The sequence below is a fragment of the Bacteroidota bacterium genome (genome assembly GCA_034439655.1).
Classification (GTDB): Bacteria; Bacteroidota; Bacteroidia; order UKL13-3; family UKL13-3; genus CANJUD01.
Genome location: JAWXAU010000173.1, coordinates 1 through 50889, shown reverse-complemented (window position 1 = coordinate 50889; position 50889 = coordinate 1). Strand labels below are relative to the sequence as shown.

General features: G+C 35.0%; 42 protein-coding genes. 27 read left to right on the top strand and 15 right to left on the bottom strand.

The genetic code is table 11. The features are described 5' to 3' along the window. Window positions 1–127 precede the first annotated feature (127 nt). Window positions 128–298, top strand: a complete 171-nt coding sequence (locus tag SGJ10_13160; GenBank protein MDZ4759071.1) for a hypothetical protein — start codon at window positions 128–130, stop codon at window positions 296–298. A gap of 116 nt (window positions 299–414) precedes the next feature. Here the strand turns inward: SGJ10_13160 and SGJ10_13155 are convergent, their stop codons facing one another. From SGJ10_13155 to SGJ10_13125, 7 genes are all read right to left on the bottom strand, one after another. After that, a complete protein-coding gene (locus SGJ10_13155) occupies window positions 415–795 on the bottom strand; it encodes a group III truncated hemoglobin (GenBank protein MDZ4759070.1) in 381 nt (126 codons plus the stop codon). Window positions 796–813: 18 nt separating this feature from the next. Then, window positions 814–1581, bottom strand: a complete 768-nt coding sequence (locus tag SGJ10_13150; protein MDZ4759069.1) for an ABC transporter permease subunit — start codon at window positions 1579–1581, stop codon at window positions 814–816. A gap of 4 nt (window positions 1582–1585) precedes the next feature. Beyond that, window positions 1586–2293, bottom strand: a complete 708-nt coding sequence (locus tag SGJ10_13145) for an ABC transporter ATP-binding protein (GenBank protein MDZ4759068.1) — start codon at window positions 2291–2293, stop codon at window positions 1586–1588. Beyond that, window positions 2290–3534 (bottom strand): nitrous oxide reductase family maturation protein NosD, encoded by a 1245-nt coding sequence (locus tag SGJ10_13140; GenBank protein MDZ4759067.1) that lies wholly within the window; start codon window positions 3532–3534, stop codon window positions 2290–2292. The genes SGJ10_13145 and SGJ10_13140 overlap by 4 nt, the downstream gene beginning before the upstream one ends. Before the next feature lies 1 nt (window position 3535). Beyond that, on the bottom strand, window positions 3536–4558 hold the full coding sequence (locus tag SGJ10_13135; protein ID MDZ4759066.1) for a nitrous oxide reductase accessory protein NosL: 1023 nt from the start codon (window positions 4556–4558) through the stop codon (window positions 3536–3538). A gap of 96 nt (window positions 4559–4654) precedes the next feature. Continuing rightward, window positions 4655–6643 (bottom strand): Sec-dependent nitrous-oxide reductase, encoded by a 1989-nt coding sequence (gene nosZ, locus SGJ10_13130; GenBank protein ID MDZ4759065.1) that lies wholly within the window; start codon window positions 6641–6643, stop codon window positions 4655–4657. A 60-nt stretch (window positions 6644–6703) separates the two neighbouring features. After that, the gene (locus SGJ10_13125) at window positions 6704–7213 is read right to left on the bottom strand and encodes a c-type cytochrome (GenBank protein ID MDZ4759064.1); all 510 of its coding nucleotides are present in this window, start codon (window positions 7211–7213) and stop codon (window positions 6704–6706) included. 268 nt (window positions 7214–7481) lie between these two features. On the opposite strand from SGJ10_13125, the gene SGJ10_13120 reads away from it, so the two are divergent. From SGJ10_13120 to SGJ10_13040, 17 genes are all read left to right on the top strand, one after another. Beyond that, on the top strand, window positions 7482–8087 hold the full coding sequence (locus tag SGJ10_13120) for a Crp/Fnr family transcriptional regulator (protein MDZ4759063.1): 606 nt from the start codon (window positions 7482–7484) through the stop codon (window positions 8085–8087). 61 nt (window positions 8088–8148) lie between these two features. After that, a complete protein-coding gene (locus tag SGJ10_13115) occupies window positions 8149–9354 on the top strand; it encodes a hypothetical protein (protein ID MDZ4759062.1) in 1206 nt (401 codons plus the stop codon). Window positions 9355–9401: 47 nt separating this feature from the next. Continuing rightward, window positions 9402–9785, top strand: a complete 384-nt coding sequence (locus SGJ10_13110; protein MDZ4759061.1) for a cytochrome c — start codon at window positions 9402–9404, stop codon at window positions 9783–9785. Beyond that, a complete protein-coding gene (locus SGJ10_13105; GenBank protein MDZ4759060.1) occupies window positions 9775–11115 on the top strand; it encodes a cbb3-type cytochrome c oxidase subunit I in 1341 nt (446 codons plus the stop codon). Before SGJ10_13110 ends, SGJ10_13105 begins: the two co-directional genes overlap by 11 nt. Before the next feature lie 36 nt (window positions 11116–11151). Further along, window positions 11152–11544 carry a hypothetical protein gene (locus tag SGJ10_13100; protein MDZ4759059.1) on the top strand — a complete coding sequence of 131 codons (393 nt, stop codon included), beginning with the start codon at window positions 11152–11154 and terminating at the stop codon, window positions 11542–11544. A gap of 113 nt (window positions 11545–11657) precedes the next feature. Continuing rightward, complete coding sequence (locus SGJ10_13095) at window positions 11658–12443, top strand: T9SS type A sorting domain-containing protein (protein MDZ4759058.1); 786 nt, start codon at window positions 11658–11660, stop codon at window positions 12441–12443. A 23-nt stretch (window positions 12444–12466) separates the two neighbouring features. Further along, window positions 12467–13306 (top strand): choice-of-anchor V domain-containing protein, encoded by an 840-nt coding sequence (locus SGJ10_13090; GenBank protein MDZ4759057.1) that lies wholly within the window; start codon window positions 12467–12469, stop codon window positions 13304–13306. After that, entirely contained in the window at window positions 13306–14001 is a 696-nt protein-coding gene (locus SGJ10_13085; GenBank protein ID MDZ4759056.1) for a hypothetical protein, read from the top strand. The genes SGJ10_13090 and SGJ10_13085 overlap by 1 nt, the downstream gene beginning before the upstream one ends. Before the next feature lies 1 nt (window position 14002). After that, window positions 14003–14617: a class I SAM-dependent methyltransferase gene (locus SGJ10_13080; GenBank protein MDZ4759055.1), complete on the top strand. Its 615-nt coding sequence runs from the start codon at window positions 14003–14005 to the stop codon at window positions 14615–14617. Between the two features lie 17 nt (window positions 14618–14634). Then, window positions 14635–16365 carry a multicopper oxidase domain-containing protein gene (locus tag SGJ10_13075; GenBank protein MDZ4759054.1) on the top strand — a complete coding sequence of 577 codons (1731 nt, stop codon included), beginning with the start codon at window positions 14635–14637 and terminating at the stop codon, window positions 16363–16365. A gap of 29 nt (window positions 16366–16394) precedes the next feature. Next, window positions 16395–17081 carry a T9SS type A sorting domain-containing protein gene (locus SGJ10_13070; GenBank protein MDZ4759053.1) on the top strand — a complete coding sequence of 229 codons (687 nt, stop codon included), beginning with the start codon at window positions 16395–16397 and terminating at the stop codon, window positions 17079–17081. Then, complete coding sequence (locus SGJ10_13065) at window positions 17078–17290, top strand: heavy metal-binding domain-containing protein (protein MDZ4759052.1); 213 nt, start codon at window positions 17078–17080, stop codon at window positions 17288–17290. The genes SGJ10_13070 and SGJ10_13065 overlap by 4 nt, the downstream gene beginning before the upstream one ends. 14 nt (window positions 17291–17304) lie before the next feature. Further along, window positions 17305–18174, top strand: coding sequence for a DUF3347 domain-containing protein (locus SGJ10_13060; protein ID MDZ4759051.1), 870 nt, complete (start codon window positions 17305–17307; stop codon window positions 18172–18174). A gap of 6 nt (window positions 18175–18180) precedes the next feature. Then, window positions 18181–18717: a heavy-metal-associated domain-containing protein gene (locus tag SGJ10_13055; GenBank protein ID MDZ4759050.1), complete on the top strand. Its 537-nt coding sequence runs from the start codon at window positions 18181–18183 to the stop codon at window positions 18715–18717. A 1-nt stretch (window position 18718) separates the two neighbouring features. Continuing rightward, window positions 18719–19549, top strand: a complete 831-nt coding sequence (locus SGJ10_13050; GenBank protein MDZ4759049.1) for a hypothetical protein — start codon at window positions 18719–18721, stop codon at window positions 19547–19549. Then, window positions 19546–20088, top strand: coding sequence for a TlpA disulfide reductase family protein (locus tag SGJ10_13045; GenBank protein ID MDZ4759048.1), 543 nt, complete (start codon window positions 19546–19548; stop codon window positions 20086–20088). Before SGJ10_13050 ends, SGJ10_13045 begins: the two co-directional genes overlap by 4 nt. Window positions 20089–20158: 70 nt before the next feature. Continuing rightward, window positions 20159–20719 (top strand): AraC family transcriptional regulator, encoded by a 561-nt coding sequence (locus SGJ10_13040; protein ID MDZ4759047.1) that lies wholly within the window; start codon window positions 20159–20161, stop codon window positions 20717–20719. Between the two features lie 83 nt (window positions 20720–20802). On the opposite strand, the gene SGJ10_13035 is transcribed toward SGJ10_13040, so the two are convergent. Next, complete coding sequence (locus SGJ10_13035; GenBank protein MDZ4759046.1) at window positions 20803–21135, bottom strand: hypothetical protein; 333 nt, start codon at window positions 21133–21135, stop codon at window positions 20803–20805. Between the two features lie 75 nt (window positions 21136–21210). Here SGJ10_13035 and SGJ10_13030 point away from each other — a divergent pair, with 75 nt between their 5' ends. The 5 genes from SGJ10_13030 to ric all read left to right on the top strand — a co-directional run bounded on the left by SGJ10_13030 (window position 21211) and on the right by ric (window position 27480). After that, window positions 21211–21927 (top strand): heavy metal-associated domain-containing protein, encoded by a 717-nt coding sequence (locus tag SGJ10_13030; GenBank protein ID MDZ4759045.1) that lies wholly within the window; start codon window positions 21211–21213, stop codon window positions 21925–21927. Window positions 21928–22268: 341 nt separating this feature from the next. After that, on the top strand, window positions 22269–22787 hold the full coding sequence (locus SGJ10_13025) for a heavy metal-binding domain-containing protein (GenBank protein MDZ4759044.1): 519 nt from the start codon (window positions 22269–22271) through the stop codon (window positions 22785–22787). A gap of 607 nt (window positions 22788–23394) precedes the next feature. After that, on the top strand, window positions 23395–25635 hold the full coding sequence (locus SGJ10_13020; GenBank protein MDZ4759043.1) for a multicopper oxidase domain-containing protein: 2241 nt from the start codon (window positions 23395–23397) through the stop codon (window positions 25633–25635). Window positions 25636–25822: 187 nt separating this feature from the next. Further along, window positions 25823–26269 (top strand): hypothetical protein, encoded by a 447-nt coding sequence (locus tag SGJ10_13015; protein MDZ4759042.1) that lies wholly within the window; start codon window positions 25823–25825, stop codon window positions 26267–26269. 260 nt (window positions 26270–26529) lie between these two features. After that, a complete protein-coding gene (gene ric, locus SGJ10_13010) occupies window positions 26530–27480 on the top strand; it encodes an iron-sulfur cluster repair di-iron protein (GenBank protein ID MDZ4759041.1) in 951 nt (316 codons plus the stop codon). Between the two features lie 11 nt (window positions 27481–27491). Here ric and SGJ10_13005 read toward each other — a convergent pair whose 3' ends face one another. The 7 genes from SGJ10_13005 to nadA all read right to left on the bottom strand — a co-directional run bounded on the left by SGJ10_13005 (window position 27492) and on the right by nadA (window position 35026). Next, the gene (locus SGJ10_13005) at window positions 27492–28868 is read right to left on the bottom strand and encodes a tryptophanase (GenBank protein MDZ4759040.1); all 1377 of its coding nucleotides are present in this window, start codon (window positions 28866–28868) and stop codon (window positions 27492–27494) included. Window positions 28869–28877: 9 nt separating this feature from the next. Beyond that, window positions 28878–29738, bottom strand: a complete 861-nt coding sequence (gene rfbD, locus SGJ10_13000; GenBank protein ID MDZ4759039.1) for a dTDP-4-dehydrorhamnose reductase — start codon at window positions 29736–29738, stop codon at window positions 28878–28880. 3 nt (window positions 29739–29741) lie between these two features. After that, window positions 29742–30713 carry an SDR family oxidoreductase gene (locus SGJ10_12995; protein MDZ4759038.1) on the bottom strand — a complete coding sequence of 324 codons (972 nt, stop codon included), beginning with the start codon at window positions 30711–30713 and terminating at the stop codon, window positions 29742–29744. A gap of 11 nt (window positions 30714–30724) precedes the next feature. Further along, a complete protein-coding gene (gene rfbC / locus SGJ10_12990) occupies window positions 30725–31291 on the bottom strand; it encodes a dTDP-4-dehydrorhamnose 3,5-epimerase (GenBank protein ID MDZ4759037.1) in 567 nt (188 codons plus the stop codon). A 17-nt stretch (window positions 31292–31308) separates the two neighbouring features. Continuing rightward, on the bottom strand, window positions 31309–32355 hold the full coding sequence (locus tag SGJ10_12985) for a glycosyltransferase family 2 protein (GenBank protein MDZ4759036.1): 1047 nt from the start codon (window positions 32353–32355) through the stop codon (window positions 31309–31311). An 87-nt stretch (window positions 32356–32442) separates the two neighbouring features. Next, on the bottom strand, window positions 32443–34017 hold the full coding sequence (nadB, locus tag SGJ10_12980; GenBank protein MDZ4759035.1) for an L-aspartate oxidase: 1575 nt from the start codon (window positions 34015–34017) through the stop codon (window positions 32443–32445). Between the two features lie 7 nt (window positions 34018–34024). Continuing rightward, the gene (gene nadA, locus SGJ10_12975; protein ID MDZ4759034.1) at window positions 34025–35026 is read right to left on the bottom strand and encodes a quinolinate synthase NadA; all 1002 of its coding nucleotides are present in this window, start codon (window positions 35024–35026) and stop codon (window positions 34025–34027) included. 127 nt (window positions 35027–35153) lie between these two features. Between nadA and SGJ10_12970 the strand changes: the two genes are divergently transcribed. The 4 genes from SGJ10_12970 to SGJ10_12955 all read left to right on the top strand — a co-directional run bounded on the left by SGJ10_12970 (window position 35154) and on the right by SGJ10_12955 (window position 50770). After that, complete coding sequence (locus tag SGJ10_12970) at window positions 35154–35867, top strand: MbnP family protein (GenBank protein ID MDZ4759033.1); 714 nt, start codon at window positions 35154–35156, stop codon at window positions 35865–35867. A 31-nt stretch (window positions 35868–35898) separates the two neighbouring features. Continuing rightward, a complete protein-coding gene (locus SGJ10_12965) occupies window positions 35899–36921 on the top strand; it encodes a cytochrome c peroxidase (protein MDZ4759032.1) in 1023 nt (340 codons plus the stop codon). Window positions 36922–37135: 214 nt separating this feature from the next. Then, window positions 37136–43027: a M4 family metallopeptidase gene (locus SGJ10_12960; protein MDZ4759031.1), complete on the top strand. Its 5892-nt coding sequence runs from the start codon at window positions 37136–37138 to the stop codon at window positions 43025–43027. A 357-nt stretch (window positions 43028–43384) separates the two neighbouring features. Then, window positions 43385–50770: a GEVED domain-containing protein gene (locus SGJ10_12955; protein MDZ4759030.1), complete on the top strand. Its 7386-nt coding sequence runs from the start codon at window positions 43385–43387 to the stop codon at window positions 50768–50770. Window positions 50771–50889: the final 119 nt, after the last annotated feature.

Genomic DNA, 50889 nt, shown 5'->3' with positions numbered 1-50889 from the left:
CTAAGAATATATTATTACTTTGGAAGTTTTATTGTCGCTGGAATAATATTCTTTTTAGCATTTTATCATACTGAAACAGGTAGTAAGGAAAATGCAAATGAATTCTATAATATAGCTTTTTTCTGTTGTGACTTTTAAGGAAATTAATAATAATCATTATACAGAAATAATTCATTTAAAAGATATTAAAAATAAAAGTGATCAAACAATTTGCATAGCCCACGAAGGTTTGTATTTAGAGGGATTATGGGAGGCTACCGAAGTGGGCGATACAATTATAAATCTGCTAATTCATTAATTATTAACATTAGCAAAAGAAATAAACAAGTAATAGTTCCAGCACAAGACTATGACGGTTATTTAGAATAACATATATTATATACAATCTCGCGTCAGCCCCTTATTCCTTGCCCCTTACTCATTATCACTCAAGATCTTAATCTGCATCACTGTAGAAATACTTAAAGCCCTTTGTTTGGCAAGCTCTGCTTTTTCGCCTTCAAATAATTCATCAATGGTGGAGGTAAATAATTGGTTCCATCTTTCAAAGTGTTCAGCATGTAGTGGTGTAACGCGGTGTAGGTGACGGTGTAGGTTCATAGGGTCGCCTATATAACTGCCAGTATAGAATATTGCATTTTCCCAAAAATCGAACATTATAGGTAAATGTTTTTCCCAGTTTACTTTTGCTATATCATTAAAAATATAACCAATCACCTCATCTTTTTTTACCTTGTCGTAGAATAAGGTGATAGCAAGCTCTATATCTTTTCTATTTTTCAAATCCTTTTTCATAATAAAAAGTGTTTAGTATTATAAATCTTTTTTATTGAATTTCTTAAGGGAGATACCCAAAGGAATAAGTGCCCAACAACATAGTATTAACAAAGATATATTAAACCCATAAGTGGTTCCGAAAAAATCTTTGAATACCGCACCTGTGTAGCCCATTAAGGCTGAAACATCCAAACGCAATAGGATAAGAATGCGACTCAGATCAATCGGGTTCAATGCACTCACAAGCATCATTGGTTTTTCTAAAGGATAATCGGCAAACTGAAATAATAATAATAGAACCAGGCCGTCAAAAACTAAGGCAAAGTACAACCATAGTAAAATTGCCAGGCCGATGCCTTTAGCTTTGTCACGCGTGGCAACGGCTGCCAGCATAGCTATAGAAACAAATATAATAGATAATAGTACGCCGATTAATACAATAATACATCCTGTAACTGTAGGTTCAAAAAACAAAATAGCAATGCCGGCACCAAAAACAAAAGCTAAAGTTAAGGATATGGACAATCCAGAAAATAAACTTAACCATATACTTTTTCTTTTTAAAGGTTGGCTCAAAAGCAATTCAATAAATTCAGAACTATTATAGATATAAATGGTAGAAAATATAATTGAAATGAGTGGAACAATGAACAGAATTAAGTTAAGCATACTGAGCAATCCCTTGGCATTGTTATCCTCTAGGCTAAATACACTAAACGAAACCACGAGGAGAAACAATGTGTAAGCCAGAACGATTTTACTTCGCAGGATATCTAAAACAACATATTTTATTACTTTACCCATCGTGCTATTTTTGTAACATAATATTTGCAATCGCCTTTGCTAATTTCACTTCACCTGTTTCATTTCTTAAGTCGTCAATACTTTTATGGAATTTTAATTTTCCGTCTTGCATGTATATAATTTGGGTAACAATATCATCCAATTCACTTAATATATGAGAGGTGATAAATATCAATTTGCCTTTTTGTTTTTCTTTGATTATTTTTTCTTTCAAGATTTCTGAAGCCACTGGATCGAGACCTGCTGTAGGCTCATCGAGTATCAATACATTTGCATTAAATAAAAATGCCAATGATGCACTCACTTTTTGGCGGGTACCTCCTGATAGTGTTCGCATACGTTTGTTCAACATATTATTCAAGTCAAATTTTTCGATCAGCTCTTCATCCAATTGTATATGCTCCGACTTGCGTATATCCTTCATCATGCCAATAATCTGTCCGATATTCATATTGTCGGGATAGCGACCAATTTGTGGCATGTACCCAATTTGTGAACGGTATTTCCAATCCTTCGCAATATTTTTATTGCTAAATAGGATTGTTCCAGAATCGGGGACTACCATTCCCAATATACATTTTATCAAGGTGGTTTTACCACTTCCATTGGGGCCAATAAGAGCAATACATTCGCCACTAGTGCAAGTTAAACTAACCTGGTCGAGGGCTTTTAATTTGCCAAATTGTTTCGATATATTTTGTATTTCAATCACAGGTTCAAAGCGTTCATTAAAGGAGTTTCGTCCTTCAAATTTTCTGGAGTGAGGGAAGGAATTACTTTTTCAGTTTTATCTAAAAGTGATACTATAATACTTCTAAATAAAATCATTGCTGGGGGATTTTTTTCGATAATCATCGAATACATACTAATAGGGCGATAAGGCACATCGCCTATCTTATCTTTGTTTATATCATAACCTTCATATTTATCCCAATAGTTGCTATTAAAACTATTTAAAACCAAAGTGCCATTGGTGCCGACATCAAAGGTATTTCCTACAAAATTATTTTTTGTGACTACCACATCCATGCAGCTTGCTTGAATTTTTAAAGCCCATCCATTATTGTTAAATATATTTTTTTTCATTTGCACCCTGTTCACACCTTCCATATATATTCCACAAGTATTTTTATTAAAGTGATTACCTTCTATATAGCTATCCGATATTTCTTTTAAGAGTAATCCAAAGGCAGCGTCACCCCAGTTTTCTTCAAAAGTATTATTATACATTTTTACACCGTGGGTAAACATCACAGCCACACCAGCTCCATTTTCTTCGAACACATTGGTGATATAAGCATCGTTATGAGAAAACATAAAATGCAAACCATAACGAATATTTTTTTGTGATATATTTCGCCATATTACGGAATTGGTTACAAACTCAAAATAGATACCGTCACGGTGGCCTTTAATAGTGTTTGCAATAATTTGCATGGTGTCACATTTCCAACAATGTACTCCATTCCCAATTTGTTGCTCCTGTTTTCCATAAGAAGTTAGTTGATTATTTCTTATGATACAATTTTGTGCATATTGGGCATAGATTCCAAAAAAAGTATCATCAAGTATATTGTCACTTATGGTTACATGGTGGGCATCGTAAATCTTGATACCAGCAGGGTCAAGCAAAGTAGCATATCCTGAGTGCTGTATTTTAAATCCACTTATTGTTACATAATTGGCTTTGATAGAAACAATTTCATATTTGTTTTCACCATCTATAATGGGATAGCTTTTTCCTATTAGTATTATAGATTTATTGATGATTAGGTTTTTTTCAAAATAAATTCCTGGGTATACGATTATGGTATCGCCAGATGAAGACTGTTTGATTGCCAGGTTGATAGCTCTATATTTTTGTGTTTTACCTACATTATATGTTTTTGCAAATAGATTCGTGAATGAACCTGCTACTAAAAGTATATATATAGTAAATGAACGAACATTCATATTATTTGGATATTTGTTCCCAAGTCACTTCTTCACCTCCCAAATTATTTTTATAAACCTGCAAGCTATCTTTATAAGAATATGCTGCTACATTTCCTTCCATCGGACTTCTTAGCTCTTCGCTTCTTAAAAGGAAACATGCGTTCTTGTTTATCAACTCATGTTTGCCACAATAATCTGTTAGATATATATCTTTGATATCTTCTATCTTGATTTCACCCGATTGTATATCAGAAATAAAGCAATGGGCTTCGTCGTATTTATATATTTTTCCTTTTTGGGTTATAGCCTCTGTGCCAAACCTAATATCGCTGATAGCCATTTTACAAAATTTGCACTTATCAATTCCTACCTTAAGTGGCTCAGGAGATACATTACAACTCGGTAAGCTGAATACTAAAAATAGTATCGTGGCGACTTTAATATTTTTTTTAGAAACTATAGTTTTCTTAACATCACGGTAATCCATCACGATGCAAAACAATAATAATATACCAACGCTCACAAATATCCAACCACCAATATCAGGTACTGAGTATGCCCCAAAGTTGAGTAATTGTTTAAATCCAATTAACGGTGGTTGATAGGCCATGCCAGGCACTATAATAGCGGCTTCAGGATTTAAGTTATGTCCATAATCGTATTCCCACATCCAAAAATCGGCCATGGCTACTATACCGAAAACTAGAAACATAATAAACAGAATATTCATTAATTTCCTTTTGCGAAGTATTGCTACTAGTACAAATAGTCCAGCAAATACACTAATGATTTTAGGTAATATTTTGAATTCGATAAAGTCTTCGGTATGTAAAGTTTTCATACCAATATAGTGATTCAAACCATTAATAATATCTACACTTCCTCCTAGTTTATCAGTATATATAAGTAATCGTAAACCCTCTGGATATTGCGGGGCACTGAGGTCTATCATCCACATAGGCACATATAATACTACTATTAGTGCAATGCCACATAAGGCCAATACAATTCTAATCCAGTTTTTAAATGGGTGCTTTGCCATAATATTAAATAATTATATAAAGTGATAAAAAAGGATGAGTTGTAATTGATATTATACATTGCCAATTACAACTCACCCGAAAATATATATATAGTTTTATGGATTAGTTTTATCTGGTGGTGGTTGATTTTTACCAGTACTGAATAATAGTGGTACGGTACTTCCCGCAGGTGATACTCTTATATATCCTGACATCTCTTGGTGCAGTGCACTGCAAAAGTCAGTACAATACATAGGGAATATTCCTACTTTATCGGGCACCCATTTCAAGGTTTGTGTTTCTCCAGGCATTATCAGCAATTCAGCATTGGCGGCACCTTTAACTGCAAATCCGTGCGGCACATCCCAATCCTGTTCCAAGTTAGTGATATGGAAGTATACTTCATCGCCCAATCTTATTCCTTCTATATTGTCAGGAGCAAAATGTGAACGTATAGCTGTGGCATACACATGTACTTTGTTCCCTTGCCTTACTACTTTACTTGCACCTTCACCTTTTGTAACAAATGGGTGCATATTCTCTTCTATCTTAAATATTTTCACTTGCTTCTTTGAAATTAGCTCCGCTACACAGGCTTGTGCATAGTGCGGTTCTCCAATAGTGGGGAAGTCTAATATTAGTTGCATTTTTTCTCCGCTTATATCATATAATTGTGCACTTTGTGCTAGTTCAGGACCTGTAGGCAAATAACGATCTTTGGTGATTTTATTATATGCTATTAAGTATTTTGCATTCGGAGTTTTGGTATCGCCACCGGGTACACATAAGTGGCCCACAGAATAAAATGTAGCAACTCTGTCTAATACTTTTAAATCTTTAATATTCCATTTTACAACTTCCGATGAAACAAACATTGATGTATAAGCATTGCCTTTATTGTCAAACTCGGTATGCAAAGGGCCAAGACCTGGTTTTTTTACTTCACCGTATAATGCAGATTCGTATTTGATAACAGGTATGCCTTCATAATCGCCTGCATAAGATTTTGAAGCAATAGCACTCATTATTTTATCGAAACTAAATACTGGAATCAACGCAGCCAATTTACCACTACCTACTATATATTCACCTGTTGGATCCACATCGCAACCGTGTGGTGATTTAGGACAAGGGATAAAATAACATATATCTTTTAGTTCTTTCGAGTCTAATACAGTTACTTCTGTTTTAATTTCCGAAGTAGCACTATGCGTTTTGTCGCTATATACATTATGGGCATATTTTACTGCTTGCTTTCTACCTTTACCCGCTTTCAAATATTCTTCTGCTTTTTTCCAATTTACTGCCATAATAAAGTCCTTATCTTTTTGCGAAGCATTTACTTCTAGCAAAGTATTTGCTTGCTCAGTATTATAACACGAGAAGAAAAACCAACCATGCGATTTTCCTTTACCAGCACGGCTCAAATCGAAGTTCACACCAGGACATTGTATTTGAAAAGCAATATCCATTTTGCCATCTTCTTTGCCCACACTTACAAAACTTAAAGTGCCTTTAAAATTTTTCTTATAAGAATTAATTGGTATATCACCATTTACATCATCGGGAGGAACACTAAAACGCGTACCTGCTACTACATATTCTGTATTTTCTGTAATAAATGGCGAGGAGTGATTACCACCACTATTGGGCAATTCTATTATTTCCTGTGTGCGGAAAGTTGTTAAATCTATACGTGCAATACGCGGTGTGTTATTGGCATTTCCAAATGCCCAACGACCATCATATTCTCCAGCGGTTTTGGAAAGTTGAACGTGGTGCAAATCATCCCAAGGCACAAATCCATGTGAGGTATTTAACATAGGTTTTGTTTCTTCCGAATAACCATACCCCTTTTCGGGATCGACAGAGAATACAGGAATTACGCGAAGCAAACGTCCTGAAGGAAGGCCATAGGCACTCATTTGCCCACTGAATCCACCACTTACAAAATTATAAAATTCATCATATTTTCCTGGAGCAACATAAGTTTTTGCGGCAGCATCTCCACTAACTGCATTGCCCGCATTTTTTGGTTTACAACCAATCATTGCTGTCAAAACAAACATAGTTGCAATTGACAGAATTGTTAATTTACTTTTCATGGTTTTTTATATTATATAGTTTTTGTGTTATACCGATATTTAAGGGTAAAGATATATTTATTATTTAACGCCATCATTTTTTCTCATATACTCAAGTAGGCCGCGAGCATCATCATCACTCAAGCTTTGATTGGGCATACGCACCAAACATAATTCTAACTGAGCTTGAGCTTTTGGATCTTTTGTCAACATTTCATCAGTGTTGGTGATAAAGTTCATAATCCATGCAGGCTGATGACGTTTTGTTACACCTTGCCAACCTGGGCCTACCAATTTTTCATCGGTGAGTTTATGGCATGAGGAGCATTTTACGTCTGAAACTTTTCCGCCGGCCACCGCCAATTTTTCGTCTAGTTTGTCACCAACTTTTACATCAGTAAATTTTCCTGTGCCACGATTCGGGTCATAGGATGGATTATCATTCGACTCTTTGGGAGTTTCTGTTTGGGGTTTTGAATTAGGGTCTTCCGCTTTTTGTTTATCGTTATTAGATGTATTGCTTGAACAAGCAGCGATAAATACACCGAAAATACCCATAAGGCTGATTGCAATAATTTTTCTGACAGTCATATATTTTAGTTTTTATTATGATGCAATATTATAGTAAATAAAAGTTTGCGTTTTATGATTACAATCATACCAGGACCCCAATATTGCTATATCGTAGGGGTTGCATTACGCTTATTGAAGTGCTCGCAATCAATAGTAATAGCCTTCTTCACCATATTGAGCCTCTTTTTATTTAGGCCCTAAAATATTTCATGATATTTATCATAAGCAAAACTGCTCGTGGTTATGTTTGTTATAATTTTGTGAGTCTTAATTTGAGTGCTCAAAAATGAGTACGCTTATGATAGATATTAATACATTAATTGCATGGGGAGGTTCGTATAAAAAATATAATGCTGAAGAAACTATATTTTGGGAAGGCTCCACTTGTTATTACTATTATCAATTGGTAAAAGGCAAAGTTTTATGGATGAATCTGAACGATGATGGTAAAGAATTTATTCAAAATATGATAGAACCTGATGAATGCTTTGGAGAATTACCGTTATTTGATGGAGAGCCTTATGCAGCATCATCTATAGCTCTCGAAGATTGCATGGTAATTCGCTTGCCCAAAGATTTGTTTCTTCAACTTATCAAAGAGAATCATGAAATACATATGAATTTTACCAAACTTTTAGCACAAAGACTACGCTATAAATTCCTATTATTAAAAACGATTGCTTTCGAAAATCCAGAAATAAGGATATCTATTTTGTTGAATCATTATAAAAATAAACACCAACTTATTCCACATCAACCTTTCCAAGTTAACCTTACCCGTCAGCAAATAGCAAACATGACGGGGCTTAGAGTGGAGACGGTTATTAGAACCATTAGAAATCTAAATGAAAGAGGGGAGTTGCGAATTGACCATGGTAAAGTATTTATGTAATTATGACTAGACGCATAAATTTGCAGCAATATTTATAAGGAAATTTGCCTCAAATTATTTTATGGGATTGGTCAATCACAAGTGGCTTCGGATAGCTCTTATAAATTTAAATATTATAGCTTTGATAGGTGTAGTACTAAGGTACAAAATCGCCTTCGCACTTCCCTTTGTCGACCAAAAGCAACTATTACAAGGACATTCTCACTTTGCCTTTGCAGGTTGGATTACCCAAGCATTAATGGCTTTGCTAGTTGATTACTTATATAGAAGAGGAAATAAAAATGCATATAAAAAGTATGGGTGGATTTTAATAGCAAATTTGATAACTGCATACGGTATGTTAGTTGTTTTCCCTATTTCAGGCTATAATATTTATTCAATCACTTTTTCTACACTTTCAGTTTTTGTTTCTTATATATTTGCTATTATATATTGGAGAGACTTAAACAAATTAAAATTGGATGCTATTAGTCATTTGTGGTTTAAAGCCTCATTGATATTTAATGCTATTTCCTCGCTAGGAGCCTTTAGTTTGGCCTATATGATGGCCAATAATTTGGTGCAACAAAATTGGTATTTGTCGTCCGTATATTTCTTTTTACATTTCCAGTATAATGGTTGGTTCTTTTTCGCATGTATGGGTTTGTTTACTGACAAACTGAATACCTTAGGTAAATTAAATGGTTCATTTAAATATATATTTTGGTTATTTTTTCTCGCGTGCATACCTGCTTATTTTTTATCAGTATTGTGGATGCCAATTCCACTTTGGAGTTATTGGTTGGTAGTAGCATCTGCTATAGCTCAGGTTATAGCTTGGCTTTGGTTGGTAAAGATTATTTCTATCAAAAAAAATTTATCAAGAACCGCATTTACCTTATTACTTTTATCAGCCATTGCACTAAGTATTAAATTACTTTTGCAGTTAGGTTCCACCTATCCACCATTAAGTAAATTGGCTTTTGGATTCCGACCTATAGTAATAGGTTATTTGCATCTAATTTTGCTCGGTGTAATCACTGTTTTTATTATAGGATATTCAGTATCTCAAAAACTAATTTTGTTGAACCGCTTAAGCACTGTTGGTATCATAGTTTTTACATTTGGAATATTTTTCAATGAATTATTATTAATGGTACAAGGTATATCAGCACTTAAGTATGAGAGTGTTCCCTATACGAATGAATTTCTTTTGGTGGCAGCGATAATAATGTTTAGCGGAACTACATTGATAGTTAGAAGTCAATTTAAATTTAAGTTGACTTAATAAATGGTACGATGAAGAAGCAATGGCAGAAATATCTTTTTGCATTGATGGCAATATCTTTCTTTAGTTATTCTCTAGTTTTATATTCAAACAAAAATTATACGTATCAATCCAATTATGATCATACTAAAGCTATTGATGGGCAATTAGTCTGGCAAAAGTATAATTGTCAGAGCTGCCATCAGCTTTATGGCTTGGGCGGATATTTAGGCCCTGACCTTACCAATATTATCTCAGTAAAAGGGAAAGATAAACAATATATATTGGCAATTATTCAGTCTGGATCTAAACAAATGCCCGTATTCCATCTGAATGAACAGGAGAAAGAAAATCTGATCACGTTTTTAATTTCAACTGATGCCAGTGGAACGGCAGACCCAAGAACTTATATAAAGCAATCGAATGGAATGATATATAAACATGGGAATTAATTTGCACAGCAGTATAGGTCGTTATTACTTAGCTTCCGCTTTGTTTATGCTAGTATTGGGTTTAGTTTTTGGGGTAGTGGCGGCATTCAATTATATAATCCCAGGTTTTTCACAAGAATATTTGGGCTTTATACAATTACGCCCCATGCATGTATCATGTGTGATGTTTTTTATATTGATGGGGGCTTGCGGTTGTATATATTGTGGCTTGCAATCTGCACAACCTGATACTATCTCAAAACCATTGGCCTATATGCAGTTAGTAATATGGTGGATTGCAATTATAGCTATTTTATTTTCGTATTCGCAGCAACAATTTGGGGGCAGAGAATATTGGGAATTTCCACCAAAGTATGCATTAATTATTGCAATTACGTGGGTACTTTTTTTAGTTAATTATTTTATAGCTGCCACTAAAATTAAAAAATGGCCCGTATATATTTGGATGTGGATGACGGGAATTATATTCTTTCTTTTTACTTTTTTAGAAAATTATCTTTGGGAGTTCCCCTATTTTAGAGAACATTTCCTCAAAGACCTTACTATTCAATGGAAAGCAAATGGTTCATTGGTAGGCTCGTGGAACCAAATGATATATGGCACTGCCTTTTTTTTAATGGAACGAATTAGTGGCGAACGTTCCACCGCAAAATCTAATTTAGCATTCGCTTTGTATTTTTTGGGATTGTTTAATTTAATGTTTAATTGGGGCCATCATATATATACTTTGCCTACCGAAAGTTATATCAGATATGTGAGTTATATAGTGAGCATGACCGAATGGATATTTTTGCTACGAATATTTTATACTTTTAAGAGCACAGTTACTACCGCACGCAAAAACTATTATTATTTCCCATACCGTTTTTTATTGGCTTCAGAAGTCTGGATTTTTTTTAATATGATGCTTGCCATTGTGATGTCGATACCAGCATTTAACTTATATACACATGGCACACATGTTACAGTGGCACATGCTATGGGAACCACAATAGGCATTAATACGATGATACTAATTGCAGCTTGTTTTGAATTTTTTATGCCCCATAATGAAGAATTTGCAAAAGGATCAAAAGTCTTGAATGTTTTTTATTGGATGCTACAAATTGGGTTATTACTTTTTTGGCTATCATTAATCATCATCGGGATACAAAAAGGTATTTGGCAAATGGGAGCTCAGACTACTTCTTTCAGTTCGATGATGCAAAGCCTACAAGCATGGTTTTATGTATTTGTTTCGACAGGAATTATATTGATGGCTTCCTTAAGTTCACTCGCTTTTATTTTGCTCCACGCGTTTTTAACGAAAAAAAAGTATTTGCATTTTTAAAAACCTCCTTATATTTGCGTAAGCATTTTCGAGGAAATGAGAAAAATATTCGCAATACTTTTACTGTTCTGTTATCTGATACCAGCCATTGGCTTATCAGTATCCGTGCATTATTGCGGTGGAAGGTTAGCCTCATTTTCGATTATTGGTACAGACGAAGCCAAATGTCCCTGTGGTGATATGCCCATGAAAAAAGATTGTTGTAAAGACAAAACTGCTTCTTTTAAGATAAAGGATACCCAGCGTAACTCTAAGCAAATTATTGTTATTGTGTATAAAGGTTTTAAGCAGTTACCTATTGCTTCTACCCCCTTATATGGTATAAATTACACATCAATATTTTCGGAGCAGGAAATACAGTTCGACCATCCGCCTCCGCTGCTAAATGAGCAAGCTATATATTTGCTCAATCAGGTTTTTCTTATTTGATTTTCACTCATTTTTTTGCCGACACTTTAAATAAGTGCATCGGCTAGAGATGTATTTATACATTTCCAAAGAATATTTCCCCAAAAACAAATCAATAATTAATAAAACAAAAAATGAAAAACACAATTTTTCTATCAATTGCTTTGATGTTCGTAATTACGATTTCCAAGGCCCAAACAGTAATGCAATTAAAAGGTGTTGACTGTAACGGAAACTCCCACGATTTATTGGCCGACTTAGACGCAGGTAAAGCCGTACTGATTCACTTCTTTATGCCCAATTGCGGTAGTTGTCCGCCACCCGCACAAAAAATCCAGAAGATGGCGAATAATGTAATGAAAAAGCATCCTGGAATGATTACAGCCTATGCTCTGCCTTTCAACAATTCAACCACTTGTAGTTCTACAGCCACCTGGTGTTCTTCAAACGGACTTTCATTATATATGCCTTATGACAGCGGTGCCGCACAAGTGGCCAACTATGGTGGTTTTGGAATGCCTACAATAGTTTTGCTAGGAGGTAAAGATCATAGAGTGATGTTTTCTTCGCAAAGTTTCAGCACGAGTGATACCACTGAAATGAGAGATTCAATTTTGGCCATGCTGGGTGGCACAACAGGTATTGATGATATAACAAATACAGTTTCTATATTTACTGTTTATCCCAATCCGGCATCTGATATGGTAACTATAAATCTTGAACTGAAAGAAGCTACGAACTTATTGATTGAAGTTACTGACATCACAGGCAAAATTGTTAGTACAATCATGAATGAAAAGCTAAATGCAGGTGTTGTAAGCAAAGAAGTAAATACTACCAACCTTCCCAATGGAAATTATTTGATAAAGTTGACCGCAAATGGAAAAACTGGGGTTCAAAAATTGAACATTTTGCATTAAATTAGATTCAATATATATCTGTGATGAAAAAAATAATTTTCCCTACTTTTATAATTCTTACGGGAATTATAATACTTGAATCATTTGGCACCATACAACCTCGCCAAAAAGATGGGACTGAACCTGGGTATACCGGCTCACCTGGCGATAGTTTAAAAAATTGCACCGTCTGCCATGGAGGGAAAGCAACTACTGTAAGCAATTGGATTGAATCTAACATTCCTACCGAAGGCTACACACCTGGTGCAACATATACTATTACAGCTACCAATACCGAATCTGGAGGTACACGATTTGGCTTTGAGGTATCTCCTCAAAATATTAGTGGAGACTTGCTGGGGAAAATTGTAATAACTGATACAACTCGAACCAAACTTGTAGGTAATAATAAATATATCACTTACACAAAATACGGTGTAGATGGAATTGGTAAACTTTCATGGAAATTCGATTGGGTGGCCCCGTCAGCAAATACGGGCGATGTTGTTTTTTATGGAGCATTTAATTCAAATTTTGAAGGACACAAGGACAGCGACCAGACATTTCTTTCTACCTTAAAAGTAAATGAAAAAAATCCCCTTGCGATAGCGGAAAAAGAATCTAAATTGAATTCATTCAAAGTGTATCCTAATCCTGCCACCGATTTAGTTTCTATCAGTATGGACTTGAAAGAAACTTCAAACTTGTTGATTGATGTTACCGACATCACCGGGAAACAAGTTGCCATTATCAGCAATGAAAAACAAAGTGCTGGTGCCTTGACAACACAATTCAACACTACTATTTTGCCAAGCGGAAATTATTTTGTGCGGATAAGTGTGAACGGGAAAACCGCCACACAAAAACTAAGCATCGCTCACTAATGAGAAAAATAAAACATAAAGTTTTAGTATTAGCTGCAATGTTTGCGGCTAATACTTTTTCTTTTGCTCAATCATACACCATCAGACCCAACGATACTTTCATTGTAAATGCAATGATGGAAGATTTGGAAACATTGACTATTCAGCAAGTCAATAGCACAAGCAACACCATTTATTTGAAGTGGGAAAAAATTAGTGCATCGGTTCCTGCACTTTGGGAAGCATCGGTGTGCGATAATCAAATTTGCTATACAACTTTAGTAGATAGTGGTTCAATGAATCCAATTATTCCAAGTGAATACGGTTTCTTGTTGCTACATATCACGGCACATGTAAATTACGGCACGGCAATCATTCGTTATGCAGTATGGGATATTAATTTCCCTTTGATGAAAGACACTTTGACTTTTATAATGAATGTAGCCACAACAGGAATTGCAAATGCAAATTTTGAAGCACCTTCTGTTTGGTTTGCTGAAAATAAAATCCATTTACAAAACACCAATGAAAATTATTCATTACTTTTAATAAGTGATTTAAGCGGAAAAGAAATTTTCAAAACAAACATTCACAGGCAAACAGAAATTGGCCCAATAGCTATCGGGATGCCGTCACTTCCAACTTCTGTTTATATCATTCAACTAAGTGGCAAGCAAAAAAAGTTTCAACAAAAAATATTTATAACCCTTCACTAAAATGACAGCAAGAAAAGAACACTGGGAAAAAGTTTATGCAACTAAACTACCCAACGAAGTTAGTTGGACACAGGAAATTCCAAAAACATCTTTGGACTTTGTTCATAGTTTTAATTTACCTAAGACGGCAAGCATTATTGACATTGGCGGTGGCGATAGCAAATTGGTTGACTACCTTCTTGACGAAGGTTTTGAAAATATTTCGGTGCTCGACATTTCAGAGAATGCAATTGAAAGAGCAAAGAAGCGACTTGGCGACAAAGCGAAAAAAGTAAATTGGATTGTTAGTGATGTTACAGAATTTCAACCTGCCACGTCTTATGATTGTTGGCACGACAGAGCTACCTTTCATTTCCTCACAAGTACGGATGATATGAATACCTATCTCACAATAGCACGACAAGCCGTAAATAAATATTTAGTTATTGGAACATTTTCTGACAAAGGACCAAAAAAATGTTCAATGCTTGATGTTCACCAATACACCGAAGAAGAATTACAACAACAACTGCAAAACGGTTTTGAGAAAATAAAGTGTGTAACCGAAGATCATAATACACCTTTTGATACCACACAGAATTTTTTGTTTTGCAGCTTCAAACGATTTATCAATTAAGAAAAAATTCATCAGCAATGAAATTAAAATCAATTTACACAGTCTTAACTTTTCTTGTATTCACAAGCCAAACTAGCTTTGCTCAAAATGCATTATACATCCCAACTGCACTAACAGGTACTACTTTCAACCTAAAAGTACAAAGTGGTTTTCAAAAATTTTATGATACAATTAAAACTCCCACTTATGGTGTAAACGGTACATGGTTAGCACCTACTATTATAGCTAATAAGGGAGATAGTATTATATTAAATGTGAAAAACGAATTGTCCGTAAAAACTACCATGCATTGGCACGGTTTGCATGTAGCTCCTGAAAATGATGGAGGGCCGCATCAAATTATTAAACCAAATACTACATGGAGTCCATCATTTAAAATACGAAATAATGCGGCAACATTTTGGTATCATCCTCATGGTGCAGGACAAACAGACCCCCAGGTTTCAAAAGGAATTGCGGGATTTTTTATCGTTAAAGATGCTGCTGAGGCTGCACTAAATTTACCAAGAACTTATGGTGTAGATGATATACCAATTTGTATACAAAGTAAAGCTTTTGATGAGCTAAAACAAATTGCTATTGCTACTAATATGGATACCGCACTTTTTGTGAATGGTACCTTGAATACTTATTATAATACTGCAGCACAAGTTATACGTTTTCGTTTACTAAATGGCAGTAGTTTGCGTTCTTATAATATAGGTTTTTCCAATGGACAAACATTTTATCAAATTGCTACCGATGGTGGTTTACTAGATACTTCTATAGCCTTAACACGACTACGTTTATCGCCTGGAGAAAGAGCAGAAATATTGGTTAATTTCTCAGGAATGATGGGGCAAACTATATATCTAAAAAGTTTTGCTTCTGAGTTGCCGACAGGAATTTATGGTGCTGCCACAGTTGGTTTTGGTGCAGACACCATTCACGAATACAGCGACAATTTTTTGAATGGTGCTGATTTTAATTTGCTGCAACTTAATATAGGTACACAAACGGCAACGCCTGTTACCATAATACCAACAAGTTTAATTCCTTATATACCTTTCAATATAAATTCTGCAACAAATTATAGAACTATAATATTTGATACCCTTCGATTGTTGCCCTTTGAGACACCCAATTTAGCGGAAGGTCCTTTCGGAATGAATAACCATACGTTCGATATGGATAGTATTAACGAAACTATACATTTAAATACTACAGAAGTTTGGACGCTTATCAATAATACTTTGGTAGCACATCCATTTCACATACACGACATCCAATTTAACGTAATTGAAAAAAACGGAGTCCCAACACCACCATCTGAACTAGGGTGGAAAGATGTTGTGTTGGTAATGCCTGATGACAGTGTAAAATTTATTACGAAATTTGAAACTTTTGCAAATAGTACTATTCCATATATGTATCATTGTCATCTGCTTCACCACGAAGATGATGGCATGATGGGAAGTTTTTTGGTGATTGATACAAATATTAAAACAGGCATTGTTAATATTAAGAAACAAAATTTCGATTTGTATCCCAATCCTGTTTCTAAAACTTTATTTCTGAATTTCAATAACGAATTTCCTTTTGCAGAAATAAATGTAGTGAATGTTTTAGGTGAAACTGTTTTGAAACAAAACATTAGCGACACCAAAAATACAACTTTAGATGTTGATGATTTAGCCAACGGAATATATTTTATCCAAATAAAAACACATACCATTTTCCTTACTCAAAAATTTATTAAACAACAATGATATCCTGCAAGTACCTATACAAAATTTTAGTGCTGCAACCGATGTTGTTGATGACAGTTATTGGTCATACTCAAATTATTTTCCCTGAAGGACATGAAAAGAAAATAACTTCGAGCCATACTGTACTTTACGAAGAAACAAAGATACCTTTTATAAATCGCGGTGGTAAAATAACAGATCTCAGATGGCAAAGGATTAGTGATTCAATCCCTCCTGATTGGTTTATTATGGCTTGCATGAATGGCACTTGCTTGGGCGGTGTGCCAGAGAGTGGTCGATTTGATAATTTCTTAAATAATGCAGACAGTATTGGCTTTCTTAAATATCATTTTGATTTTAATGGAATGCCTGGAACAGCAATTATTCGGTTCTTAATCTTTAATGATTTAATGATTGGTTCAAACACTGATACAGCCACATTTAATATTACTTATGTTGCCCCTAATGCTTTAGCATATAGTAGCGAGCCTGCTCAATTAACTGCATACCCAAATCCCTCTACAGATTTTTGGACTATTGGCGGAATAGACATTACTTCAATAATTTCTGCTAAAATAACTGATGTTTTAGGGCATATCATTGCTATTGAATTACCTATTATACCAGTTAATAATTTATCTTGTAGGATTTATAATACCTCACTGACTCCAGGAATATATTTTCTTAAATTAAGCCGACCTAATTTTTCTCAAATACTTCAATTAATTAAACAATGAAATTAATAATCATCTTCACTATAATAAGCTTAACGATTGCTTGCAGTTCCAGTAATAGCAATACTGGAAAACCTCTTCTCTATCATTGTCCCATGGATTGTGAGGGTGCAAAAAACTATACGAAATCAGGTAATTGCCCCGTATGTAAAATGGAATTAAATGAAGTAGAAAATGACAGCACAGTAATTGATACCTTAAAACAACAATAAAATAAATAAACATCATGAAAATTATAAATATAATAATATTATTATTATCCTTCACCTGTTATAGCTGCGAAGCAAAGATAAAAAATCCGAAAACAGAAACTCATAAAATATATGGGAATTGTGAAATGTGTAAAGTGCGAATAGAGAAAGCTGCTTACGAAAAAAGCCTCGCCAAAGCTGTTTGGGATGAAAACACCAAAATAGCAACCTTAACTTTTAATAGTAAAAAGACCAATACTGATGAAATCTTAAAACGAATTGCTTATGCAGGATATGACAATGAAAAGTATATTGCTCCTGATGAAGCGTATGCGAAACTTCCTGGTTGTTGCCAATATGAAAGAAAAAGTAGTACAACAAAAGCTATTGTTAAATCTGATACAAAAATGGCAATGGACGACACTACCAAACAAACTGTGATAGATACAATTGTTAAAGCTACAGCTCCCGCCAATCCTATAGCGGAAGTGTATGACGCTTATTTTGCATTGAAAGATGCATTAACTAAAGATGATGGAGTGGCAGCAAGCAATAAAGCAAAAATATTATATGATGCAATATATAAATTACCTATGGAAAAGTTAACCGCTGCACAACATATAGTTTGGATGAAATATGAAAAACTACTTTCGTATGATGCGGAACATATAAAAGGAGTGGAAAAAGTGGATCACCAACGGGAACACTTTATTGCACTTTCGAAAAATATGTATGAAGTAATGAAAGTAATAAAAATGGACACAACTGTTTATTATGATTTTTGCCCGATGGCTGATGGCGGCAAAGGTGCTACCTGGTTGAGTTTGCAGAAACCTATTGTGAACCCATATTTTGGCAAGCAAATGCTTACTTGTGGTAAAGTACAGGCAACAATTATTAAGTAAAATATAATGAAAAGGTGTATAGCAAAATTAATTCTTATTTGTATATTTATTATAGCACAAATTTCGGCTCATGCTCAATTTGTGAAAGCGGAACTAGTAGCAAGCGGTTTAACATGTTCCATGTGCTCGTTTGCCACACAAAAGCAACTGCAATCAGTTCCATTTATCGACACCATAGGTACTGATTTGAACCATACCACTTTTTTACTGAGTTTCAAAAAAGATTCTGTTATTGACTTTACGTTAATTAAAAAGAAAGTGGAGGATGCTGGATTTTCTGTAGCTTCTTTAGTCCTTACTTTTCATTTTGACAGTTTGAAGGTGGATAACAATTATCACCTGTATTATCAAAATTCTTTATACCATTTCATAAATTTGAAGTCTAGAATATTAAATGGCAATACGAAGCTAAAACTTATTGATAAAGGCTTTGTGTCAGATAAGGAATATAAAAAGTATAGGAAAGTAATAGACAATCATACTTCTGAGCAAGCAGGAAACACACGCATTATAACTCATGTATATCATATAATAGTTTTATAATATGAAAATACTTTTGTTTTTATTACTGCTATCAATCTCATTTGCAATAAATGGACAAGAGCTATATGTATCATCAGAGCCTGCCAGTAATATGCCCTCGAAATCAATCGGATTTAGGCTAAACAATGAAATAATGCCACCTTACCGCAATGCGTTGTATGGAGTAGATAATAAACGGTATATGTTTAGGCAAAACGCAGAAGTTATGCTAGGGTTAAGTAAGAAATGGATGTTTCACTTCAGTATGTTTTCGGGTACTTTTCATCAGTCGTATTATAAGTTTGAGGGGATTAATCTTTATACTAAGTTTCGTTTCCTATCAAAGGATAATGTACAAAGCCATTTTCGGATGGCAGCTTATGCTAAAGCCGCTGTAATTAGTAATGACATTCAGTATAATGATATAAATTTGCAAGGCGATAATTCAGGATTTGCTGGGGGCATTATCGCTACGCAATTGTTGCATAAATTTGCTCTTTCTTTTACGGGTGGATATAACCACAGCATCAATAATTTAAAATATAAGTTAAAGCCATCACAGCCAAGCTGTGCTTACAATTATTCTTTTTCAGCAGGATATTTATTGTTCCCGTTCAAATATAAAAATTATCGACAAACTAACATTAATTTATATTTTGAAATGCTGGGAAAAACCAATCCACAAACGGCCGAACACTATATAGACATGGCACCTGCGATACAGTTTATTATAAACAGTCGCATGCGATTGGAGATGGCTTATAAAAGACAATTAGCAGGGAATATGCTCCGAATCAACAACCAAAGTATATTAATACGATTTGAATACAATATTTTCAATGCTTATAAATGAAAATTACAACCCAAACTTCTGTTATTCTTATTATATTATATATTGCTATAACAGCATTTGCTAATCCTTTTATTTATCAAACACCTCTTAAAAAAATTGCATCAACGGATGTAAGAACATTGGATGGTAAAACATATAATACTGCGAGTATTTCTAATAATGGGAAACCCATTATTATTAGTATTTGGGAAACGACTTGCAAACCATGTATTAATGAATTAGATGCAATTTCAGATCAATATGAACAATGGCAGAAAGAAACTGGAGTTAAATTAATTGCCATTTCTATTGATGGACCAAGAACAATTGGAACTGTTGAGTCTGTTGTGAAATCAAGAGGTTGGGAATATGAAGTTTATAAAGATGTAAATCAAGATTTCAAAAGAGCAATGAATATAGGATTTTGTCCTTACACATACTTGCTCGATAGTACTGGAAATATAGTATGGGAAAAAGGTGCGTATTTAGCAGGTGATGAAACAATATTATATGAACTTGTGAAAAAATTAAGTAGGGGTGAAAAAATTCTAGGTAATTAACTTTAATATAAATTAGGTTGAAGAAGAATCAGGCATATAAGCATTTTAGTAAACAGAGATTTAGAACCACATGAAACTATATATTAAAAATATGGTATGCAGCCGTTGCAAAATGGCAGTGAAAGCTGAGTTGGAAAAATTTGGACTGCACTTTCTTTATCTCGAATTGGGCGAAGTGGAGATTATGGAAGAACTTGATGTACCCATGAAATCTAAACTTAACCAATCATTGTTGTCAGTAGGATTTGAGATTATTGATGATAAGAAAGGGAGGTTGATTGAAAAAATAAAAAATTCAATTATTGAATTGGTACATCATAATGATGAAAACATGCGTATAAATCTGTCCAACCACATAGCTCAGAAATTAAACTATGATTATCATTATTTGAGCAACTTGTTTTCAGAAGCGGCGGGAACTACCATCGAAAAATATTTTATTACCCAAAAAATAGAAAAAGCCAAGGAACTATTGATATATGACGAACTGTCACTTACAGAAATTTCCGACAGATTGGGATATAGTTCGCAGGCTTATCTTTCAAATCAATTTAAGAAAATAACTGGACTGACCCCAACCGTATATAAATCGTTGAAAGAGCATACACGACAGAATATTGAAGAACTGTAAATGTTATACATTAATTACAAAATTGTGTAATATTTAATGCTGGATATTTTCTCACTTTTGCAGCGTGAATAACATTGTTCACACTAAATAAATTTTATTATGGAAAATTCCAACAGTAAATGTATTGACGCATGCTTGGCATGTGTAATCGAATGTGAAAGTTGTGCCACGCATTGCATTGGCATGAACGACAAAGACCATTTAAAATGTATTGCTTTGTGCCGCGATTGTGCTGACATCTGTGCTTTATGTGCAAGGTTTGAAGCAAGAGGTTCAGAATTTACAAAAGCTCTTTGTAAACTTTGTGCAGAAATTTGTAACGCTTGTGCTGCAGAATGCGAAAAACTATCGGCACATGATTGTTGTAAAAGATGTGCAGCAGCTTGTAAAAAATGTGCTGAAGCATGTGCAAGCATGTAAATTAAAAAAATTGTAAGGCTGGCTTATTGTCTGCCTTGCAATTTTTATTTTATCAATTACTTTCTATAATAATGACACATACTTATCATATCACAGGAATGACTTGCGGCAGTTGTGTTGCAACTGTAAAAAGTCAATTACTTAAACTGCAAGATATAATTTCTGCAGAAATTTCGTTAGAAAATAAACAAGCAACGATTGAAATGAGTAAGCACATTTCAACAAATGCGTTGCAAGAAGCAATCAGTCCTGATAAAAAGTATATAATTACGGAAGACAGTACAGCTATGAAAGAAGATGAAGCAAAGAATTGGTTCGCGACTTACAAACCATTGCTTTTGATTTTTGCATTCATCACATTTATATCATTCGTATCGGCACAAATGAATAATGAAATTCATTGGATGCACTTTATGAATACCTTTATGGCGGGGTTTTTTCTCACATTTTCCTTTTTTAAATTTCTTGACCTTAAAGGATTTGCCGAAAGCTATTCTATGTATGATATCATTGCAAAACAGGTAAAACAGTGGGGATATATATATGCATTTATTGAATTGTTTTTAGGTATCGCTTACACCATCGATTTCAATCCATTTATTACAAATATAAGCACACTCATTATTATGAGTATAAGTATCATTGGCGTTTTGCAAAGCGTATTGAATAAACAAAAGATTAAGTGTGCGTGCTTAGGTGCCGTCTTTAATTTGCCCATGAGTACAGTAACTATTATAGAAGATGCTTTAATGATAGCGATGAGTGCTGTAATGCTAATGATAATTTAAGGTGAAAGTGCAAATCTTAAATACTCGTAAATCAAACAAGTTGTAAAAATCTTTAAAGTACTTTAGCAAATGCATAATTATTTTTTTAATGATCGCTGCAAATAATCACTTTAAATTAATATGATTAAAAAGATAAAAAACACCTTAATGCTTATAACCCATGCGAAAGCAAATGCGTACTCGTGGAAGCACCAAAGAAATAATAAATACAAGTCAATACTATCAATATGGTAATTATGTAACTTATTTCTTAAAATGTGTAACTTATTCTCTCAAAAAACAGTCACCTTTACCCTTGAAATATTTATATCAAATCACAAAATTTAAACAAAAAACAAAAAATGAAAAAGTTAACAATTTTAGCAATCTTTTTTGCGTCGGCAATGGTTTTACTTACTGCCTGCAATTCAAGTCAATCGCCTGATCAAAGCCTAAAGGATGATTCTCACAGAACCAAAATTATGTCGACCATGGTTAAAGATCCGATCTACGCTAAAGAAATGGTGGACGCAATGATGCATGATGATAATTGCAAACAAATGATGATGGACAAGATGATGAGCGGGTGCAAAGACGATACAAGCATGTGCAAAATGATGATGGGCAAAACCATGGAAATGTGTAATATGGATGAGTCGAAATGTGATATGATGATGGGGTGCATGAAATCACATACCAATGTGATGAAATCCATGAAAGGAATGTGCGATATGGCATCGTCTGAGAAAGCTGTAAAGGATGACCCTAAGGAAAAAAAGGCAAAAGCTATTGTATATACTTGCTCCATGCATCCTGAAATTATAAGGGACAAGCCTGGCAAATGTCCTAAGTGCGGAATGGACTTGGTAGTAAAGAAATAAAGTTTTTTTTATTCAAATAAAATAGCAAGGTTGTATAATTAGCAATCTTGTTTTTTGATTAAGAAATTTTATGAAAATGCAATCAAAAAGCAAGCATTAATAAAAACCTTGGGGGAAAGTGTATAATTTAGTAGGCAAATTAAAAGATAGCCCTAATTGAAGTTTTCACTATACACAATTCAAATGAAAAAAAGAATTATCGGGTTCAATTTGGTTTTCTGTGAAATGTGAAACAAGTCAAAAAGTTTTAAAAAGAATCTAAATGACTTTTGAACTTTATCGGGATAGAAATACCAACATCATAGGAATATGAAAAAATAAGACTAATTCTTAAACTAAAATAGTTCTCCGCCTGTGTCGGATTTAGTTTGGAGAATGGTAATGCCGAACTACATCCCGAAAGCCCCGCTTAATCATGATAATTATCGGGATGCGGGGAATTAGTGCCTTCCCTTTGGACTATTATATATTGAGTTTCGGTATTATTTGTATTTTTCGGACTTGTATACTTAATTAGGTCGAGAATTCCGTTGACTCTCTTGACCACTGATATGTCGAAATTATAAGAAAGGGCAATCGTGCAAAAAATATTAAAAGTAAAATCATTATGTTGGAAAAATATAAATTAATAAAGATAATTTTCGTTTTAATCATAATTGTACGGGCTCAAAATTCCTTTGCTCAAAAAATAGTGCATTATGATTTATATATTCGTGATACTACTGTAAATTTTGCTGGAATTATTAAAAGAGCCATTGCTGTAAATGGTCAAATCCCAATGCCTACGCTCACTTTTACAGAAGGAGATACCGCAGAAATATTGGTTCATAATGAAATGGACGAAGAAACATCATTGCACTGGCATGGTATATTTTTACCCAATCAGTATGATGGAGTTCCCAATCTAACCCAAATGCCAATCAAAGCTCATAGTACGCATTTATATAGATTTCCAATTATACAACATGGCACACATTGGTATCATAGTCATACGCAATTGCAAGAACAAATAGGAATGTATGGTTCCCTGATTTTATTGAAGCGAAATAATTCACCATTATATAGAAAAGGCATTGATGATTTGCCAGGTATACCCATAATACTAAGTGAGTGGACCAATATGAAACCCGCTCAAGTGCACCGCCGATTGCATAATGCCAACGATTGGTTTGCAATACAAAAGGGAACCACACAAAGTTATTTCGAAGCAATACAAAAAGGTTATTTGAAAACAAAGGTCACTAATGAATGGAAGCGAATGAACGCCATGGACGTGAGTGATGTATATTATGATAGATTTTTAATCAATGGAAAAAATGAGAGTCAACTTTCACAATTTAAGTCGGGTGACAAAGTAAGATTGCGTGTTTCAAATGGAGGTGCATCCACTTATTTTTGGTTATCTTATTCAGGTGGCAAAATAACCGTGGTGGCCAATGATGGCAATGATGTGGAACCTGTGGAAGTAGATAGATTAATCATAGCGGTTTCTGAAACCTATGATATTATATTAACCATTCCCAGTGATAATATAGCCTATGAATTTTTAGCGACTTCGGAAGATAGAATAAAAACAACTTCATTATGGTTGGGAAATGGAATTAAGAAATTAGCAACTCCCTTGCCCAAACTAAAATATTTTGAAGGAATGAAAATGATGAATGGGATGATGAAAATGGATGGCAGTCTCGATGATATGGGCATGCAGATGAGCTTAAATCAAATGGATATGAATGTGGTGATGTACCCCGAAATTACGGGTGCTTACCAGAAAGAAAAGACGGGAATGAAAATAAACGAGAATAAATATAATAGTAATAAACTTTCTGATATAGTTACGCTGAATTATGCGATGTTAAAATCTACTACAAAAAGTAGCTTGCCTGATACCACAATTAAAACATTATATTTTAAATTGAGTGGGAATATGAATAGATATGTGTGGAGTATCGATAATAAAGTGGTTTCTGAAACAGATAAAATATTAATTCATAAAGGGGAAAATGTCCGCATTGTAATATATAATGGCTCTATGATGCGACACCCGATGCACTTACACGGACACGACTTTCGTTTACTAAACGGACAAGAAGAATATGCTCCGCTCAAAAATATAGTGGACATTATGCCCATGGAAACTGATACCTTAGAGTTTAATGCGAATGTATATGGAGATTGGTTTTTTCATTGTCATATATTATATCACATGATGGCGGGAATGGGAAGGGTTTTTACTTATGAAAATCAACCCGCTAATCCCGAAATTCCAAATCCGAAATTGGCAAAACGAAAACTATTTGCCGACGACAGAAAATTCCATTTAATGTTTGAAAACGATTTTGCCACAAATGGTAATGATGGAATGGCCATGTATTCAAATACCCGCTGGCAATTAAGCACTGAATGGCGTTTGGGCTATCACAATTATCATGGATATGAAATTGAGAATCATTTGGGAAGATATATAGGCAGAATGCAATGGTTTATGCCATTTGTTGGTTACGATTTTCGTTATCGCAAACATGATCGACAATTAAATTTTCAAGAAAAAAACATCTTCGGGCAAACCAATTCAAAAGACACACGGCAAGCGTTTTCCGTGGGAGTAGAATATACTTTGCCAATGCTGGTAAAATTAGAATCAGAAATTTTCTCAGACGGCACATTTCTTATACAAATTAAGCGAGACGATATCCCCATTTCAAAGCGATTGCGAATGCATTTTATGCTAAATACCGACAAAGAGTATATGATAGGTATACAATATGTAGCCAATAAAAATATCGCTATCAGAACACACTACGATAGTGATATGGGCTTTGGTGCAGGAGTTAATGTTACCTACTAAACCTATTAACAATCAGTTGTTAAACTGATAAAAATCATATCTATTGTAATGCAATCTCTATGACCTTTGTAATGTAAAGGTGAGGATTATATAATATATTTTTAAACTTATTTAAAATATAATGAGTTTAATTGGTTCACTTTTGCAACTCAATTTAGAATATTTTGTAAAACTTAAAAAAAGCATAATGAAATATATATTTTTATTAAATCTAAGTCTGATATGCGGTATCACACTTTCGCTTTCAAGTTGTCACAGATCGGGATGTATGGATAGCAGTGCCAGCAATTATTCATCAACGGTAAAAAAAGATAATGGCACTTGCACCTACGATGGTTCAGTTACATTTTGGTTTGCCAAAGCAGCTTCCGACAATTTAATTGCAAACGGGAGCAAAACACTTTCTATATATGTTGATGGTACCTTGGCGGGAACTTGTCAGGCTAACAATTATACAAATACAATTCCTGCTTGTAATCAATCAGGCATGATAACCGCCCGCAAATACTGTGGCGGAATGAGGGGAACAAGAAATTATACCTATAAAATTATCGATGATAATAACATTTTATGTTGGCAGGGAAATATAGATTTTCAGTCTAAAATTTGCAAACCGTTTGAACTTACTAAATAAATACTAAAATGAAAATGCAAAAATCTAAATACCATTAGTTGCCTTGCTAAACTAGTCCTACAACCTCACGATTGGTGCCGTTTCTAGCCAAAACTAAGTGAGTACATGCAAGCATCTATATCCCATTTCAACTAATTGAAATTTTGACAAATTTCATTTTATAAATGTGATTGGACGCATAAATTATACCCTATATAGTATGCTAATTTTGTGAGATAGTATTATCATTGGTGATAACTGTTTTAAGAAAATTTATAAAAATGGAACAATCAAATTCTTCGGTTTTGGACGTAACTATCCTGCCTCCTCAAATAAAACATGCTACTATTTTCAAAAAATATGATACACTTAAACAAGGCGAAAGCTTAATAATTCACAACGACCATGACCCCAAACCTCTCTACTATCAATTGATTGCAGAGAGAGGGAATAGTTTCACATGGGACTATTTATTAAACGGTCCTCGATATTGGGAAGTGAAAATTACCAAACGAAATTTGGCAGACATACAAGAAACTGTTGGGGAAATTGCGGCTAACGATTACAGAAAAGCAAAAATATTTTCGAAGTATGGGATAGACTTTTGTTGTGGCGGTAAAAAACAATTGAAAGAAATATGTGTAGAAAAAGGCTTAGATATTTTACAAATAGAAAATGAGATACAAAATATAGAAGATTACACAAATGGGAGGGAGCTGCCCTATAATGAATGGAGTTTAGATTTTTTAGTAGACTATATAGTAAATACGCATCATTCCTATATTAAAAAGACCATCCCTGATTTAATACAATATGCTGAAAAAGTTGTTTGTGTACACGGTAATGAGCATCCAGAACTTATTAAAATTCAACAATTGGTATATGATGTGATTAATGAACTCACCAATCATCTTAAAAAAGAAGAAGTGATTTTGTTCCCCTATATTAAAGATTTGGCACAAAATCAAAAAGCCAAAATACAAGGATTGGGCAGTGTGCAAAACCCCATCAATATGATGGAAATGGAGCACGAGGTAGTAGGTAAGTATTTTGAACAAATCAATGTATTGTCAAACCACTACGAGCTCCCCAATGATGCATGTGCCACTTATACTTTATTTTATAAAATACTTAAAGCATTTGAAGATGATTTGCATTTGCATATACATTTAGAAAATAATATATTATTTCCCAAAGCTATACAACTAGAAAAATCATTTACGACTAAATAATAAGTAGACTATTATAGTTTTTCGAAATGGGCTGTAAAATGCCGAAGAAGTTCGGTTTCATATATAATCTTATATCCTTTGGTATTTGATTTATTCTTCATCACCTCGTCAAATACTTCTATTACATAATCGATATGGCTTTGGGTATAAACCCTTCGTGGAATTGCCAGCCGCACCAGTTCCATAGCTGCAGGAATTAATTCGCCATGTTCATCATATTTTCCAAACATCACCGATCCCACTTCTACGCACCTAATTCCGCCAAGTAAATATAATTCGCATACCAATGCTTGTCCAGGATATTGGTTAAGCGGAATATGATTATATAGCTTTGCAGAATCAATATAAACTGCATGTCCTCCAATTGGATACATTACTGGCACACCTCTTTCTTTTAATTTCTCGCCAAGGTATTCCGTACTTTTAATACGATAATATAAATAATCCTTATCAAAAACTTCATTCAATCCCACTGCAATGGCTTCCATATCACGTCCGCTTAATCCACCATAAGTTGTGAATCCTTCTGTAATAATTAGCAAATTAGTACACGCTTGGGCTATCTTCTCATCTTTGAGAGCAAGAAAACCACCCATGTTTACCAATGCATCTTTTTTTGCACTCATGATACAACCATCGGCTAGTGAAAACATTTGCTGGGCAATTTCTTTATAAGTATAATTTTCAAAACCACCTTCTCTGTGCTTTATAAAATAACTATTTTCAGCAATTCGACAACAATCAATTATATATAATACTTTATATTTTTTACAAATCTCTGATGCTGCTCTTGCATTTAACATACTCACAGGTTGCCCGCCACCACTGTTATTTGTAACGGTTAATATAACAGCTCCTATACTTTGTGGCCCATGCTCTATAATTGCTTTTTCGAGTTTTTCTATATCTATATTCCCTTTGAATGGATGATACACTTCATGTAATTTTGAATCGCCGATTGCAATATCGATTGCCGTAGCACCACTAAATTCAATATTTGCACGGGTAGTGTCGAAATGGGTATTACTTATAAATACTTTCCCCTTTCCACCCAAGAAACTATATAATATTCTTTCAGCAGCTCTTCCCTGATGTGTAGGTAGTATATATTGAAAATTTGTGAGTTCGAAAACAGCATTATAAAATCGTTCCCAACTTTTAGCCCCTGCGTACGATTCGTCGCCACGCATCATGGCAGCCCACTGTTCATTGCTCATTGCAGAGGTGCCGCTATCAGTGAGCAGGTCAATGATTACTTGTTCACTCTTTAAAAGGAATGTATTATAATGGGCAATTTCTAAATATTTTTTTCGTTCAATCTTAGTGCTCATTAAAATGGGCTCGACTGATTTTATTTTAAATGGTTCTATTATTGTTTTGAATGACATATATATTATTTATTTTTTAATTTCGTCAAGATATTGGTGCAAAGCGTCTTTCCATGGAAGCATGATGTTGATATTATTTTTATGTAGCACGTCATTTTGAAGTACTGAATATTTTGGTCTATTTACTTTAGCAGGAAAATCTGATGAACTGCCTTTGTATAGATTTACTTTTGTATGGGTATATTTAAATATTTCTTCAGCAAATTCATACCACGAGCACTGTCCTTCTGACGTAGCATGTACAATACCATTGATATCCGATTTGAGAGTTAGTGCTACTTGTTGCACTACATTTTTAGTGCTGGTAGGTGATACAAATTCATCGTCAACCACTTTTACTTCGCCCTTTTCCTGAGCAAGTTTCAGCATCAATTGTATAAAATTCAAACCCTTCTTTGCCCTACAGGCATGTTGACCATATATAGCAGAAATTCTTATAATAAGTGCATTGGGATTATTTTCTAAAATTAGTTTCTCACCATGAAGTTTTGATTTACCATATACATTAACGGGACTTGCAAAATCAGTTTCAACATAAGGTGTTTTTTTTTCGCCATCAAATACATAATCTGTGCTGAAATGTACAAATTTTATATGCAACATCTTGCATATATTTGCCATAAATCCTACAGCTATCGCATTAACAAGTTCAGCAGTTTCTGGGCTTTGCTCACAAAGTTCCACATGGTGAAAGGCTGTAGTGTTTATTAATATATTAGGCTTTTTTTCTAACAGTAATTGATGTATATCTGATAAATTTCCGATATCGATATCATCATGGGTAATTCCTATAACCTCATGCTCCTTTTCAAATGCCGAAACTATATCATTACCCAATTGTCCATTTGCTCCTAAAACTAGTACTTTCATACTTTAGTATTTGGTTTTAATATTTTTGAAAACTTCTATATTATAATACTTCGGATTTTTAAAATCATTAAACTTGTCAATGTTTTCAAGCAAATCTTCAATAATATCTGCTTCAGTTTGTGCTGGATTATACCATAAGACCTCTTGTGCCTTTTGCCAACTTACTTTATAGTTTCGATAGTCTTGTATATTCTTATCGGTTATCTTTATAAGCGTGTTATACTTTTTTTCTAGTATATTTTTTAGCTGTTGGGCAAGCTCCCCAATTGTATTGTTAAACGAAGCGATATTGAAAATACCATTGATACTAGGCTTGCTGTCTATAGCCAAGTGATAAGCCTTACACAGGTCTTTCAAGCCGAGAATGGGTCGCCAAATTTTAGGATTTGAAACCGTAATCTCATGTTTCAACATCGCATTTTTCATCATAGTATTGATCGCTAGATCCAATCTCATTCTAGGGCTGTATCCACTAATAGTGCCTTGCCGCAAACATATAACAGAAAAATCTTCAGTCTGCAACGACGTTAATACACATTCACCTTGAAGTTTTGAAACGCCATAAGGATAGTTGCAAACCGCCTCATCAATTTCTGTATATGTCTTATTATGTGTATAGCCGTATACTGAACACGAACTGGCAAATATCACTCTTTTTACTCCAGCTTCACGGGCTATAAAACCTATATATGCTGGTAGTGCAGTATTATATATGAAATTACCTGATGGTGCATATTCGGCCATAGGGTCGTTTGATAAACCTGCTAAAAATATCACCGTATCATATCCTTTCAATTGTTCAATTTTTAAATCAAACAGATCTAGTTTCATTAAGGTAATTCCACGAGGTGCATGTTCGCCAAACCAGCATGTATCGGCAATGGTAATATCATATCCTGCATGATGAAGATAGGGAGATAATACGGCTCCGACAAAGCCAGAACCTCCTGCAATAAAAATTTTTTTCTTAGTCATTACTATATATATTAATATCTGAAATTGCCCGACAAATTGCTTGATAGCCACTGCTCCAATGTTTGTGCAGTTTTATCCTTTTCTGAAAGTTGCGGATTGCTAATGGGCCATTTGATACCAATTGCTGGGTCGTTCCATTGTATGCCAGATTCCGCATTTTTATTATAGAGCCCGGTGCATTTATATTGAATTTCTGCAGCTTCACTTAACACACAAAAACCACGGGCAAATCCAGCAGGAGCCCAAACTTGTTTCTTGTTTTGTGATGAAACAATTTCTCCATGCCATTGCCCTAGGCTAGGCGAACCTTTTCTGATATCAACTGCCACCAAAAATGCTTCACCATAGGTTACACGCATAATTTTTCCCATCGGTGGTTCCCATTGGAAATGGACACCCCGTAGCACATTTTTGCCAGATCGTGAATGATTATCTTGCACAAAATTGGTAGGGATTCCCAATTTTTCAAATTCATCGGTACGGAATACTTCCATAAAGAATCCCCTGTCGTCGTCGAATACATCTGGTTGAATTACTTTCAATCCGTTAAGATGTTCTGCTATGAGATTTATTTTCATAATATATGAGATTTATTTTAATGTTTGATAAGTTCTGTGTAAGTTTTCTTGTTGCTAAAGAAATATTGCCACACAACACTTTTGGGATAAAATTTACTGCGTATATAATCATCATTTTTAGTCCTCATTTTTTGCACTTGATTTCTCTTTTTGTTAATCAGAAAAATATTAAGTGTAATCCATAAATGTGCATAGAATATTGCTAAAGCTCTAGTAAATTCAAGAGATACAACACTTTTACCAATAGCTATATAGTCGAGCAATACATGCACGAATGATTTTGAAATCGCATTTTTAATACCATAGTTTTTCAATAATAGGTATAATGAATTACGATGATTCCAATACATTTTCTTAAAACTTTGTTGTTGTATAGTTGCACCCCCATAATGAAGTATAATAGATTGCGGCACTACTTTAACTTTATAGCCCATTAAATGCATTCTCCAATTCAAATCTATTTCATCCATGTGGTGCACAATAGTTTCGTCAAATATTCCTATTTCTTTGAGTACTGAAGCTCTAATAAAGCAGGCAGCACCGCAACTCCAAAAGATATCCGAGATGTCATCATATTGTCCGTTATCATCTTCAATAGTATCAAATACACGCCCACGCAAAAATGGGAAACCATATATATCCATCATGCCACCACTCGAACCAGCATATTCAAATTTATGCTCATCAAAAAAGGAAACAATTTTAGGCTGTAGTGCGGCTATCATATCATCTTCTTCTGCCACATTTACTAAATGTGTAAGCCAATCAGGTTTTACTTTCACATCATTATTCAAACAAAGAAAATACTTTCCTGTGCATTGTGTAAATGCTAAATTATAGGCAGCACAAAAACCATTATTTTCGCTATTTTGTATAATATGTACTTCAGGGAAAGTTGACCTAACATAAGTCACATCATCATCGGTGGATGCATTATCCAATAAGTAAATTCTATAATTGGAATATGTGGTTAACCTTATAGAATTAAAGCAATCATCTAGAAATTTTTTTCCATTGTGGTTTAGCACAATTACAGCTACTTCAGGAAAAAATTTCTCAGTCAAAACGATTTATATTTTAATGATACAAATTACCATGAAACAAACTTGTCAAAATATGATTCAAATCAGAAAAGCAACTATGCTGTTTTTTTATAAGGTAAATTCCTCTTTAGAATTTATGTTGCCCTGAAAAATATTTTTTTGAATATTGTGTATACTATCATCTCTATAGTGAGTGCCGATACTTTCCTTCCTAACTATTGCAGCTTCTGTTATGAGCAGACTAGTCTGTACCATATTCAATAATTCGCAATTATCTCTTGAAAGTGTATTCTTAGGATTTATATCCAATAATTCGCCTTCCCATTTTTTTAATGTATATTTTGCCTTGTTCAACGCTTCTTCATTTCTAACAATGCCGACATTAGCCCACATTAGGGATTGTATCTTTTTTAAATCGACAGATATGCTACTTTTTGGTGGTTTTTCCTCTGTTACATGCGTTATAATATGTTTATAATATTCATGTATTCCTATCGGCGAATATTGAATATACATCGCCGCAGCATTCGCAAACACCAATCCCTCCAACAGAGAATTGCTGGCGAGTCTGTTAGCCCCATGCACCCCTGTACACGCCACTTCACCAATAGCAAATAGATTAGGAACTGAGGTTCTACCTGTTAAATCAGTATTTACACCACCACATATATAATGTGCAGCAGGTGCCACAGGTATCATACGCTTACTAATATCTATTCCATATTTTTTGCATATATTATATATGTATGGAAATTCAGTTTCTAATAGTCCATTCTCTATATGCGTTGCATCAAGATATAAAAAATCAGAATGACATTTTTGCATTTCCTTTATCATACTTCTTGTAACAATATCGCGTGGAGCTAGTGAACCCATGGGATGATATTTGTTCATAAAGATGCTACCATCCAAATTCTTTAGCTCCGCACCAGCACCACGTAAGGCTTCACTAATTAATATATTTTCCTCTTGGTTTTTCAAATATAACATAGTTGGATGAAATTGCACAAATTCCATATTAGAAATTTCTGCTCCAACTCGGTAAGCCATTGCAAAGCCATCACCTGATGCACTGTTGGGATTTGTGTTTAATGCATAAACTTGTGCAGCTCCTCCAGTTGCTAATATTGTTTTATCAGCAAATAGTTTATATATTTCATTCTTATCTTGATCAAGGATGGTAGCTCCGCAACATTCACCATTTTCTATAATCAAATCAATTGCAAAATGATTTTCATATATATAAATATTGGGGTGCTCACGAACCAATTTCACCAATGTTTCAATAACGTGCTTGCCTGTTTCATCTTTTGCATGTACAATGCGGTTATGTCTGTGCCCTCCTTCTTTTGATAAATCTAAATTCCTGTGATGATCTTGGGTAAAATCTACTCCTAACCTTAACAATTCTATAATACTTTCTTTGGCATTTCTTATCATAAAGTTCACCGCATGATTATTGCATAATCCTTCTCCTGCCACAAGGGTGTCTTGTATATGTGCATCCACTGAATCATTGTCTGCAAACACCGCTGCTATCCCGCCTTTGGCTTGGTATGAGTTTGATATATATAAACCATCTTTTGCTATGAGATATACCTTGGCAAAAGCAACTGCTTTTAGGGCAAATGTCAACCCACTGATACCACCTCCCACGCAGATTATATTTAATTTAGGATTCATCAATTGTTCAACTAAATTCGAGCATCCTTTTTAAAGGTATTGCGGCTTTATATATAATTTCATCATCTAATTTTATTTCATAGTTTTTTTGTTCTTCATTTCCAATCGCATTTAAGACATTTAATGTAGCATCGAGCGTAATCATTTTCATATACTGGCATTTGATACAGGGCGTTATAAATTGTTTGTCGGCGTACAACCGTTTTAAAGTACTTCCCAAATCGCATTCAGAGCCCAGTATAAAAGTATGATCTTTACTATTTTTTACATAGTTTATTATATCACTGGTGCTGCCCAAAACACCTCCCATTTCTTCTAAATTCTCTTTAACTGTGGCTTCAGGCACTTCCCAATGTAGCAACATTTTAGCATTGGGGTATTGGCTTTTAATAATATTAAATGAATCACTTTTAAATTGCTCATGTACTTCACATTTCCCATCCCACAGCATCATATTTTTCCCTGTTTCACGATGAATTCTGGTACGTAAATTTGCACCCATATATTTATCTGGAACAAACATTAAGGTTTCTTCTGTAAATGAGCGGACGATGTTCAACGCATTTCGGGAAGTGCAGCAGATATCGCATTCTGCTTTGGTTTCAGCGTAGGTGTTCACATATCCAATGATGGGAATATTCGGGAATCTTTTTTTGAAATTCTTCAAATCATTGGCTGTAATACTTGAAGCTAGTGAACATCCTGCATTTTTATTGGGGATAAACACATTTTTTGTCGGGTTCAAAATTTTAGCGGTTTCGGCCATAAAACTTACTCCACAAAATATAATATTTTCTTGTTTCACTTTTGTAGCTTCGATACTTAACCCAAGTGAATCGCCCAAAAAATCGGCAATACCACCTTCATCTACCAATAACTGTAATTGGGGAGGCATATAATAATGTGATAGTATCACCACATTTTTTTCTTTTTTTAACCTAGCGATTTCAGTATAATAATCTTGAATGGTGAGTGTGCCATTTTCAGACAAAAATAATTCTGTGTTCATGCGATTGCGATGGAATTTTCAAAATTGAGGTCTCTTTAAACTTATTTTTATGATTTATATTAGTTTTTTTTGTGAGATATATCATGTTATAATCATTATAGGATATTAATTTTGTAGGAACTTTAAAATGAAATTATTTTTTATATATTCAGGCCTTATCGTTTTTGCGTTTTCTTGCAAAAAAAACCCAATAGTGATTGAGCCAAACCCTAAGTTCACTATATCTTTAAACCATGTAGTTGAAACTTCCCATTTAAGTTTATATAAGGATTGGTATACTAACCAAGCAGGCAATAAATATAGAGTAAGGCATTTAAGATATTTTATTTCAAATATTGTGTTAAAAAGAAATACGGGCAATAATGTTTTTTTGCCTGTTCATTGGTTGGTTGATGTCGAATCTGAATTGAGTACTGTTAGAACTTGGCTACAAAATGTAGAAGGAAATTATAATGGTATTTCATTTTTTATAGGCGTAGATTCCGCTAGTAATGTAACAGATGCCTTGGGGTCAAATTTAGAGGTACAAAATATGGCATGGCCTGATATGATGGGAGGTGGCTATCATTTTCTGCAATTCGAAGGAGATTACGTTAGTAAAGATACCGTAGGTTTTGCCATGCACTTAGGTAGAAATTCTCAATTGGTTAAAATTGATATTAATAAAGATTTTAGTGTGTTAAAAAATGGAACAAATTTAAAATTGACCATGGACTTAAGTGAATGGTTCAAGAATCCCTATACCTATAATTTTGATACCGACGGGAACTATATAATGGGTATTGATTCATTGATGCAAAAAATAAGTAAAAACGGGAACGATGTATTTCAGATTCACTAAACCACTTTTTATAATTTTCGGTATAATAGTTTTGTTAGTAACTTGCCGTAAAGACAAGCCCATTGATACAGGTATTCCTAGTCCTACGCCTTATGAATTAGAAATACCAAAAGGGTTTCCGAAGCCCGTAATACCAGCGTTTAATCCACTTACTGTAGAAGGCATACAATTAGGAAGAATGTTATATTATGATAATATACTTTCCACCAATGGAAGAAGTTGTTCTTCTTGCCACAATTCTGATAAGTCATATAGTATTCCAATATTTGTTTTACAAACTGGTGAAAGAATCAGCGTACCTCCTCATATAAATTTGGCATGGAATAGTGACTTTAATTGGAATGGTAGCGAGAATGTGCTCGACCATGAAGGAATTGCTGATTTTGGACCAGAATTTTTTAATTCAAATCAAGATTCAATATATGCACGTTTTTCGCGTCATGCACTATATCCCGATTTGTTTTTAAAGGCTTTTGGCCTAAGAAATATAGCTAAAATACCTTATCCAGAACTTCAGCAAAAGATAGTATACGCCATATCACAATTTATGCGTACTATGATTAGTTCAAATTCAAAGTTGGATCAATATAAAAATCACAAAGCAACACTCACAGCAGCCGAGATGCGTGGTGCCGAAATATACATGTCGGAGAAAGGTGATTGTTTTCACTGCCATGGAAGTGTATTGTATAGTTCAAATGCATTTAGTAACAATGGCCTCGACTCTATTTTAGTTGGCCCTAGTGAAGGAAGATCTTTGATTACGGGTAAGATATATGATAGAGGTAAATTTTCTGTTCCTACTTTACGTAATATTGAACTTACAGCCCCATATATGCACGACGGGCGTTTTGCAACTTTGGAGGAAGTAGTGGAATTTTATAATTCAGGGGTGAAATTAAGCTCACCCAATATTGACCCTTTGATGACTAAAACCAATAAACAATTTGGTTTAGGACTTACACATCAAGATAAAAGTGATTTGGTGCAGTTTTTAAAAACGCTCACAGATACTGTTTTCATGAATAATAAAAATTTTCAAAGTCCGTTTTGATTTAACTGTAATGGTTTATGCCTTCCAATGTTTCGGAACGGCAATATATAATGGCGAATGGTTAATGACATCCAGCTTAAGCAATCTGCTGCTGGTAGAAATCATTCACCCCTCCCGATAGCCCCGCCGCGGGGGGGGGCGACGGAAATAATTAACCATTGATAATTAACTATTAATCATTTAGCTTTGCGTCGCTAATAAAATCTACTATTCAATGGCATTAAAAAATCTACTTACTTTAATCGTAGTTGTCTTTACGGCTGCGGGCTGCGTCTATTCACAAACTTCATCGATTCAACAAAAGCTAGAACCTGTTGCCGACAAGCTCATGTTCAAACCTGAGTCGGAGATTCCTAGTTTTGTTATTTTCAAACCTGAATTGCAGCCAATATTTGAAAATTTTGAAGATTGGTTTAAAAACAAAATGGGGGAAAATGAAGCTTTTGGTCTCAAATTATTGACCAATGAGACCGATCAAATAGGTTATACCCATTATCGTTTCCAACAACTATATAATAATTTACCTGTTGAAAATACGATGTACCTGGTGCATGTAAAAGAAGGAAAAATAGTTTCGATGAATGGATTGTTATATCACCATTTTAATATAGGGTTTAATAAAAGTATAACGGAAGATGCGGCATTGAAAAAAGCTATGATATATATGAACGCAAAAATATATATGTGGGAAGATCCTTTAAACGAACAGTTGATTAAGCAACAAGCAAATGATGTATATGCGACTTGGTATCCAAAAGGTGAATTGGTATATGTAGCAAACGATTATATAATTGATGCCACACAATATAAGTTGGCTTATAAATTCGATATATATGCTACAGAACCCTTAAGCCGTCAGTATGTATTTGTAGATGCACAACAAGCAAAAGTGATTGCACATCTTGATAGAATTCACACCTCCGATACTTTGGTAACAGCGAAAACCGCTATGAGTGGGGATAGGCAAATATATACAGACTATTATGCGGCAAATAGTTTTAGATTGCGAGAAAAAAATCGTGGCAATGGTATAGAAACCTATAATATGAAAACAGGTACAAGCTATGGGAGTGCGGTTGATTTTACGGATAGTGATACCACATGGAATAATGTGAATAGCAATTATGATGAATATGCTACCGATGCACATTTTGGTGCGGAAATGACCTATGATTATTTAAAAAATACTTATAATAGAAATAGTATCAATAACTCTGGTTTCAAACTTATAAGTTATATACATTACTCAAGTAGTTATTTCAATGCTTTTTGGAATGGAAGTTATATGACTTATGGTGATGGGAATGGTTCGTCCATCAAGCCTTTGGTTTCATTGGATATTGCAGGACATGAAATAGTACATGGACTCACCTCAAATACCGCTAATTTAACTTACTCTTATGAGAGTGGTGCATTGAATGAATCCTTCAGCGATTGCTTAGGATCTGCCATCGAGTGGTATGGCGATTCAGATAGATTTGAGTGGCCCCTTGGCACCAAAATAGGTTGGACGATACGCTCCATCGGAAACCCAAAAGCATATAGTGATCCAAACACCTATAAAGGCCAATACTGGTATACGGGGTCAGGTGATAATGGCGGCGTACATACCAATAGTGGCGTCCAAAACTTTTGGTTTTACTTACTGAGTACCGGCGACTCAGGAACCAATGACAATGGTGATTATTATAAAGTGGATTCTATAGGAATTTGGAAAGCTGGAGCGATAGCTTATCGGACCCTTACTTATTATTTGGGAACTTCTTCGCAGTATGCCGACGCCCGCACTTATTCTATAAAAGCCGCAGAAGATTTGTATGGTACTTGTTCCTTTGAATCATTTGCAGTAGCTGCTGCCTGGCATGCTGTGGGTATTGGTTCAGAATTGAGCTATAAAACAGTCGCATCATTACAACAAAATACATTAAGCATATTACCAGGCAGTACAAATAATATAATACTTCGTGTTGCTATTACTCCTGCATGCAATGCCATCGATACTGTTTTTTCATTTACGTTTAATACCAATGGAACAAGCAATGTTGCGGATATAGAAAACGCCAAATTATGGTATACAGGAACGAGCAATACATTTGCTGCTACTACCCAATATGGCAGTACAAAAACTTCACCTTCGGGAACCTTTACCTTTAGCGGTTCACAAAAACTTAAAAAGAATGACGATCATTATTTTTGGCTTACTTATGATATAGACTCTAATGCAAATTTAGGCGATTCCGTTGATGCAGAATGTGCTTCTGTAACAGTGGATACCATTGTAACGCCTACTATTACAGCACCTGCAGGATTCCGTAAGGTAAGCAATTGTTTTCCGCCAACTTCTACATCTCCTTGCTCCTATATGTATATAAATAATGTAACTCTCGACTCTATCAATAATACCACAGGATGCAGTTCTACCTCGTATTCTGATTATTCCAATTTGAGTACCATAGTTGCACAGGGCGATCAAGTAAACTATAGTATATCATTATATGGTTATAATATGTATGTTTGTATTTGGGTCGATTTAAATAATAATGGAATTTTCGATTCAACAGAAATTATGGTCCAAAATAATCTTTCATCAGGATTTAAAGCAACGGGTGCTTTTACAATTCCTTCGTCAACCTCCATTGGGCAGCATTCGGTAAGGGTTACAGCCGATTATTTTACTACTTATAATTCTACGCCTTGTGGTAAATTATATTATGGAGAATCGGAAGATTATTCTATAAAAGTTGATACGCCTCAAAACATGTATTATATATCTTCTAATACTACACAAAATACAAATTCAGTACAAAAAAGTTCTACCAATAACCAGGTAATAGCTATGAAGGTGGTGATGGGTGGAACAGGGAATGCCATACCCATGCAAGCCTTCAATATCAATACAAATGGCACTACTGATACTGCTGAAATTAGGAATGCCAAAGTGTGGTACACCGGCACCAATTCTGTATATAATACAACTACGCAATTTGGCAATACTATCATATATCCTGGAGACAACTTTACTGTTACAGATTCTATGGTATTGTCGAAAGGAACTAATTATTTTTGGCTCTCCTATGATGTAGCATCAACTGCAAAAATGGGAAACTATATAGATGCAGGATGCGATTCTATAACACTTGGAAACACCATTTATATAGCTGATACAACAAATCCAGCAGGGAATAGAAAAATTGGTTATTGCATTCCACCCACTTCTATTTCACCTTGTACCTATATGTATATAAGCAATGTAAAACTCGATTCTATTAATAAGACTTCTACTTGCAGTAGCACCTCGTATTCTGATTTTACAAGTAACAGTACTACTACTTCGCAAAAAAAATCGGTTACTTATACGGTATCATTATATGCATATGACCAATTTATAAATATATGGGTCGACTTTGATGATAATGGTATATTTGATTCCACAGAACAAATGGTAAAGAACAAACAATCGAGTAGTCTGAAAGATGTTGGCTCATTTACGATACCTAGTTCTGCTCCAATAGGCAAACACCAAATGCGTGTAATGGCTGACTACATTAGTTTTCCAGCGTCTTATGTATGTAGTCAATTGTATTATGGAGAAACAGAAGATTATACCCTAAATATATTACCTGCTGCACCCACTGCGGTTATCTTACCCAATTCAAATGTATCATTTTGCATAGGCGGTGGGCAGTTGTTTACCACCGGCTACGATTCAAGTTATAAATACCAATGGTTTAAGAATAGTAGCACATCATTATCATCTGGCAAAGGACATCCTTATGATTCACTATATTATAGTCCTTCATCAGCAGGGAATGATACTATTACAGTTAAAATTACAGATGTATATAATCAAACTACTACCTCAAGTAAGGTGGTAGTGAAAATATCCCCTATGCCTGTGGGGGGAACAGCAACTATATCTTCGTCAACTATCTGCAACGGCAATTTTGTAAATCTATCTTCGTCGGGCAGTACAGGTACTATCAATTGGCAATCGTATAATGGAAGTGCTTGGTCCAATTTAGGCTCCTCGGCAAATCCTTATAAAGCCTATCCAACCTCCAATACTATTTACAGAGCTTATATAAGTTCTGGAAGTTGTGGCAACGATTCGTCCAATCAACTTACCGTAACCGTTATCCCCAAAAGTGTTGCAGGTTCAGTATCTCCAGGCTCTGCATCTCTTTGTGTCGGCGATTCTGTTAATTTAAGTATTACAGGAAATACAGGAACAATTAAGTGGCAGTATTACAATAATATTACATGGCAAAATTCGGGAGATACTACCAATAGTTTTTATATAATACCTACTACAAGTATTATATATAGAGCATTGGTCACTTCTGGAATTTGCGGTGCTGATTCTTCTAAAAATATATCGGTAACGGTAAGTCCAAAAGCTGCGGGAGGTACGGCTGCATTATCAGCATCTGCTATCTGTGCAGGCGATTCGCTTAGTTTATCTTTGGCAAATAATATAGGAACTATTGCTTGGCAATATTATAATAATAATGTTTGGACCAATATGGGGTCATCTAAAAATCCCCACAAATTTTCACCTTCAGCATCTAATATATATAGAGCTTATCTAAGCTCTGGTGCCTGTTTACCCGATTCGTCCAATCAATTAACCTTAACAGTAAATCCAAAAGTAGTTGCGGGAAGTATATCTTCTTCTGCTACTTTTATATGTGCCAGTGATTCCGTGAATTTAATTTTATCAAATAATACGGGGACTATTAATTGGCAATATAATACAGGCAGTGCTTGGCAAAGTGTAGGTTTAACAAGCAATAGTATCTATGTAAAACCATCGAGCAATACCAATTACCGAGCCTATGTAACGGCGGGCACTTGTGGAAGTGATTCTACAAAATCCGCAACTATTATAGTAACTGCACTTCCGGTGGCGGGAACTATTATAGCTTCAAAAACTGCGATTTGCCCCGGTGATACTTCTATGCTTTCTTTATCTGGAACTACGGGATATATTATATGGCAATCTGATATTGGCGGTAACTGGCAAAATATTGCTGCCAATTCGAACACTAGAAATGTATTTCCAAATGCCACGGCATCATACAGGACGGTTGTGACCAATGGTGGTTGCGGCACAGACACTTCTAAAATTATGACTATTATAGTTAATCCCAAAGCCATTGCTGGAGTGGCTTCTGCTGCGGCTTCCTCTATTTGCCCTGGGACTACAACTACTTTTACCTTAACGGGAAATACAGGAGGAATTGATTGGCAGTATTATAGTAATTCTACATGGGTAAGTATGGGAGATACAACAAATACTATTACAGTTCCTCCAACAGCAAAATCAAATTATCGTGCTGTAGTTTCTACCATTTGTAGTATTGACAGTTCAAATATAATAATTGTAAATGTATTCCCTGTTGCCATTGTTACAATAACTCCCGGCGGCCCAAAAACACTATGCTCACCTGATAGTATTACACTTACTACAAATATAGCAAAATCATATATTTGGAGTACGGGAGATACCACTCAAAAAGTCACAATTAAACAAACTACGGTCTTGAAGGTATCTATTACAGATTTGTACGGTTGCAAAGCCACTTCTGCTTCAAATGTATATACATTCAATAATCCTTCTACACCTACATTGTCGCAGCAGGGGGATACCTTATTCGCTTTGCCTGCAGGTGCAGCAACATACACCTGGGAGTATAAAGGGAGCGTGATTAAAACCACCCCAGTAAATTATATATTACCGACCCAAAAAGGAATGTTTGCAGTAAGCTTAAAAGATAGTGTTGGCTGTGTTTCTCAACTGTCAGGTTTGTATAATTTCAATTTTGTAAACATCGAAACTATATATAATAATAAACCTAAAATTGATGTATGGCCCAACCCAAGTGATGGTATTTATAATATGATAGCCCATGTAGGAAACGGTTCTCATATATCACTTAAAGTAACAGATATTACTGGTAAATTGTTGTTCCAAGAAAACCATACCACCACTTCAGGAATATTAAATACTGTTGTTGATTTGAGCAAATTTTCTCATGGAATATATTTATTATATATTGATACGGAGAATGGAATGAGTGTGCCTGTGAAATTGGTGAGGGAATAATTGTTAATGATAAATAATAAATGCCATACGGCAGATTATAATGGTTAATGTCATACGGAAAGCTTTGACAACTCTGCCATGTTTGTGCATACGCCGAGTTGGCAAAGCTACATATATAACACGGCGTAAGCCTCATTAACCATTAAAGATTGCTGTTTTACCATTGATAATTCTAAATGTCATGCGTCAGCAATCCGCCTCCATCGGAAACAATTTCCCATTAACAATTTCCATTTTTTTTATTAGCTTTGCCTCCCAATAAGAATAATCACTAATTTCATGAATTTCAAAAAAATACTATCCCTTTTCTTCGTTATCTTCATCGGCTGCGGCCTTTCGTATTCACAATCTCACAAGTTGCAACAAAAACTTGAGCCCATTGCCGCCAAGTTATTGTTCAAGCCCTATTCGAGCATTCCCTCGTTTTTAAAGTTTAAAGCAACAGCCCAGCCCAGTTTTGAAGAGTTCATGCCTTGGTTCAAAAATACTATGGGCTTGGATGAAAGTTTTGAGCTGAAATTGCTCACACAAGAAGCGGATCAAATAGGTTATACCCATTACCGTTACCAACAATTATATAATGGTTTGCTTGTTGAGAATACCATGTATTTAATACATGTGAAAAATGGCAAAGTTGTTTCGATGAATGGATTGTTATATGATAATTTTAATTCATCAAATAGTAAAAATATTTCAGAAAGTGATGCCTTGAAAAGTGCAATAGCACACATGAACGCAAAAGTATTTATGTGGGACGACCCCATGAGCGAACAGCTTATCAAAATGCAAAGAAAAGATTTATATGCCACTTGGTATCCCAAAGGCGAAATGGTATATGTAGCCAGCGATTATGTTACCGACTCCAAGCGTTATAGATTGGCCTTTAAATTCGATATATACGCTATCGACCCGATGAGTCGCCAATATGTTTTTGTGGATGCTCAAGTAGGAGAGGTGCTTGCACATTTAGATAGGATTCATACTGCCGACACACCTGTAACCGCTAAAACCGCGATGAGCGGCACGCAACAAATAATAACTGATTATTATGCTGCCAATAGTTTCAGATTGCGTGAAACAAAACGAGGCAATGGGGTGGAGACTTATAATATGCAAAAAGGAACTAGCTATGGCAGTGCGGTTGATTTTACAGATGCCGACACACTTTGGAATAATGTAAACAGTAACAAAGATGAATATGCTACAGATGCACATTTTGGGAGTGAAATGACATACGACTATTATAAGAATGTTCATGGAAGAAATAGTATTAATGGTTCAGGATTTAAACTGATAAGCTATATACATTATTCAAGCAATTATTCGAATGCTTTTTGGAATGGCAGCTATATGACTTATGGTGATGGTAATGGAAGTACGATCAACCCGCTTGTTTCCTTGGATATTGCAGGCCACGAAATTACCCACGGTTTAACAACATTTACAGCCGGATTAAATTATTCGTACGAGAGTGGTGCATTAAATGAATCTTTCAGTGATTGTTTGGGAACTGCGATAGAGTGGTATGGTGATTCAGGAAAATTTGAATGGGATCTTGCCACCAAGATTGGTTGGACGATTCGCTCCATGGCTAATCCCAAATCGAAAAACCAACCTGATACTTATTATGGTCAAAACTGGTATACGGGTGCTGCCGATAATGGCGGTGTGCATACCAATAGCGGGGTTCAAAATTATTGGTTCTATTTATTATCTGAAGGCGATACAGGCACTAACGATAATGGCGACTATTATAATGTGGACTCAATTGGCATCCATAAAGCAGGAGCTATAGCTTTCCGTACGCTTACTTATTATTTATATTCTTCCGCACAGTATGATGATGCCCGCACCTATTCTTTGCTGGCAGCAGAAGATTTATTCGGTACTTGTTCCAATGAAATGTTTGCAGTGGCTGCTGCATGGCATGCAGTAGGTATTGGTTCAAATTTGTCAACATATACTGCTGCAACTTTGCTACAAAACACACAAAATATAACACCTGGCACTAACAATAATGTGATGTTGAGGATTAATGTAACACCTGCATGTAATGCTACAGATACTGCTTTTTCATTTAGTTTTAATACCAATGGTACAAGTAATGTAGCGAATATCAAAAATTCAAAATTATACTATACAGGTGTGGGAACGACATTTAATACAATCACAAAATTTGGAAGTACCGTAAATTCCCCATCGGGTAGTTTTGCATTTAACGGAAGTCAGGAATTAGTGAGCAATAGCGACAATTATTTTTGGTTGGTATATGATATAGATTCTGCTGCCAAAGTGGGTGATTCACTCGATGCTGAATGTACCAGTATAGACATAGATACTGTGGTAACGCCAGCAATAACAGCCCCCGCAGGGTTTAGGTTAATCAACTATTGTATACCTACTATGACTTATGGATGTTTTTCTGGTGGTATGTGTATCAGTAATTTTGAGGTTTCCGATTTGGCAAATAATACAGGCACTAGTTGCAATTCGAAAGCATATAATGATTATACCAATAAGGTGGTAAAATTTGAGCAAGGAATTACATATAATAGCAGTATAGCGGTCACTTCGTATAATGCCTATATAAATATATGGATTGACTTTGATGATGATGGTAATTTTAATAATACAAATGAACAGCTTTTAAATAAATATCTTGTAGTAACCAACTCAACTGGCAATACGACTATTACAATACCCGCAGGTGCTGCCATTGGATATCACCGTATGCGGGTAAGACATCAATACGCTTATTCATATACATCGCTAGATGCTTGTGCTGATGGCTACTATGGAGAAATAGAAGATTATACCGCAAATGTATTGGCACAAAGTAATATGGTATATAATTCAACCACTACTTTTCAAATTACGCCCAATGTTTCAAGAGGTTCTAGCAATAACGAAATTATAAAAATCAAAGTGAGTACCTGGGGTTCGTTGAGTCCTCTAAAATTGAATAATTTATATTTGAATAGTACAGGAACTACTAATTTAGCAGATGTATCAAATGCCAAAGTATATTATACAGGAACAAATTCTACATTTTCTACTATTACACAAGTGGGTGCTACAGTTTCAAATCCTGGAAGTAGTATTACTGTGAACGATTCCATAGCACTTTCTTCTGGATTTAATTATTTCTGGATTGCTTATGATGTTAGACCATCTGCGGTACTAGGCAATTTGCTGGATGCAGGTTGCGATTCACTTGATATCTCTGGAACTATATATATGCCCGATTCTATTGCTCCCTATGGAAGTCGAAAAATATATTATTGCGTGCCAGCAACCTCATACTCTCCCTGTACTTATATGTATATAAATAATGTTACAATCGACTCCATCAATAGTAATTCAGGTTGTAGCCCTACTTCGTTTAGCGATTTCACCAATTTGAGCACCGCTACCTCGCAAGGAGATTATATTAATTATAATATATCATTATATGCATATAATATGTATATCGGAATATGGGTCGATTTTAATGATAATGGTTTGTTTGATTCTGCCGAACAAGTGGTAAAAAATCAATTATCAACTAATTTGAAAGCTAGTGGAACCTTTGCTATACCTACTAGTACAAGTGTGGGTCAACACGTGGTGAGGGTAACTGCAGATTATTATACTTATTATAATACCACAGCATGTAGCAAATTATATTACGGCGAAACAGAAGACTATATGTTAAATGTTGATACGATGAAAAATATGAATTATATATCATCTGCTACTACACAAAATACAATCAATGTTCAACGTAACACTACCAATAATCAAGTAATCGGAATTAAAATATATACTGTTGGGGTTGCCAATCCCTTACCCGTAAAATCATTCCAACTTAATTCCACAGGAACCACAGATAGCAACGAAATTAGGAATGCTAAAATATGGTATACAGGTTCAAGTCCTGTATTTGCTGCTACTACACAGTTTGGCAGCAATGTTACCTATCCTGGGAATAATTTTACTATCAATGATTCTATGATATTGACTACTTCAGGTTGCAATTATTTTTGGTTAACTTATGATATTCCTTCGTATGCCAAATTGAACAACCATATAGATGCGGGTTGCGATTCAGTAACACTTGGCAATACTACGTATGCACCCGACACCAATAATCCAAATGGGGATAGAAAAATATATTATTGTATTCCTCCCAATTCTCTTTACCCATGTTATATGTATATGAGTAATGTAGTTTTAGATTCCATCAGTAAAACTTCTGGTTGTAGCAGCACTTCCTATTCCGATTATACAAGTAGCAGCACTACTACCAATCAAGGTGAATATGTAAACTATAATATCACTTCTTATGTATATGCACAATATATAAATATATGGGTCGATTTCAACAGTGACGGTACTTTTGATTCAACTGAACGTGTGGTGGCAAATCAATTAACCACTTCTCTTAAAGCTGCTGGATCGTTCTTAGTTCCAAATTCTACTTTAGTTGGCAAATACCAAGTAAGAATAAGAGCTGATTATTATACCTCCTACGCAGCAGCTTCCTGTTCTCAATTTTCATATGGCGAAACTGAAGATTATACTTTAAATGTTGATACAATAAAAAGCATGTTTTATATTTCTGCTCAGACCTTTCAAAATAAAAAATCGGTACAGCTCAATACCACCAATAACGAAGTAATACATATAAAAATAAATACCAAGGGAGCCGCATTTCCAATAGCTGCCAAATCGTTCACCTTTTATACAACAGGTACTACCAATACTAATGATATCAGTAATGCCCGACTTTGGTATACAGGTACTGATTCTAATTATAATACTACTACACAATTTGGTAGCACTATATCAAGCCCTAGTAGCTCAGCCATATCATTTACCGATTCTATTACTTTGCAGACAGGATCTAATTTTTTCTGGATTAGTTATGATGTAAATTCTGGTGCAAAAATTGGAAATTATATTGATGCAACTTGCACGGCTTTTAAGCTTAATACTGCTAGTTACACCCCCGATACCGCTGCCCCTTATGGTAGCAGAAAAATTGATTACTGTACGCCCACAGGTGGTGTTGCCAACTATTATAATAATAACTATCAATGGGGTATCACCAAAGTTAGCCTCAACAATTTGAGCAAATCATCGGGTGTGCCAACTAGCAGTGCAGCTTACTATACTGATTACTCGGCCAATATTGCCAATCTTGTGGCAGGTACAAATTATTCATTATATGTTACACCAGGGTCTAGCTCAGTTACTTATCCGCAAGCAACCATAGCATGGGTAGACTGGAATAGTAATGCGGTGTTCGATTCGACTGAAGAACTTGGTCGCAACACCTATCATCAATATACCGATACCATTCCATTCACAGTACCTTCAGGGCAGGCACAAGGCTCTTATCGTTTGCGGATTATGTCAGGCTATTACTATTATTTCTATACAGGTGCTTGTAAATTTAATCCCTGTTTTGTGGCCAATACAAACTTGTTGGATGTGGGCGAATGCGAAGATTATACTATTGATATTGCATCTCCGCCAAACCCAGTTATTTCACCCAATAGCAATATAGCTTTTTGCATAGGAATTGGCCAACAATACAGCACTGGATATGATACGGGGTATACTTACCGATGGTATAAAAACGGTTCCACATTATTATCATCAGGTAAAGGCCATCCCTACGATTCGTTATATTATAATCCTTCATCAGCCGGAACTGATACAATCATCGTGAAAGTAACAGATTCTTATGGTCAATCAACCACATCAGCTCCTGTTATAGTTGCTATTGCAGCCAAGGCTGTGGGCGGTACGGCAGGCTTGTCGGCATCTTCTATTTGTAGTGGTGATTCGGTGAGTCTTACACTTTCGGGAAGTGCAGGAAGTATTATATGGCAATATTTATCTGCAGGTGTTTGGACCAGCACAGGTTCTTCGGCAAATCCTCATAAAGTAGGCCCTGCAAATAATACCAGTTATAGAGCTTATGTGGCTTCCAGTATTTGCCCAAATGATTCATCAAATCAAATTACTGTTACTGTTAGTCCCAAGGCAATTGGTGGAACAGCATCGCTTTCTGTAAATACTATCTGTGCAGGCGATTCGGTTGCCTTATCATTAAGCAGTAGCTCAGGCAATATTGCATGGCAGTATTTTAATGGTTCGGCATGGGTTAGTTTAGCCTCATCTGCAAATCCATATAAAATAGCACCAGTATCTACAATTATATATAGAGCTTATCTCACATCGGGTGTTTGTGCTCCCGATTCTTCAAACCAAGTTACTTTAACTGTGAATTCAAAAGCTGTGGCAGGTAGTATTGCAGCAAGTTCAACTACGATTTGTAATGGTGATTCTGTCAATTTAGCTATATCAAACAATATAGGAAATATCGATTGGCAATATTATAATGGTAATGCTTGGCAAAGTATAGGTTCATCAGCAAATAGTATATATGTTTCACCAACTGTAAATACAGATTATAGAGCTTTAATTACAGCAGGATTATGTGGCACGGATACTTCTAAAACAATAAGTATTATAATAACTCCTGCCGCAGTAGCAGGAAATATATTTGCATCTGCATCCTCAATTTGTCCTGGCGATTCAGCATTTTTCGCACTTACTGGAAATACAGGAACCATCGAATGGCAATATGATAATAGCAATAACTGGCAAAATTTAGGATCATCGGCAAATAATATATATGTATTACCAACAGTAGCCGCATCTTATCGTGCATTGGTAACCAGTGGAAAATGTGGAACTGATACTTCTAAAACTATATCAATAACTATAAACCCCAAAGCAATTGCAGGGACTGCCTCCACAAACGCAACGTCAATATGCCCTGGTGCTTCTACCGATTTATTACTTGCTGGAAATACAGGTAGTATCGATTGGCAATATTATAATGGCACATCGTGGGTTAGTGCAGGAAATACAAGCAATTCCATCACTGTTTCTCCTACTGCACAAACGAATTATCGTGCAGTGGTGTCCACGTTGTGTGGTATGGACAGTTCTAATATTATAAGCATAAATATATATAATGCACCGCAAGCATTTATTACCCCTGGTGGTCCCAAAGATTTATGTTCCGGCGATAGTATTATGCTAACAGCGGGCACTGCAAATGTATATAATTGGAGCACAGGAGAAACAACTCCCGCTATCACGATTAAACAGACCACAACTCTTACGGTTACTATTATTGATAACAATGGCTGTACTGCCACCTCACTAGCACATACATTTACATTCCACACCCCAGCAACTCCTATTATTACCCAGCAAGGAGATACACTTATTGCATCGCCAGCAGGTGCCACTTCTTATGTATGGAAACTAGCGGGAAATATAACAGGAACCACCTCTGTTAATCATTTTGTCCCCATTCAAAAGGGATTATATACTGTAGCATATATAGATAGTTTCGGATGCACTTCCCCCGCATCACTATCCTATAATTTCAACTCGGTAGGCATCGCTAATGTATATTATACTGCAATAGTACGTGTATGGCCAAACCCTAGTAACGACGGTGTGTTTAACCTAATAGCTACCGTGGGAAATAGTTCGCATGTATCATTAAGAATTACAGACATCACAGGGAAATTATTATCACAGGAAGCACGAGCTATCAGTGATGGTAATTTGAATACGACAATTGATTTGAGCAATTTGGCACATGGCATTTATTTATTATATATAGATACCGAAAACGAAAAAGCAGGTGTGCCTGTAAAATTGGTGAGGTAATAATTGTTAAATTTTCTTCCCGTTCGTATCGCAATTACAATTTGCCTTTTTTCTGGTATCTTTAAATGGCCAAAAAATTAAACTAATATTGTGGGTATTGTATTTCAATTGGGGTGATT

Coding starts and splice junctions, on each gene's coding strand:
- SGJ10_13155 (MDZ4759070.1), bottom strand. CDS start 795: ATGAAAAAGGATTTGAAAAATAGAAAAGATATAGAGCTTGCTATCACC.
- SGJ10_13150 (MDZ4759069.1), bottom strand. CDS start 1,581: ATGGGTAAAGTAATAAAATATGTTGTTTTAGATATCCTGCGAAGTAAA.
- SGJ10_13140 (MDZ4759067.1), bottom strand. CDS start 3,534: ATGAATGTTCGTTCATTTACTATATATATACTTTTAGTAGCAGGTTCA.
- SGJ10_13135 (MDZ4759066.1), bottom strand. CDS start 4,558: ATGGCAAAGCACCCATTTAAAAACTGGATTAGAATTGTATTGGCCTTA.
- nosZ (MDZ4759065.1), bottom strand. CDS start 6,643: ATGAAAAGTAAATTAACAATTCTGTCAATTGCAACTATGTTTGTTTTG.
- SGJ10_13125 (MDZ4759064.1), bottom strand. CDS start 7,213: ATGACTGTCAGAAAAATTATTGCAATCAGCCTTATGGGTATTTTCGGT.
- SGJ10_13120 (MDZ4759063.1), top strand. CDS start 7,482: ATGAGTACGCTTATGATAGATATTAATACATTAATTGCATGGGGAGGT.
- SGJ10_13115 (MDZ4759062.1), top strand. CDS start 8,149: ATGGGATTGGTCAATCACAAGTGGCTTCGGATAGCTCTTATAAATTTA.
- SGJ10_13110 (MDZ4759061.1), top strand. CDS start 9,402: ATGGCAATATCTTTCTTTAGTTATTCTCTAGTTTTATATTCAAACAAA.
- SGJ10_13105 (MDZ4759060.1), top strand. CDS start 9,775: ATGGGAATTAATTTGCACAGCAGTATAGGTCGTTATTACTTAGCTTCC.
- SGJ10_13100 (MDZ4759059.1), top strand. CDS start 11,152: ATGAGAAAAATATTCGCAATACTTTTACTGTTCTGTTATCTGATACCA.
- SGJ10_13095 (MDZ4759058.1), top strand. CDS start 11,658: ATGAAAAACACAATTTTTCTATCAATTGCTTTGATGTTCGTAATTACG.
- SGJ10_13090 (MDZ4759057.1), top strand. CDS start 12,467: ATGAAAAAAATAATTTTCCCTACTTTTATAATTCTTACGGGAATTATA.
- SGJ10_13085 (MDZ4759056.1), top strand. CDS start 13,306: ATGAGAAAAATAAAACATAAAGTTTTAGTATTAGCTGCAATGTTTGCG.
- SGJ10_13080 (MDZ4759055.1), top strand. CDS start 14,003: ATGACAGCAAGAAAAGAACACTGGGAAAAAGTTTATGCAACTAAACTA.
- SGJ10_13075 (MDZ4759054.1), top strand. CDS start 14,635: ATGAAATTAAAATCAATTTACACAGTCTTAACTTTTCTTGTATTCACA.
- SGJ10_13065 (MDZ4759052.1), top strand. CDS start 17,078: ATGAAATTAATAATCATCTTCACTATAATAAGCTTAACGATTGCTTGC.
- SGJ10_13060 (MDZ4759051.1), top strand. CDS start 17,305: ATGAAAATTATAAATATAATAATATTATTATTATCCTTCACCTGTTAT.
- SGJ10_13055 (MDZ4759050.1), top strand. CDS start 18,181: ATGAAAAGGTGTATAGCAAAATTAATTCTTATTTGTATATTTATTATA.
- SGJ10_13050 (MDZ4759049.1), top strand. CDS start 18,719: ATGAAAATACTTTTGTTTTTATTACTGCTATCAATCTCATTTGCAATA.
- SGJ10_13045 (MDZ4759048.1), top strand. CDS start 19,546: ATGAAAATTACAACCCAAACTTCTGTTATTCTTATTATATTATATATT.
- SGJ10_13040 (MDZ4759047.1), top strand. CDS start 20,159: ATGAAACTATATATTAAAAATATGGTATGCAGCCGTTGCAAAATGGCA.
- SGJ10_13035 (MDZ4759046.1), bottom strand. CDS start 21,135: ATGCTTGCACATGCTTCAGCACATTTTTTACAAGCTGCTGCACATCTT.
- SGJ10_13030 (MDZ4759045.1), top strand. CDS start 21,211: ATGACACATACTTATCATATCACAGGAATGACTTGCGGCAGTTGTGTT.
- SGJ10_13025 (MDZ4759044.1), top strand. CDS start 22,269: ATGAAAAAGTTAACAATTTTAGCAATCTTTTTTGCGTCGGCAATGGTT.
- SGJ10_13020 (MDZ4759043.1), top strand. CDS start 23,395: ATGTTGGAAAAATATAAATTAATAAAGATAATTTTCGTTTTAATCATA.
- SGJ10_13015 (MDZ4759042.1), top strand. CDS start 25,823: ATGAAATATATATTTTTATTAAATCTAAGTCTGATATGCGGTATCACA.
- ric (MDZ4759041.1), top strand. CDS start 26,530: ATGGAACAATCAAATTCTTCGGTTTTGGACGTAACTATCCTGCCTCCT.
- SGJ10_13005 (MDZ4759040.1), bottom strand. CDS start 28,868: ATGTCATTCAAAACAATAATAGAACCATTTAAAATAAAATCAGTCGAG.
- rfbD (MDZ4759039.1), bottom strand. CDS start 29,738: ATGAAAGTACTAGTTTTAGGAGCAAATGGACAATTGGGTAATGATATA.
- SGJ10_12995 (MDZ4759038.1), bottom strand. CDS start 30,713: ATGACTAAGAAAAAAATTTTTATTGCAGGAGGTTCTGGCTTTGTCGGA.
- rfbC (MDZ4759037.1), bottom strand. CDS start 31,291: ATGAAAATAAATCTCATAGCAGAACATCTTAACGGATTGAAAGTAATT.
- nadB (MDZ4759035.1), bottom strand. CDS start 34,017: ATGAATCCTAAATTAAATATAATCTGCGTGGGAGGTGGTATCAGTGGG.
- nadA (MDZ4759034.1), bottom strand. CDS start 35,026: ATGAACACAGAATTATTTTTGTCTGAAAATGGCACACTCACCATTCAA.
- SGJ10_12970 (MDZ4759033.1), top strand. CDS start 35,154: ATGAAATTATTTTTTATATATTCAGGCCTTATCGTTTTTGCGTTTTCT.
- SGJ10_12960 (MDZ4759031.1), top strand. CDS start 37,136: ATGGCATTAAAAAATCTACTTACTTTAATCGTAGTTGTCTTTACGGCT.